The sequence below is a fragment of the Antarcticimicrobium sediminis genome (genome assembly GCF_004348975.1).
GTDB classification, from domain to species: domain Bacteria; phylum Pseudomonadota; class Alphaproteobacteria; order Rhodobacterales; family Rhodobacteraceae; genus Antarcticimicrobium; species Antarcticimicrobium sediminis.
In genome coordinates this window covers 1-55,809 of sequence record NZ_SMFP01000015.1, presented here as the reverse complement: position 1 = coordinate 55,809, position 55,809 = coordinate 1, and the positions used below count along the sequence as shown (strand labels likewise).

Annotated in this window: 55 protein-coding genes, 1 tRNA gene and 1 other RNA gene (1 of these 57 only partly in view); 36 read left to right on the top strand and 21 right to left on the bottom strand. The window is 62.5% G+C overall.

Annotated features, from left to right (window positions below):
• The 3 genes in view from E1B25_RS18240 to E1B25_RS18230 are tightly spaced (at most 17 nt apart) and all read left to right on the top strand, a layout consistent with a single transcriptional unit that may run on beyond the window.
• Positions 1-535: the 3' portion of an ABC transporter ATP-binding protein gene (locus E1B25_RS18240; protein ID WP_132831029.1), read on the top strand. Its footprint begins 455 nt before the window's first position; the window shows 535 of its 990 coding nt (coding positions 456-990); its start codon lies beyond the left edge, outside the window; its stop codon occupies positions 533-535.
• A gap of 17 nt (positions 536-552) precedes the next feature.
• Positions 553-2,121 carry a gamma-glutamyltransferase family protein gene (locus tag E1B25_RS18235; RefSeq protein ID WP_132831028.1) on the top strand — a complete coding sequence of 523 codons (1,569 nt, stop codon included), beginning with the start codon at positions 553-555 and terminating at the stop codon, positions 2,119-2,121.
• Positions 2,122-2,124: 3 nt separating this feature from the next.
• Positions 2,125-3,513: a M20 family metallopeptidase gene (locus tag E1B25_RS18230; RefSeq protein ID WP_132831027.1), complete on the top strand. Its 1,389-nt coding sequence runs from the start codon at positions 2,125-2,127 to the stop codon at positions 3,511-3,513.
• Between the two features lie 51 nt (positions 3,514-3,564).
• Here the strand turns inward: E1B25_RS18230 and E1B25_RS18225 are convergent, their stop codons facing one another.
• The 3 genes from E1B25_RS18225 to mazG form a co-directional block, all read right to left on the bottom strand.
• The gene (locus E1B25_RS18225; RefSeq protein ID WP_132831026.1) at positions 3,565-4,005 is read right to left on the bottom strand and encodes a GNAT family N-acetyltransferase; all 441 of its coding nucleotides are present in this window, start codon (positions 4,003-4,005) and stop codon (positions 3,565-3,567) included.
• Positions 4,002-4,943 (bottom strand): nucleoside hydrolase, encoded by a 942-nt coding sequence (locus tag E1B25_RS18220; RefSeq protein WP_132831025.1) that lies wholly within the window; start codon positions 4,941-4,943, stop codon positions 4,002-4,004. The genes E1B25_RS18225 and E1B25_RS18220 overlap by 4 nt, the downstream gene beginning before the upstream one ends.
• Before the next feature lie 196 nt (positions 4,944-5,139).
• Positions 5,140-5,961, bottom strand: a complete 822-nt coding sequence (mazG, locus tag E1B25_RS18215; RefSeq protein WP_132831024.1) for a nucleoside triphosphate pyrophosphohydrolase — start codon at positions 5,959-5,961, stop codon at positions 5,140-5,142.
• 64 nt (positions 5,962-6,025) lie between these two features.
• On the opposite strand from mazG, the gene E1B25_RS18210 reads away from it, so the two are divergent.
• Genes E1B25_RS18210 through E1B25_RS18200 form a run of 3 tightly spaced genes read left to right on the top strand, consistent with a single transcriptional unit; the run spans position 6,026 to position 8,621 of the window.
• Positions 6,026-7,195: a M20 aminoacylase family protein gene (locus E1B25_RS18210; protein ID WP_132831023.1), complete on the top strand. Its 1,170-nt coding sequence runs from the start codon at positions 6,026-6,028 to the stop codon at positions 7,193-7,195.
• Positions 7,196-7,213: 18 nt separating this feature from the next.
• Positions 7,214-8,176, top strand: coding sequence for an agmatinase (gene speB / locus E1B25_RS18205; protein ID WP_132831022.1), 963 nt, complete (start codon positions 7,214-7,216; stop codon positions 8,174-8,176).
• Between the two features lie 16 nt (positions 8,177-8,192).
• Positions 8,193-8,621 carry a DUF1499 domain-containing protein gene (locus E1B25_RS18200; RefSeq protein WP_132831021.1) on the top strand — a complete coding sequence of 143 codons (429 nt, stop codon included), beginning with the start codon at positions 8,193-8,195 and terminating at the stop codon, positions 8,619-8,621.
• On the opposite strand, the gene E1B25_RS18195 is transcribed toward E1B25_RS18200, so the two are convergent.
• On the bottom strand, positions 8,547-8,855 hold the full coding sequence (locus E1B25_RS18195; RefSeq protein WP_132831020.1) for a hypothetical protein: 309 nt from the start codon (positions 8,853-8,855) through the stop codon (positions 8,547-8,549). The genes E1B25_RS18200 and E1B25_RS18195 overlap by 75 nt on opposite strands.
• 86 nt (positions 8,856-8,941) lie before the next feature.
• Between E1B25_RS18195 and prfA the strand changes: the two genes are divergently transcribed.
• The 3 genes from prfA (at position 8,942) to E1B25_RS18180 (ending at position 11,772) form a co-directional block, all read left to right on the top strand.
• Complete coding sequence (prfA, locus tag E1B25_RS18190) at positions 8,942-9,994, top strand: peptide chain release factor 1 (protein WP_132831046.1); 1,053 nt, start codon at positions 8,942-8,944, stop codon at positions 9,992-9,994.
• Positions 9,991-10,833 carry a peptide chain release factor N(5)-glutamine methyltransferase gene (gene prmC, locus E1B25_RS18185; protein ID WP_132831019.1) on the top strand — a complete coding sequence of 281 codons (843 nt, stop codon included), beginning with the start codon at positions 9,991-9,993 and terminating at the stop codon, positions 10,831-10,833. The genes prfA and prmC overlap by 4 nt, the downstream gene beginning before the upstream one ends.
• Before the next feature lie 243 nt (positions 10,834-11,076).
• Entirely contained in the window at positions 11,077-11,772 is a 696-nt protein-coding gene (locus E1B25_RS18180) for a DUF4167 domain-containing protein (protein ID WP_132831018.1), read from the top strand.
• Positions 11,773-11,953: 181 nt separating this feature from the next.
• On the opposite strand, the gene bmt is transcribed toward E1B25_RS18180, so the two are convergent.
• Positions 11,954-12,970 carry a betaine--homocysteine S-methyltransferase gene (bmt, locus tag E1B25_RS18175; RefSeq protein WP_132831017.1) on the bottom strand — a complete coding sequence of 339 codons (1,017 nt, stop codon included), beginning with the start codon at positions 12,968-12,970 and terminating at the stop codon, positions 11,954-11,956.
• A gap of 164 nt (positions 12,971-13,134) precedes the next feature.
• A complete protein-coding gene (locus tag E1B25_RS18170; protein WP_132831016.1) occupies positions 13,135-13,455 on the bottom strand; it encodes a DUF1476 domain-containing protein in 321 nt (106 codons plus the stop codon).
• A gap of 178 nt (positions 13,456-13,633) precedes the next feature.
• Here E1B25_RS18170 and purC point away from each other — a divergent pair, with 178 nt between their 5' ends.
• The 5 genes from purC to E1B25_RS18145 all read left to right on the top strand — a co-directional run bounded on the left by purC (position 13,634) and on the right by E1B25_RS18145 (position 18,646).
• On the top strand, positions 13,634-14,392 hold the full coding sequence (gene purC / locus E1B25_RS18165) for a phosphoribosylaminoimidazolesuccinocarboxamide synthase (protein WP_132831015.1): 759 nt from the start codon (positions 13,634-13,636) through the stop codon (positions 14,390-14,392).
• A 99-nt stretch (positions 14,393-14,491) separates the two neighbouring features.
• Positions 14,492-14,722, top strand: coding sequence for a phosphoribosylformylglycinamidine synthase subunit PurS (gene purS, locus E1B25_RS18160; RefSeq protein ID WP_132831014.1), 231 nt, complete (start codon positions 14,492-14,494; stop codon positions 14,720-14,722).
• An 86-nt stretch (positions 14,723-14,808) separates the two neighbouring features.
• Positions 14,809-15,477 carry a phosphoribosylformylglycinamidine synthase subunit PurQ gene (gene purQ, locus E1B25_RS18155; RefSeq protein WP_132831013.1) on the top strand — a complete coding sequence of 223 codons (669 nt, stop codon included), beginning with the start codon at positions 14,809-14,811 and terminating at the stop codon, positions 15,475-15,477.
• Between the two features lie 37 nt (positions 15,478-15,514).
• Positions 15,515-17,278, top strand: coding sequence for a sensor histidine kinase (locus E1B25_RS18150; protein WP_132831012.1), 1,764 nt, complete (start codon positions 15,515-15,517; stop codon positions 17,276-17,278).
• Positions 17,279-17,311: 33 nt separating this feature from the next.
• Positions 17,312-18,646 (top strand): sigma-54-dependent transcriptional regulator, encoded by a 1,335-nt coding sequence (locus E1B25_RS18145; RefSeq protein WP_132831011.1) that lies wholly within the window; start codon positions 17,312-17,314, stop codon positions 18,644-18,646.
• A gap of 80 nt (positions 18,647-18,726) precedes the next feature.
• On the opposite strand, the gene E1B25_RS18140 is transcribed toward E1B25_RS18145, so the two are convergent.
• On the bottom strand, positions 18,727-20,319 hold the full coding sequence (locus tag E1B25_RS18140) for a calcium-binding protein (RefSeq protein ID WP_132831010.1): 1,593 nt from the start codon (positions 20,317-20,319) through the stop codon (positions 18,727-18,729).
• 199 nt (positions 20,320-20,518) lie between these two features.
• On the opposite strand from E1B25_RS18140, the gene E1B25_RS18135 reads away from it, so the two are divergent.
• The 6 genes from E1B25_RS18135 (at position 20,519) to E1B25_RS22810 (ending at position 28,271) form a co-directional block, all read left to right on the top strand.
• A complete protein-coding gene (locus E1B25_RS18135) occupies positions 20,519-21,058 on the top strand; it encodes a helix-turn-helix transcriptional regulator (RefSeq protein WP_132831009.1) in 540 nt (179 codons plus the stop codon).
• Between the two features lie 461 nt (positions 21,059-21,519).
• Positions 21,520-24,228: an Rne/Rng family ribonuclease gene (locus E1B25_RS18130; protein WP_132831008.1), complete on the top strand. Its 2,709-nt coding sequence runs from the start codon at positions 21,520-21,522 to the stop codon at positions 24,226-24,228.
• 182 nt (positions 24,229-24,410) lie between these two features.
• Positions 24,411-25,163, top strand: a complete 753-nt coding sequence (locus tag E1B25_RS18125; RefSeq protein ID WP_132831045.1) for a cytochrome c biogenesis CcdA family protein — start codon at positions 24,411-24,413, stop codon at positions 25,161-25,163.
• Between the two features lie 115 nt (positions 25,164-25,278).
• Positions 25,279-26,595 carry a hypothetical protein gene (locus E1B25_RS18120; protein WP_132831007.1) on the top strand — a complete coding sequence of 439 codons (1,317 nt, stop codon included), beginning with the start codon at positions 25,279-25,281 and terminating at the stop codon, positions 26,593-26,595.
• On the top strand, positions 26,592-27,962 hold the full coding sequence (locus E1B25_RS18115) for a cytochrome P450 (protein WP_132831006.1): 1,371 nt from the start codon (positions 26,592-26,594) through the stop codon (positions 27,960-27,962). Before E1B25_RS18120 ends, E1B25_RS18115 begins: the two co-directional genes overlap by 4 nt.
• A 45-nt stretch (positions 27,963-28,007) precedes the next feature.
• Positions 28,008-28,271 carry a hypothetical protein gene (locus E1B25_RS22810; RefSeq protein WP_206338582.1) on the top strand — a complete coding sequence of 88 codons (264 nt, stop codon included), beginning with the start codon at positions 28,008-28,010 and terminating at the stop codon, positions 28,269-28,271.
• On the opposite strand, the gene E1B25_RS18105 is transcribed toward E1B25_RS22810, so the two are convergent.
• Genes E1B25_RS18105 through fumC form a run of 3 tightly spaced genes read right to left on the bottom strand, consistent with a single transcriptional unit; the run spans position 28,268 to position 30,050 of the window.
• A complete protein-coding gene (locus E1B25_RS18105; protein ID WP_132831004.1) occupies positions 28,268-28,483 on the bottom strand; it encodes a ribbon-helix-helix domain-containing protein in 216 nt (71 codons plus the stop codon). The two genes, E1B25_RS22810 and E1B25_RS18105, sit on opposite strands and share 4 nt — an antisense overlap.
• Entirely contained in the window at positions 28,480-28,656 is a 177-nt protein-coding gene (locus E1B25_RS18100) for a DUF4169 family protein (RefSeq protein WP_132831003.1), read from the bottom strand. The genes E1B25_RS18105 and E1B25_RS18100 overlap by 4 nt, the downstream gene beginning before the upstream one ends.
• Complete coding sequence (gene fumC, locus E1B25_RS18095) at positions 28,656-30,050, bottom strand: class II fumarate hydratase (protein WP_132831002.1); 1,395 nt, start codon at positions 30,048-30,050, stop codon at positions 28,656-28,658. The genes E1B25_RS18100 and fumC overlap by 1 nt, the downstream gene beginning before the upstream one ends.
• Before the next feature lie 257 nt (positions 30,051-30,307).
• On the opposite strand from fumC, the gene E1B25_RS18090 reads away from it, so the two are divergent.
• The gene (locus tag E1B25_RS18090) at positions 30,308-30,889 is read left to right on the top strand and encodes a hypothetical protein (RefSeq protein ID WP_245510762.1); all 582 of its coding nucleotides are present in this window, start codon (positions 30,308-30,310) and stop codon (positions 30,887-30,889) included.
• 125 nt (positions 30,890-31,014) lie between these two features.
• Here the strand turns inward: E1B25_RS18090 and E1B25_RS18085 are convergent, their stop codons facing one another.
• The 4 genes from E1B25_RS18085 to E1B25_RS18070 all read right to left on the bottom strand — a co-directional run bounded on the left by E1B25_RS18085 (position 31,015) and on the right by E1B25_RS18070 (position 33,471).
• Complete coding sequence (locus tag E1B25_RS18085) at positions 31,015-31,482, bottom strand: SspB family protein (protein ID WP_132831001.1); 468 nt, start codon at positions 31,480-31,482, stop codon at positions 31,015-31,017.
• Between the two features lie 271 nt (positions 31,483-31,753).
• Positions 31,754-32,203, bottom strand: coding sequence for an ester cyclase (locus E1B25_RS18080; RefSeq protein ID WP_132831000.1), 450 nt, complete (start codon positions 32,201-32,203; stop codon positions 31,754-31,756).
• Positions 32,204-32,300: 97 nt separating this feature from the next.
• Positions 32,301-32,650: a transfer-messenger RNA gene (gene ssrA / locus E1B25_RS18075) on the bottom strand.
• A gap of 71 nt (positions 32,651-32,721) precedes the next feature.
• Positions 32,722-33,471 carry a FadR/GntR family transcriptional regulator gene (locus E1B25_RS18070; RefSeq protein ID WP_245510761.1) on the bottom strand — a complete coding sequence of 250 codons (750 nt, stop codon included), beginning with the start codon at positions 33,469-33,471 and terminating at the stop codon, positions 32,722-32,724.
• A 253-nt stretch (positions 33,472-33,724) separates the two neighbouring features.
• Between E1B25_RS18070 and acuI the strand changes: the two genes are divergently transcribed.
• The 11 genes from acuI (at position 33,725) to E1B25_RS18020 (ending at position 46,033) form a co-directional block, all read left to right on the top strand.
• On the top strand, positions 33,725-34,720 hold the full coding sequence (gene acuI, locus E1B25_RS18065; protein ID WP_132830999.1) for an acryloyl-CoA reductase: 996 nt from the start codon (positions 33,725-33,727) through the stop codon (positions 34,718-34,720).
• A 222-nt stretch (positions 34,721-34,942) separates the two neighbouring features.
• Positions 34,943-35,359, top strand: a complete 417-nt coding sequence (locus tag E1B25_RS18060) for a universal stress protein (RefSeq protein ID WP_132830998.1) — start codon at positions 34,943-34,945, stop codon at positions 35,357-35,359.
• A 39-nt stretch (positions 35,360-35,398) separates the two neighbouring features.
• Positions 35,399-37,039, top strand: a complete 1,641-nt coding sequence (locus E1B25_RS18055) for a BCCT family transporter (RefSeq protein WP_132830997.1) — start codon at positions 35,399-35,401, stop codon at positions 37,037-37,039.
• Between the two features lie 165 nt (positions 37,040-37,204).
• Positions 37,205-38,428, top strand: a complete 1,224-nt coding sequence (locus E1B25_RS18050) for an aminotransferase class V-fold PLP-dependent enzyme (RefSeq protein ID WP_132830996.1) — start codon at positions 37,205-37,207, stop codon at positions 38,426-38,428.
• A 58-nt stretch (positions 38,429-38,486) separates the two neighbouring features.
• Positions 38,487-39,938 (top strand): cryptochrome/photolyase family protein, encoded by a 1,452-nt coding sequence (locus E1B25_RS18045; RefSeq protein WP_132830995.1) that lies wholly within the window; start codon positions 38,487-38,489, stop codon positions 39,936-39,938.
• Positions 39,939-40,110: 172 nt separating this feature from the next.
• Entirely contained in the window at positions 40,111-40,251 is a 141-nt protein-coding gene (locus E1B25_RS22215) for a hypothetical protein (RefSeq protein ID WP_165937669.1), read from the top strand.
• 110 nt (positions 40,252-40,361) lie between these two features.
• Positions 40,362-40,802: a TrgA family protein gene (locus tag E1B25_RS18040; RefSeq protein ID WP_132830994.1), complete on the top strand. Its 441-nt coding sequence runs from the start codon at positions 40,362-40,364 to the stop codon at positions 40,800-40,802.
• Positions 40,803-40,830: 28 nt separating this feature from the next.
• Complete coding sequence (locus tag E1B25_RS18035; RefSeq protein WP_132830993.1) at positions 40,831-41,946, top strand: NUDIX domain-containing protein; 1,116 nt, start codon at positions 40,831-40,833, stop codon at positions 41,944-41,946.
• A gap of 160 nt (positions 41,947-42,106) precedes the next feature.
• A complete protein-coding gene (locus E1B25_RS18030; protein WP_132830992.1) occupies positions 42,107-43,144 on the top strand; it encodes a cysteine synthase A in 1,038 nt (345 codons plus the stop codon).
• Positions 43,144-45,666 (top strand): DUF3772 domain-containing protein, encoded by a 2,523-nt coding sequence (locus tag E1B25_RS18025; protein ID WP_132830991.1) that lies wholly within the window; start codon positions 43,144-43,146, stop codon positions 45,664-45,666. Before E1B25_RS18030 ends, E1B25_RS18025 begins: the two co-directional genes overlap by 1 nt.
• Positions 45,667-45,943: 277 nt before the next feature.
• Positions 45,944-46,033: transfer RNA gene (locus E1B25_RS18020), tRNA-Ser, on the top strand.
• Positions 46,034-46,391: 358 nt separating this feature from the next.
• On the opposite strand, the gene E1B25_RS18015 is transcribed toward E1B25_RS18020, so the two are convergent.
• The 3 genes from E1B25_RS18015 to E1B25_RS18005 form a co-directional block, all read right to left on the bottom strand.
• Positions 46,392-46,604 (bottom strand): hypothetical protein, encoded by a 213-nt coding sequence (locus tag E1B25_RS18015; protein ID WP_132830990.1) that lies wholly within the window; start codon positions 46,602-46,604, stop codon positions 46,392-46,394.
• A 95-nt stretch (positions 46,605-46,699) separates the two neighbouring features.
• Positions 46,700-47,203 (bottom strand): helix-turn-helix domain-containing protein, encoded by a 504-nt coding sequence (locus tag E1B25_RS22755; RefSeq protein ID WP_132830989.1) that lies wholly within the window; start codon positions 47,201-47,203, stop codon positions 46,700-46,702.
• 366 nt (positions 47,204-47,569) lie between these two features.
• A complete protein-coding gene (locus tag E1B25_RS18005; RefSeq protein ID WP_165937667.1) occupies positions 47,570-48,910 on the bottom strand; it encodes a dicarboxylate/amino acid:cation symporter in 1,341 nt (446 codons plus the stop codon).
• 186 nt (positions 48,911-49,096) lie between these two features.
• Between E1B25_RS18005 and E1B25_RS22210 the strand changes: the two genes are divergently transcribed.
• Complete coding sequence (locus E1B25_RS22210; protein WP_165937666.1) at positions 49,097-49,267, top strand: hypothetical protein; 171 nt, start codon at positions 49,097-49,099, stop codon at positions 49,265-49,267.
• 253 nt (positions 49,268-49,520) lie between these two features.
• Here the strand turns inward: E1B25_RS22210 and E1B25_RS18000 are convergent, their stop codons facing one another.
• Both E1B25_RS18000 and E1B25_RS17995 read right to left on the bottom strand, forming a co-directional pair.
• On the bottom strand, positions 49,521-50,342 hold the full coding sequence (locus E1B25_RS18000) for a C40 family peptidase (protein WP_132830987.1): 822 nt from the start codon (positions 50,340-50,342) through the stop codon (positions 49,521-49,523).
• 181 nt (positions 50,343-50,523) lie between these two features.
• Positions 50,524-51,066: a hypothetical protein gene (locus tag E1B25_RS17995; protein ID WP_132830986.1), complete on the bottom strand. Its 543-nt coding sequence runs from the start codon at positions 51,064-51,066 to the stop codon at positions 50,524-50,526.
• A gap of 397 nt (positions 51,067-51,463) precedes the next feature.
• Between E1B25_RS17995 and E1B25_RS17990 the strand changes: the two genes are divergently transcribed.
• On the top strand, positions 51,464-52,138 hold the full coding sequence (locus tag E1B25_RS17990; RefSeq protein ID WP_132830985.1) for a hypothetical protein: 675 nt from the start codon (positions 51,464-51,466) through the stop codon (positions 52,136-52,138).
• A gap of 110 nt (positions 52,139-52,248) precedes the next feature.
• Here E1B25_RS17990 and E1B25_RS17985 read toward each other — a convergent pair whose 3' ends face one another.
• Both E1B25_RS17985 and E1B25_RS17980 read right to left on the bottom strand, forming a co-directional pair.
• The gene (locus E1B25_RS17985) at positions 52,249-52,500 is read right to left on the bottom strand and encodes a zf-HC2 domain-containing protein (protein ID WP_132830984.1); all 252 of its coding nucleotides are present in this window, start codon (positions 52,498-52,500) and stop codon (positions 52,249-52,251) included.
• Between the two features lie 108 nt (positions 52,501-52,608).
• Positions 52,609-53,208 carry an RNA polymerase sigma factor gene (locus E1B25_RS17980; protein WP_132830983.1) on the bottom strand — a complete coding sequence of 200 codons (600 nt, stop codon included), beginning with the start codon at positions 53,206-53,208 and terminating at the stop codon, positions 52,609-52,611.
• A 396-nt stretch (positions 53,209-53,604) separates the two neighbouring features.
• Here E1B25_RS17980 and E1B25_RS17975 point away from each other — a divergent pair, with 396 nt between their 5' ends.
• Both E1B25_RS17975 and E1B25_RS17970 read left to right on the top strand, forming a co-directional pair.
• Complete coding sequence (locus E1B25_RS17975; RefSeq protein ID WP_132830982.1) at positions 53,605-53,913, top strand: hypothetical protein; 309 nt, start codon at positions 53,605-53,607, stop codon at positions 53,911-53,913.
• Positions 53,914-54,298: 385 nt separating this feature from the next.
• Positions 54,299-55,174, top strand: coding sequence for an endonuclease NucS domain-containing protein (locus E1B25_RS17970; RefSeq protein WP_132830981.1), 876 nt, complete (start codon positions 54,299-54,301; stop codon positions 55,172-55,174).
• The last annotated feature ends 635 nt before the right edge of the window (positions 55,175-55,809 follow it).

The window sequence follows — 55,809 nt, the reverse complement described above, 5'->3', positions numbered from 1 at the left end:
GTCGGGGGGGCAGCGGCAACGCGTCGCCATCGCCCGCGCCCTGATCATGCACCCCGAGATCGTCATCTGCGACGAACCCACCTCGGCGCTGGACGTCTCGGTGCAAAGCCAGATCCTGAACCTGTTGAACGAACTGCGCGCCGAATTCGGCCTGACCTATCTGTTCATCAGCCACGATCTGGCGGTGGTGGAGCACCTCGCGACCCGCGTGGCGGTGATGTACCTAGGGCGCATCGTGGAAGAGGCGGACGTGGGCGATTTGTTTGACGCGCCCCGCCATCCCTATACGCGGGCGTTGTTGAATTCGGTGCTGACCCCGGACCCGTCCCTTGGCGTGCCGGATACGCAGCTTGGCTCGGCCTATCCCAACCCGATCTCACCGCCCTCCGGCTGTCACTTTCACCCGCGCTGTCCGTTTGCCGAGACCCTGTGCAAGACCAAGGCGCCACGCCCGGTGCCGCGGGCGGGTGGGCATGTGGAATGTCATCTGCACGATCCCGACAGCACGATGTATCGCCCTGATTTTACTGTCTGAAGCTAAAGGAACTGCCCATGTCTTCGTCTTTGTCCCGCACGATGCAGACCCACAAGGTCGTGATCGAAACCAAGGGCGGCGTGGTCGCGGCGCAGCATCGGCTGGCGGCCGAGGCTGGCGCCGAAGTTCTGCGGGCGGGCGGCGATGCGGTGGACGCCGCTGTCGCCACATCTTTTGCCATCGGTGTGCTGGAACCCTGGATGAGCGGCCCGGCCGGGGGCGGGGCGATGATGCTGTGGCGCGCGGACAAGGGCGAAGCCATCGCGGTGAACTATGGGATGAAGTCTCCCGCTGGGCTGAAGATCGAGGATTTTCCGCTGTCGGGCGTCGGTGTCGCGGGCGACCTGTTCCCTTGGGAGCAGGTGGTCGGGAACGTCAACGTGCAAGGGGCCAAGGCGATTGCCGTGCCCGGTGTCGTCGACGGTCTGGGCCAGGTGCATGAGCGGTTTGGGCGGATGCCTTGGGCCGATCTGCTGGCCCCCGCGATCGCGCACGCCCGCGAAGGGATGTTGGTCGATTGGTATGCCGCGCTGATCATCGCCTCGTCCACCCGCGCGCTGTCAGAGGATGCCGATGCGGCGGCGCTGTTTCTGGAAGACGGCCAATGGCCGACGATTTCGGGCTGGACGGCGCTGGCCGAAAAGCGGCTGGATCAAAGCCGCATGGCCGACAGTCTCGACACCCTTGCGCGCGAAGGGGCACGCGCCCTGTACGAGGGTGATCTTGGCGCTGCGATTGCCCGCGATGTGCAGGACAAGGGCGGCTATCTCAGCCGGGATGATCTGAGCGCCTATCGCGCCCAGATGCAGGCCCCGCTCAGCCTGTCCTACCGCGATGCCCGCTTTCATGTGGTCGGTGGTCTGACGGCCGGGCCGACCTTTGCCCATGCCATGGGGGAAATGGAACAGCGCGACATGCGCCAGAAGCCAGAGGCCTTTGCCGCCTATGCGGACGGGCTTGAAGCGGCCTATGCCGCGCGGCTGGAGGGGATGGGCGACAGCGGCGAAAGCCCGGCGGCCCCCGGTTGCACCACGCATTTCTCGGTCGTGGATCGGGAAGGCAACATGGTGGCGCAGACTCAGACCCTGCTGTCGATCTTTGGCAGCCGCGTCGTGTCGCCCTCCACGGGATTCCTGATGAACAACGGCATCATGTGGTTTGACCCGGTGCAGGGGCGCGCCAATTCGCTGGCCGCCGACAAACGCTGCCTGATGAACGTCTGCCCGGTGATCGGGGAGAGTGGCGAGCGGCGCTTTGCCTTTGGTGCCTCGGGCGGGCGCAAGATCGTTTCGGCGATGACGCAGATGGCCTCGTTTGTCACCGATTTCGGCATGGATGTCGAAGCGGCCTTTCATCATCCGCGCATTGACGTCTCGGGTGGGCCAAAACTGGTGGCGGACGAAACCCATAGCCCCGAGGTGTTGGACCGGTTGCGCCGCGATCATGAGGTCGTCACCACGCGGCGGACCGTCTTTCCCTATGCCTTTGCCTGTCCCGCCGGCGTGATGCGGGATCGTGACATCAATACCGGTTGTACCGAAATCATGTCGCCCTGGGGTGACGCGGTTGTTGAGAAAGAGGACTGACCCATGACCCGCACCGCTGCCATCGACGCCGTGACCGCCTATTTCGAAGGCGGGAAATTTCAAAGTGAGCTTGCCGATCTGGTCACCTATCCGACGGAAAGCCAGAACCCCGAGGCCGCGCCGGAGCTGCTGCGCTATCTGGTCGAGGCGATGCAGCCGCGCTTGCAAAAACTGGGATTCGAGACGGAAATCCTCCAGAATCCCGACCCGCGCGGCGGCCCGCTGTTGATCGGTGAACGGCGCGAGGGCGATGACCTGCCCACGGTCCTGACCTATGGTCACGGCGATGCGATCCGCGCGCAAGAGGGCATGTGGCGCGAGGGGCTGTCGCCCTATGAATTGGTCGAAGAGGGCGATCGCCTGTATGGGCGCGGCACCGCCGACAACAAGGGGCAGCACCTGATCAACATCGCAGCCCTTGAGGCGGTTTTGGCGGTGCGCGGCAAACTTGGGTTCAACACGCGCATCGTGCTGGAAATGAGCGAAGAGGTCGGATCAAGCGGTCTGGCAGAGGTGTTTGAAAGCCATAAGGCGCGCTTGACCGCCGATGTCCTGATCGCCTCGGACGGGCCAAGGCTGCAACCGGACGTGCCGACCGTTTTCATGGGCTCGCGCGGTGGCGTGACCTTTGATCTGGAACTAACGTTGCGCGAAGGGGCGCATCATTCCGGCAACTGGGGTGGCTTGCTGGCGGACCCGGCGATCATCATGGCGCATGCGCTGGCGACGATCACCGACAAGCGCGGGCAGATCCAGATCGCCGAATGGCGCCCCGACAGCCTGACCGATACGGTGCGCGCCGCCCTTGATGGGCTGCCGGTTTCAGGGGGCGAAGGCCCCGAGGTGGATCTCGATTGGGGCGAGGAAAGCCTGACGCCGGCGGAACGGGTGTTTGGCTGGAACAGCTTTGCCGTGTTGGCGATGACCAGCGGCGTGCCCGAGGCTCCGGTCAACGCGATTTCGGCTTCGGCGAGGGCCACCTGCCAGCTGCGCTATGTGGTGGGCACGGAGCCGGAGGATATTCTTCCGGCCCTGCGTCGCCATCTGGACCGCCACGGGTTCCAAGCGATCACGATCCGCCCGCATGAGCGCGGCTTCTTTCGCGCCACGCGGCTTGACCCCAAGCACCCTTGGGTGGGCTTCGTGACCGGCTCGATCGAGCAGACGGTGGGCCGTGCCCCGCATGTGTTGCCCAATCTGGCCGGATCGCTGCCCAATGACAGCTTTGCCGACATCCTCGGCGTTCCGACCGTCTGGATTCCGCATTCCTATCGCGGCTGCTCACAGCACGCGCCGAACGAACATGTTCTGAAATCGCTGAGCCGCGATGCGCTTCGCGTTATGGCCGGGGTGTTCTGGGACATTGGTGAAGGCGGTACCCCCTCAGCTTGAGGGGGGCAAACAGCCTGAGCCGGCTCTAGGGGTGCCCCCCGTGAGCCCGGCTCAGAGCGTTTTGATCATGACCCGCACGGCGCTGTCCTGAAACTGCGCCCGTTCAAACAGGGCTGCTGTGGGGGAGTTGTCGCCGAGCCGCAGAGACAGCGTTTGCACCCCCGCCTCGCCCAAGGCGCGGGGCAGGGTGGCCAGCACCTCGGTTGCGATGCCGCGGCGGCGCACGGCGGGGCGGATATAGATCTCGTCCAGCCGCGCTTCCATTCCGGCGGCGGCGAGCGACCAGCCGAAACTTAGCGTGACATAGCCCAGCGGCGCGCGCGCCGGGCCGACCAGATAGACAGCCCCATGCGGCAACCCGTCCAGCAGCGGCTCCAGCCCGGCGCGGCGGGTGTCATCATCGCGCGCGATGCCCAGTTCCGTGTGACAGGCGGCGGCGAGGGGGAGCAGACGCTCCAGATCTTCGAGTTTGGCGAGATGCAGCGCAGTCATAGCCGGGCCAGCCTTTCGGTCAGCAGGGTGAAGAAGCCGTCGGCGTCAATGTCGCCCATGAAGGTGGCATTGGGGGCGCGCCCGGTCACCCGCCACCAGTCGGCCACGGTCATGCCAAGGGTGAGATCCGAGCGGGTCTCGATCTCGACGTTGATATGACGACCGCGGAAAAGGTCGGGCCGGATCAGATAGGCGGTGACGCAGGGGTCATGCAGCGGTGCGCCGGCGCTGCCGTATTTTTCCTTGTCGAAGCGTTCAAAGAAATCGGTCATTTCGGCGACGGCGATGCCCACGGGGGTGCCGAGCGCGCGAAAGGCATCGTTGCGCGGTTTGGTGACCAGCGCCTTATGGGTCACATCCAGCGGCATCACGGTCAGCGGAGCGCCGGAGCGGAACACGATATTGGCGGCCTCGGGATCGACATAGATGTTGAATTCGGCGGAAGGGGTGATGTTGCCGCCCTCGAAACAGGCGCCGCCCATCAGCACCACCTCGCGCACCCGCGCGATGACGTCGGGGGCGTCGCGAAAGGCGGTGGCGATATTGGTGAGCGGTCCGAGCGGGCACAGGGTGACGCTGCCGGGGGGATGCGCGCGCAGGGTGTCGATGATGAAATCCACCGCGTGACCGGGGGTAAGATCACCCTCCGGGTCGGGCAGGTCAGGGCCGTCGAGCCCGGTCTTGCCGTGCACATGTTCGGCGGTGACCAGCGGGCGCGCCAGCGGCGTGTCGCAGCCCGCATGGACCGGGATCTCGGGTCGCCCGGCCAGTTCGCAGATGATACGGGCGTTTTTCGAGGTCAGCGGCAGCGGCACGTTGCCAGCCACGGCGGTGAGACCCAGCACCTCGATTTCATCGGGGCTGGCCAGCGCCAGCAGGATGGCGACGGCATCATCCTGACCGGGGTCGGTGTCGATGATGATCTTGCGTGCACTCATGGCGGTCCCCTGTTCGTGACGTAACAGTTGCAGGGCGGGGCGGCGATGTCCAGCGGCGGGCAGGGGGCGAACCGGGGCCTCCGGCGGGGATATTTTAGGTGAAAGGAAGGCGGGGCGGCTGATTCCCCCCCTCCCGGACCGGGGGCCGGGGGAGGGTCAAGGCGAGGTGGCGCGCTATGGTTGGTTGGGGCGGCGCTTACCCCTTGTCTTTTTCCCGTGCCTTCACCGCGTCCCAAAGCGCATCCATTTCCGCAAGGTCGCTGTCCTCGGGGCGTTTTCCGGCCTCGGCCAAGGCGGTCTCGACGGCGGTGAAGCGGCGGGTGAATTTGGCGCTGGCCTTGCGCAGGGCGGTTTCCGGCTCAACGCCCAGATGGCGGCCCAGATTGGCCATGACGAACAGCAGATCGCCGTATTCTTCCTCGATCTCGTCGGGGCCGAGGCTGTCGCGGGCCTCGACCAACTCGTTCGCCTCTTCGGCGATCTTGGCGACCACATCGCCGGTGTCGGGCCAGTCAAAGCCGACCCGTGCGGCCCGCTGTTGCAATTTATAGGCACGCAGCAGCGCGGGCAGGTTCGCCGCCACCCCTTCGAGCGCGCCGCGTTGCGCCTTTTTCGCGCGTTCGCTGGCCTTGATCGCCTCCCAGTCGCGGGTCTGCTGTTCGGCGCTCTTGTTGCGGTCCTCATCTCCGAACACATGCGGATGGCGCGCAACCATCTTGTCGGACATGGTGCGCACCACGTCCTGAAAGGTGAAATGCCCCGCCTCTTGCGCCATCTGGGCGTGAAAGACCGACTGGAACAGCAGATCGCCCAGCTCGCCCTTCAATTCGTCCCATGCGCCGCGTTCGATGGCGTCGGCGACCTCATAGGCCTCTTCGATGGTATAGGGGGCGATACTGGCGAAATCCTGTTCGATATCCCAAGGGCATCCGGTGTCGGGATGGCGCAGCCGGCGCATGATTTCGAGCAAACGTTCGAGTCCCGCGTCGGGGTCGTGGATCAGGTCGTGTTCGGGCATTGCAGAGCCTCTTCATCCGGTGTCAGATGCATCCATTCCGGATCAGGCCGAAGGAGTCCAGCCCATGCCCGTAGTCAATCGCATTGCCGATTATGCCGAAGAGATGACCGGTTGGCGGCGGCATCTGCACCAGATCCCGGAGCTGTCGTTCGACTGTCCGCAGACGGCGGCCTTCATCGCGGCGCGGTTGCGCGACTTTGGCGTCGACGAGATTCACGAGGGGCTCGCGCAGACCGGGATCGTGGCGATCATCAAAGGCCGGGGTGCGGGCCCAACCATCGGGCTGCGCGCCGATTTCGATGCGCTGCCGATTCCAGAGGCGACCGGGGTCGCCTATGCCTCGCGCCATCCGGGCAAGATGCATGCCTGCGGCCATGATGGCCACACCACGATGCTGTTGGGGGCGGCCAAGTATCTGGCCGAGACCCGCAATTTCGCCGGGCGCGTCGCGCTGATCTTTCAGCCCGCCGAGGAGGATGGTGGCGGCGCCGAGGTGATGGTTCAGGAGGGGGTTCTGGACCGGTTCGACGTGGGCGAGGTTTACGCGCTGCACAATGCGCCGGGGTTCGAGAGCGGTGGTTTCTATACCACGCCGGGGCCGTTGATGGCGGCGGTGGATCAGTTCCATGTGCATATCAAGGGGGTCGGCGGCCATGGGGCGACGCCGCATGAGACCCGCGATCCGGTGGTCGCGGCGGTTGCCATCGCGCAGGCGTTCCAGACCATCGTCAGCCGCAACCACTTCGCGCTGGACGATCTGGTGATCTCGGTCACCCAGATCCACACCGGCACCACCGACAACGTGATCCCCGAGACCGCCTATCTCAACGGCACGGTGCGCACCTTCGACCCAAAGGTGCAGCAGATGGTGATCGAGCGGATGCGCGCCATCGTGGCTGGTCAGGCGCTGGCGTTCGACGTGGCGGCCGAGTTGGACTATGAAAAGGGCTATCCGCCGACCGTGAATGACGCGGAAAAGACCCGCTTTGCCGTGGCCGTGGCCGAAGACGTGGCCGGGGCCGCCAAGGTGCAGGGCGATGCCCAGCGCGAGATGGGAGCGGAGGATTTCGCCTTCATGCTGCAGAAACGGCCGGGGGCCTATCTGTTCATCGGGCAGGGCGACAGCGCCGGGCTGCACCAGCCCGATTACGATTTCAACGACGAGATTGCCCCGGTGGGCGCCTCGTTCTTTGCCCGGCTGGTGGAACGTGCCCAGCCGTTGGCGGCGACATAATTCAGGGGAGAGCGACACATGGGCATGAGCGATGTGGAGAATGAGATCGACGCGGGCTTTACCCGTGAGGATCTCAAAGGGATAAACCTGGAGGCGGCCTATGGAGGCGCGCCCTCGTTCCTGAAACGGCGCTATACCAAGGATCTGAGCGGCGCGCAGATCGCGGTGACCGGGGTGCCTTTTGACATGGCGGTGTCGAACCGGCCCGGCACACGGCTGGGGCCGCGCGCGATCCGCGAGGCGTCGAGCTATCAACCCTATGACGAGCCCTATGGCTGGCCGTTCAGTGCGCTGAGCGAATTGGCGATCGTGGATTACGGCGATGTGGCCTATGATTACGCCAATATACCGGCATTTCCGGCGGCGCTGACGGCGCATATCCGCAAGATTTTGGCGGCGGGCGTGGCGCCGGTGACGCTTGGGGGCGATCACTATATCACCTATCCGGTGCTTCGGGCCTTTGCCGAGAAATACGGGCCGATGTCGCTGTTGCAGTTCGATGCCCATACCGACACTTGGGCCGATGACGATCCGGACCGGATCGATCATGGCACCATGTTCTACAAGGCGGTGAAAGAGGGGCTGGTGGACCCGGCGCGCTCGGTTCAGGTGGGGATCCGGACCCATAACGCGGATACGCTGGGGGTGAACATCATCGACGCGCGCGAGGTGCATGAGACCGGGCCGCAGGCGGTGGCGCAGAAAATCCGTGGTATTCTGGGCGATCATCCGACCTATCTGACCTTTGATATCGACGGGCTGGACCCGGCCTTCGCACCGGGGACCGGCACGCCGGTCTGGGGCGGGATGAGTTCGGCGCAGGCGGCGATCATGCTGCGCGATATCGCCGGGATCAATATCAAGGGCGGCGATGTGGTCGAGGTGTCGCCGCCGTTTGACACCTCCGGCATCACGGCGGTGGCGGGGGCGCATGTGGCGACCGCGATCATCTGCCTGCTGGGCTGGACCATGTTGATGTGAGCGAAAGATGGGGCGAATGAACGTGGGACTTTTGGGTCTTGTGGTGGTGGTGGTGCTTGTGGTTGCGGGGCTGGCCTTTATCCGGCTGGCGCCCAGCGATCCGGAGCGGTGGCACCGACCACTAAAGGTAAGCGCGGACAAGACCTTCAAATCCGGGGTGACGCGACGACTGCCGGCGGGACCGGAGGCGCTGGCGCGGTTTGACGCGATCGTTCGGGCGACGCCGCGCACGCGGGTTCTGGCCGGGTCGGTGGGCGAGGGACTGATCACCTATGTCACCCGCAGCCGGGGGATGGGGTTTCCCGATTACACCACGGTGCAACAGGCGGGCGATGTGCTGGAGATCTATGCCCGGTCGCGGTTCGGACGCTCAGATCTTGGGGTAAACAAGGCCCGTGTCGAAGGCTGGCTTGCTGATTTCGCGCAGATCAAGGCGGGAGGATAGGCACCCCTGCTGGACCTCGCGCCACATCGGCACATTGAGCGACATCTGGCATTGCGCCATGAACATGCGCCCGTCCACATGCAGGCAGATGGTTTCGCCCAGTTCGACGCGCCCGCCGGTGCTGTCGGTGCAATAGCAATCTCGCACGAGGCCGCCGGGTCCGATCACGTCGGCCTTGGCGCCGGTGAGGGCGGGCAGGGCGAAGAGGGCAAACAGCAGGGCGAGGCGGGTCATGACGCGGGCTCCGATCAGTCTCTGTGCCTTTAGGGTAGCATGGCATCGCTCTTGACCAAAGCCCCGGGATGAAGGACACCGCGCGGATGGTTCCAGAAGAACGCCTAGAGCAGATCACCCAGCGGTTCGAGTATCTTGAAGCCGCAATGGCCGGAGCGGCCGGCGCAGAGATTGCGGCGCTGGCCAAGGAATATTCCGACTTGAAGCCAGTGGTCGAAAAGATCGCCGGCTGGCGCGCGCTGCGCGACGAGCTGGAAGAGGCCGAAGCGATGCTGTCGGATCCCGACATGCGCGAGTTGGCGGAGGAGGAGATCCCGGCGCTAAAGACGCGGCTGCCCGAGGCCGAGCACGCGCTCCGGCTGGCACTGCTGCCGCGCGACGAGGCTGACACACGTTCGGCGATTTTGGAGATCCGGCCCGGCACCGGGGGCGATGAGGCGGCGCTGTTCGCGGCAGATCTGCTGCGGATGTATCAGCGGTTTTCCGAGGCGCGCGGCTGGCGCTGGGATGAGATTGAGCTGCAGCAGACCGAGCTGGGCGGCATCAAGGAAGCGGTTGTCCGGATCGGTGGCGATAATGTATTTGCCCGGCTGAAATACGAATCCGGCGTCCACCGGGTGCAGCGGGTGCCGAGCACGGAAAGCGGCGGGCGGGTCCATACCTCGGCCGCGACAGTTGCCGTGCTGCCCGAGGCGCAGGACGTGGACATCAAGATTGACGCGAACGATATTCGGATCGACACCATGCGCAGTTCCGGCGCGGGCGGGCAGCATGTGAACACCACCGATTCCGCCGTGCGGATCACCCATATGCCGTCAGGAATCGTGGTGACGAGTTCGGAGAAATCGCAACACCGCAACCGCGAGATCGCGATGCAGGTGCTGCGCACCCGGCTCTATGACATGGAGCGGCAGAAGGTGCATGATGAACGCTCGCAGGCGCGCAAGAGCCAGGTGGGATCGGGGGATCGCAGCGAACGGATCCGCACCTATAACTTTCCGCAGGGGCGGATGACCGATCATCGCATCAACCTGACGCTTTATAAGTTGGATCAGGTAATGCAGGGCGATCTGGACGAGGTGATCGAGGCGCTGACGGCCGACGATCAGGCCCGCATGTTGGCCGAGATGGGCCAATGAGTGGCGCTCAGACCGCGGCTCAGGCGATGGCGGCAGCGGCGGCGCGGCTGCGGGCCGCAGGGGTGGACAATCCGGCCCGCGATGCCCGTGTTCTGCTGGCCCATGCGGCCCGGATCGAGGCGGCGCGGGTAACGCTGATCGCGCCCGAGGATCTGGAGCCGGAGATTGCCGAACGCTATGAGCAGCTGATTGCCTTGCGTGCGATCCGGGTGCCGGTGTCGCATCTGGTGGGAGAACGCGAATTCTATGGTCGCCGGTTCAAGGTCTCGGGCGATGTGCTGGACCCGCGCCCAGAAACCGAGACGCTGATCGAGGCGGCGCTGGCGGAACCGTTTTCGCATGTGCTGGATCTGGGCATCGGCTCGGGCTGTATTCTGGTCACGCTGCTGGCGGAACGGTGCGAGGCTACCGGTGTCGGGGTCGATCTGAGCGAGGCGGCCTGTTTGCAGGCCAGCGCCAATGCGGTGCTGCACCGGGTGCAGGCGCGAGCGGAGATCGTGCAATCGGATTGGTTTTCCAACGTCGCGGGGCGGTTTGACCTGATCGTGGCGAATCCGCCCTATATTGCCGCTGACGAAATGGCGGGGCTGTCGGACGAGGTCCGCTGCCATGAACCGGAACTGGCCCTGACCGATGGCGGCGACGGGCTGGGGGCCTATCGCGCGATCGCCGCGCAGGTGGTGGCGCATCTGCAGCCCGACGGGCGGCTGATGGTCGAGATCGGTCCGAGCCAGGCGATGGCGGTCTGCGCGATCTTTTCAGCGGCCGGGCTCAGCGATATCGGGGTGGTTCCGGACATGGACGGACGCGATCGGGTGGTCCGCGCGTGGTTGCGGTAACGGCGGCAAATCGGCAACTGCGGCGGCGGAAATCCCGGCCGTGAGACACAAAATGTAGTTTTTTCAACCAAACCCCCTTGTCTGGACCGGCAGGACATGTTTACTCAAACCCGTTGCCCCGGCGAGGCTCTCGCAGCTTCCGCGCAACGCCAAGCCCAAAAGTCGCAGATTCGCACAATGACTTCAGCGCATGAGGCGCACCCGGATCATACGACAATGAAGACAAGGCTGACGTAAGATAAAATGAGATCGTCCAAACCCCGTTCGCGGTCGAAGTCGAACCGCAACCGCTCGTCTGGTGGAAACGTCATTAACCGCGTGTTTGACAGCTCCGGCCCGGAAGGGAAGGTGCGCGGCACCCCGCAGCAGATCATCGACAAATACAACCAGCTTGCCCGCGATGCTCAACTGAGCAATGACCGTGTGGCGGCAGAAAACTTTCAGCAGCACGCCGAGCATTATCAGCGTATGCTGAGCGAGGCCATGCAAGAGCAGGAGTCGCGTCGCGAGGAGCAGGAGCGGCAAAACCGTGAACGCCAAGCCGAACGCGACCGTGATCGGGAGCGTGATCGCGAACGCTCTCAGAGGCAGGAGCGCGAGTCTGGCCCGCGCAATGCGGATCCGGCCGAGGCGCCGCAGCCTGATGTGGCGCGGCCCGATGCACCGCAGCCTGATGTTCTTGATCTGGGTTCCCGCGAAAGCGACTCTGATAGCGGTCTGGTAGAGACCCCGGAAAGCAAGCCCAAGAAGGCCCCTGCGCCGCGCAAACCGCGCACGCGCCGGCCATCGACCAAGGCCAAGGACAGCGCCGCAGAGGGCGGCCCGGCCAAGGACGCCAGCGCCGCCCAAGGCGAGGCCAAATCCGACGCGCCAGCCCGTGATACCAAGGGTGGGGATGCCAAGGGCGATTCCGGAGAGCCTAGCGCCGCCGCCGAGTGATCGGATCGCGCGGAAAAAACGATGGGCCGGGCGCGTATAGCGCACCGGCCCTTTTGCTGTTCTATGGGCCTCTGTGCTATGGGCCGAAGCAGAACGGCATCGCCCCGAACCGACTGGGCCGGTCCGGGGCGGGAATTTGGTTTGGGATAGGCTTTCGGGGTGCGGGTCGGACCTGAAACGGTCAGCTCCGGCGACGGCGGCGGCGCGGCCGGGGATCGCCGCCGGCATCCTCACCGGTGCCATCGCTGGCCGAGGTGAAGCCGCCGAGCGCCTCGGCGATCTGTTCCAGCGTCGGACGCTCGCCGCGCGGGCGGGTATCGAGCGCCTCGCGCATGTGCACCAGGTGCTCCGGCATGGTGCCGCAGCAGCCGCCGATAATCCGTGCGCCAGCATCGCGCGCCATCACCGCGTAATCGGCCATCAGCTCGGGCGTGCCGTCGTAATGGATATGGCCATGTACGTATTTCGGAATACCCGCGTTGCCCTTGGAGATGATCGGGCGTTCGGTGCCTTGGGCGACGAATCCCAAGATCGTGCGCAGGATGTCCGAGGCGCCGGTGCCGCAATTCGCGCCAAAGGCGATCGGCGCGTTGGGCAGGCTTTCGACCAGTTGCACCATATCGGCCGAGGTGACGCCCATCATGGTGCGCCCGGCTGTGTCAAAGCTCATGGTGCCGGCCCAAGGCATATCTGCCAGCGCAAAGGCTTCGGCGGCGGCGCGGTATTCTTCGGGGGCCGAGATGGTCTCCAACCACAGCACGTCAACGCCACCTTCTTTCAGACCTTCGGCCTGTTCGTGAAAAATCTCGACCGCGAGCGCATGGCTGAGGCTGCCCACCGGCTCCATGATTTCGCCGGTTGGCCCGACCGAGCCCGCCACGACGATTTTGCGTGCGGCCTTGTCGGCCAGCTCGCGCCCCAGTTCGGCCCCGATCCGGTTCAGCTCGCGCACCCGTTTTTCGGCGCTGTGCAGTTTCAGGCGCGAGGCGTTGCCGCCAAAGGTATTGGTCAGGAACAGGTCGCTGCCCGCATCCACCGCCCCCTTGTAAAGCGCGGTGATCTTGGCCGGTTCGTCGACGTTCCACAGCTCGGGCGCGTCGCCCGCTTGCAGACCCATGGCGAACAGGTTGGTCCCGGTGGCGCCGTCGGCGAGGAGAAAGTCCTTTTCCGCCAGCATTTTGGAAAGGGCGTTGGTCATGTCCGTCGCTCCGTTGCGATCATTGGGCGGCATCTGCTCGACACCGATACAGCAACGCCCCATCTGTCATAGACGGGGCGTTTTTGCAATTCCGAATGGTTCAAGACCATTATGAGGCAGGCATTTATGGGGGCGGGCCAGCTACGGGCCACGCCCCGGGTGCCTTAGTTGTCGGATTCGCTCATGATCTGGGCCTTGGCTTGCGGCAACAGTTCGGCCATTTTGGCGCGCACCGCGTCGGCGCTGGATTTGTCGCCCAGATCGCCCGAAACCTTGCGCACCACATCTTCGTGGCCAGCTTCTTCGAAATCGGATTTTACCACCGCTTTGGCATATTCGGCAGCATCGTCGCCGGTTTTGCCCATCAGCGCAGCGGCCCACAGGCCGAGCAGCTTGTTGGCGCGCGCCTGCGCCTTGAACTGCATTTCCTCGTCATGGGCGTATTTGTTCTCGAAGGCGTTTTCACGGTCGTTGAAAGTGGTCATGGGTGAGGCTCCCCCTGAAAAATGATGGTTTGTTCTGGTATGCCGGTCGATCGGGGCGACCGCAAGAGGGTTCGGCCCGACAGCAAGAGGGCACGTCGGCTTGCGACGCTCGGGCCCTTGCACTATGAGGGCACCACGCGCGGGGACTCATCCCCGGCGCATAGCCGAAAGGTTTCGCATGGCGCGCCGTACAAAGATATACGAAGGCAAGGCAAAAATCATGTACGAAGGTCCCGAGCCGGGTACGATCGTACAGTATTTCAAAGATGACGCCACTGCCTTCAATGCCGAAAAGAAGGCCGTGATCGAGGGCAAGGGGGTTCTGAACAACCGCCTGAGTGAATACTTCATGACCGGTCTGAATTTGGTCGGGGTGCCCACCCACTTCATTCGCCGTCTGAATATGCGTGAACAGCTGGTGCGATCCTGCGAGATCATTCCGCTGGAAGTGATCGTTCGCAACTTCGCCGCCGGGTCGCTGTCAAAGCGGCTGGGGATCGAAGAGGGCACGCAACTGCCGCGCCCGATTGTTGAATATTGCTACAAGGATGATGCGCTTGGCGACCCGTTGGTCAGCGAAGAGCATATTGCCGCCTTTGGCTGGGCCAGCCCGCAAGACATGGACGACGTTCTCAGCCTGGCGCTGCGGGTCAATGATTTCCTGACCGGCGTCATGTATGGGGTCGGCATCCGCGTGGTGGATTTCAAGATTGAGATCGGTCGCGTCTATGACGGCGATTTCCAGCGGCTGATCGTCGCCGACGAAATCAGCCCGGACAGCTGCCGGCTGTGGGATATCGAGACCGGGCAGAAGCTGGACAAGGACGTGTTCCGCCGCGATCTGGGCAGCCTGACCGACGCTTATTCCGAGGTCGCCCGCCGTTTGGGCGTGATGCCGAAGAACACGCAGGTCACCAAGCCGACGCTGATCAACTGATTCCCTGACCCTGCGCCTTGGAACGGGCGCGGGGTATGAGTATTTGGACAAAGAAGAAGCCCGCTTGGGCATGGCTGCAAAGATCGAGGTGCAGGACAGATGAAGGCACGGGTGCATGTGATGCTGAAGAACGGGGTTCTTGATCCGCAGGGCGAGGCCGTGCGCCACGCGCTGGGGGCGATGGGCTTTGATGGTGTCGAGGGCGTACGGCAGGGCAAGGTGATCGACCTGACACTGGCCGAGGGCACGACCGAGGCGCAGGTGGTCGAGATGTGCGACAAGCTGCTCGCCAATACCGTGATCGAAAGCTACGAGATCGAACTGGGCTGAGAGGATCGCCCCGGGTCATCCGGCCCCGCCCGGCGGGACCGTTTTCACCGTTTTCACCGATTTCACGAACTGAAGGAACCCGTTCCATGCGCGCAGCCGTTGTCGTTTTCCCCGGGTCCAATTGCGACCGTGACCTTGCCGTCGCCTTTGAGCGCGAAGGCTTTGCCGTGGACATGGTCTGGCACAAGGAAACCGCGCTGCCCGAGGGGGTCGATATCGTCGGCATTCCGGGCGGTTTTTCCTATGGCGATTACCTGCGCTGCGGCGCCATCGCAGCGCAATCGCCGATTTGTCAGGCGGTGGTGGCCCATACCCGGCGCGGTGGCTATGCTGTGGGCGTCTGCAACGGGTTTCAGGTGCTGACCGAAACTGGGATCCTGCCCGGTGCCTTGCTGCGCAATGCGGGTCTGAAGTATATCTGCAAGACCATCGGGCTGCGGGTCGAGACCGCCGACAGCGCCTTTACCGGCGGCTACGAGGTGGGGCAGGAGATCGCCATTCCGATTGCCCACCACGACGGCAATTATTTCGCCGATGAAGCCACGATCGCGGCGCTGCGCGCCGAGGACCGGATCGCTTTTACCTATACCGACAACCCCAACGGCTCGGTCGCGGACATCGCTGGCATCCTGTCGGAAAACCGTCGGGTGCTGGGCATGATGCCGCACCCGGAGCGGGCAGCGGATCACGGCCATGGCGGCACCGACGGGGCGGCGTTCTTCCGCGCATTGGCCGGGGTGATGGCTCTGGCATGACTTGAGCCTGCGCCGACTGCGGCGTAGCCTTGCCCGCATGAAAGCGTCAAAGACCCCACGTATTCGCTGGGCCCGGTCCTCTGCCATTCGCTGGTGGGTTCGACTGGCGTTTCTGCTATTGCTGACGGCTGCGGTGGCGACCGTCTTTATCACCAACCGGCTTTTGACCAATCGGTTCACCGAAAGCACCCGCTATCGCGCGGAACTGCGGCTGGCGCTTTACAGTGGCAACCTGTTGAGCGAGTTGCGCCGCAACGCCATCGTGCCACAGCTTCTGGCGCGTGACCCGGCGCTGATCGCGGCGCTTCAGTCCAACGACTTCAGCCTGTCAACGCAGCGGTTGCTTTCGTTCGTCGAGGAGATCGGTGCCGCGTCGCTGATGTTGCTGGATCAGGACGGGCGCACGGTGGCGGCGACGGATCGCAACCGGCTTGGCGAATTGCGCCGCTCGGAAGCCTATTTCGTAGACACCATTCGGGCCAACTCGACCGTGTTTTCGGTCACCCAACGCGAGGCGGGCGGCTACAGTTTTGTCTATTCGCGCCGGGTCACCGACACGTCGGGGACGCTGGGCGTGATCGTGGTCGAGGTCGATTTGCGGAAATTCGAACTCGCCTGGGCGGGGATTTCCGACGCGGTTCTGGTCACCGACAGCACCGGGACGATCGTGCTGTCGACCGAGCCGCGCTGGCGCGGGCTGAGCGAGGAAGAGGCGCTGGAGAAACAGGATCCGCAGGGCGCGATTCAGCGGGCGATCCGGATGACCGCCGACTGGACGGCACTGCCGGCGGATGCCTATCTGGGCGGCGAGGCGGTGATGCGGATGCAAACCCGCATTCCGTTCCGCGGCTGGCGCATGACGTCGTTCACGACCTATGCCTCGATTCGGGAAAAGGTGAACGCGGCGCTGGCGCTGGAGATCATGGGATTCGCCATCCTGCTGGCGCTGGCGTTCTATTTCCTGAGCCGCAAAACGGCGCTGCGGATGGCGTTGTTCCAGCGCGAATCTGCCGAGTTGAGGGCGTTGAACGCGCGGCTTCAGCGGGAAATCGCCGAACGGGAGCGGGTGCAAGAAAACCTCGCCGTGGCGGAACAGACTTTGGCCCAAAGCTCCAAACTGGCCGCTTTGGGAGAGATGTCGGCGGCGGTGAGCCATGAGTTGAACCAGCCGCTGGCGGCGATGAAGACCTATCTGGCGGGCGCGCGGCTGTTGATTCGGCGCAACCGGCCGGAAGAGGCACTGGCCAGTTTCGGGCGCATTGATGACCTGTTGGAGCGGATGGGAGCGATCACCCGGCAGCTGAAATCCTATGCCCGCAAGGGCAGCGAGGTGTTCTCGCCGGTGAATCTGGGCGACGCGCTGGCCTCGTCGCTGGCGATGATGGAGCCGCAGTTGCGCCAGCGCCACGTGAAGATCACCAAGTTTCTGCCCAAGGAGCCGGTGCGGGTTATGGGCGACCGGATGCGGGTCGAGCAGGTGATGATCAACCTCTTGCGCAATGCGCTGGACGCCACCAAATCGGTGCGTGACCCCGAGATCGAGATCATTCTGGCGGCCGGTGAAACCGCATCATTGACGGTGCGGGACAATGGCGACGGGATCGAGGATTTCGATTCCCTGTTCGAGCCGTTTTATACCACCAAGCAGCCGGGGGATGGCGTTGGTCTGGGGTTGGCGATCTCTTCGGGGATCGTCACCGAACTGGGCGGTCGGTTGACCGCGCGCAACGGGCAGAAGGGTGGCGCCGTATTCGAGATGCAATTGCCGATCCTGGAGGAAGGGATCGCGGCGGCGGAATAAGCGCCGGAACAAGAAGAACGAAAGGAACAGGCAATGGCACAGGCCATGAAGATCGCCATCGTTGATGACGAACAGGATATGCGCCAGTCGATCAGCCAATGGCTGGCGCTGTCGGGCTATGACACCGAAACCTTTGCCCGTGCCGAGGATGCGCTCAAGGTGTTGGGGCCGGAGTATCCGGGTATCGTGATTTCTGACATCAAGATGCCGGGGATGGACGGGATGCAGTTCCTGAAAAAGCTGATGGGCAGCGACAGCACGCTGCCGGTGATCATGATCACCGGCCATGGCGATGTGCCGATGGCGGTCGAGGCGATGCGGGTGGGGGCGTTCGACTTTCTCGAAAAGCCGTTCAACCCGGATCGCATGTCGGAACTGGCCAAGCGCGCCTCCCATGCGCGCCGACTGACGCTGGACAATCGGGCGCTGCGCAAGGAATTGAGCGACGGCACCCAGTTGATGAAAAAGCTGATCGGGTCCTCGCCGGTGATGGAGCGGCTGAAGGAGGATATCCTCGATCTCAGCCAAGCCGACGGGCATGTGCTGATCGAGGGAGAGACCGGCACCGGCAAGACGCTGGTGGCCCATGCCTTGCATGCCGCAGGCAGCCGTGCGGGCAAGAAATTTGTGTTGGTGAGCTGTGCCGCGCTGGAGGAAGAGGCGCTGTCCAAGCGGCTGTTCGGTCCGGTCATGCCGGAAGATTCTCAGATCCCGGCGATGGAGGAAGCGCGCGGCGGCACATTGGTGCTAGAGGATGTCGAAACTCTGAGCGAGGCGTTGCAGGCCAAGCTGTTGAACGCGATCAACGAACAGGGCACCCCGTCGGAGACCCGGATCATAGCGATCTCCAACATCCAGGAGGCCGGCAAGATCTGCGAGGATGTGCTGCGCAACGACCTGTTCTATCGGCTCGCGGCGCTGCGGATGACGGTGCCACCGTTGCGCCAGCGCGGCGAGGATATCCTGACGTTGTTCACCCGCCTGACCGAACAGTTCGCCGAGGAATATGGCTGTGATGCGCCCAAGGTCAGTGCGCAAGAGGCGGCGCAACTGTTGCAGGCACCCTGGCCGGGCAATGTGCGCCAGCTGATCAACATCGCCGAACGCGCGGTGCTGCAGGCACGGCGTGGCTCGGGCACCATCGCATCGCTGCTGATGTCGGATCACGAAGAGATGCAGCCGGTGATGACCACCGAGGGCAAGCCGCTGAAGGAATATGTCGAGGCGTTCGAGCGGATGCTGATCGACAACACCATGCGGCGGCACAAGGGATCAATCGCCAGTGTGATGGACGAACTGTGCCTGCCGCGCCGGACGCTGAACGAGAAGATGGCGAAATACGGGCTGCAGCGGTCGGATTACCTTTAGGCTGACGCGCGGAAACGTCGAACGGCTCCTGCGTAGACAACAGGGCCGCTCTCGCTTCGAGACAACGGGGCAGAGGCGGCCTAGCCGAAAATGAACGTCTCGGCGTCGAGCTCACTGGCGGAAACACCGCGCAGTTCGATAAGGATATCTGACACCTCCCAGGTGCCAGATGTCCAGGCCACGGTCGCGTTGCCGATGGCGTTCTCGGAGAGGACCAGATCAGCCAGGGTCAGCCCCTTGATCTCGGTAAAGTCCATGCTGTCCTCGAGCGGGTCGAAATCCATCACGATATCATTGCAGGCACCGCCGCCGTTGCCGTAGAGATATTGCGGATCGGCCTCTTTATAGATCAGGGTGTCGGCGCCGGCCCCCAACCAGATGAAATTGGTGCCCGAATTGCCAAAAACCTGATCGTCGGCATCGGTGCCAAACAGGATCTCGTTCCATTCGCCGCCTTCGCCGAACCTATAGGCGCGGTCATCGCCGATATTGGTGTGGGCCCCATCGAGGATCTTGAACCGCAGCGGGGTCCAGTAGGCGCCGTTGAAATGCAGCTCTTCGATGAAATGCTCGGGCGCGCCGAACTGGTCCTGTACGGTGATCGACCCTCGGCCCTCATCGGCAACGATCACCATGTCGGTGCCGATTTTGTCGAAGGACAGGCGCGCAAAGGCTTCTGCGCTGCTGCCGCTTGAGGGGCCGAAAAAGCCGACCAGTTCGATCCGATCATAATCGGACCAGGTCGCCGTCTCGCCCTTGTCGAACACGGTATCGTGGCCATCGGTTTCCGACGGCCCCAGGGTGTCGACATCATAGCCATAGCGATAGGTGTCTCCACCGGTGCCGCCCTTTATCAGGTCATCACCGCTGCCGCCGCTTAGCATGTCGCGACCGCTACCACCGAACAGCCGGTCATTGCCGTCTTGCCCATAAAGGGTGTCATCGCCTCCGCCACCGCGCAGGGTATCGTCGCCCGCTTCGCCATAGACGCGATCACTATCTTGCCCGGCCTTGACAAGGTCACTGCCGGCGCCGGCATAGATGTGGTCGACTCCGGCCTGTCCCAGCAGCACATCGTCTCCGGTGCCGCCGAACAGGGTATCGTCCCCGCGGCCCCCCGCGAGCCTGTCGTTGCCGTCGTTGCCGGTGATGTAATCCGCGCCGCCACGGCCGGACAGGGTATCGTCAAGTGCGGTGCCCGCCATCAGGTCGGCGAATCGTCCGCCGAAGATCCCGGTGGGCAACCGATAGGTCACCCCGCCAGCGGTGATCTGTTCGATCGCCTCACCGGCATAGTGATCCAGAATGGTAATTTCGTATGAAGGTTGCGCCGGATCGCGAAAGCGGTGCGGCTTTGAGGGGGTGACGATAAAAAGGTCGTCGCCGTCGTGCAGCGCGGTGGCAAACCCCAGATAGCCCAGAGAGGCCGAGTGGATCAGTTCGCCCGCCCCGACGATGCTGTCGCGGGCACCATCGGTGCCGTTGTCGTCGATGATATAGCGATGCACCGGGTCTTGCCCGACCGGTTCGCTCAGATCATAGATGTCGCCGCCATTCAGTCCCGAAATGAAATCGGGGCTGTCCAGCCGACCCACGCCATAGGGCAAGAGAAGATCCTTGCCTGCGGTGCCAATGAGGAGGTCTGTGGAAATGGTGCCAGTGAATGTGGCCATGTTTGCATCCTGTGCGCGCACGCCGGGGAAGTCCGCCGCTTCGGTGTCGCTGTTGCCCTAGTGGTCGCATTTTGGTGCTCGATGGGCTATAAGCACGTGCTTACAAAGCGAGGAAGCACTGTTTTTTACGCCCCGATGTCCTGACCGAGGAACGCCAATGCCCCGGCCCGTATGGTGGCCCGTTCGATTCAGATCAAGCGTGTCCGCTGGTGCGTGGCGCAAGGCGCGTTGGCCCCGCGCGGTCCGCGCGCGACTTGGGGTGCTGTCCGTCTTCATCGCCTTGCAGGCGGTGGCGGTGGCCTTTTTCATCGGTGATGTTGTGGTCGATATCATGGTCGATAGCATGAGCGGGAGCCTTGTGCAGCATACTGTCATTGAGGCGATCGCCACCCTTGCTTTGCTGATGGGGGTGTCTTTGGGGGCCTATGAGATATGGCAGACCCTGGCGCGCACACGGCGAGCGGAACGCGCGTTGCAACTGGCCTCTGGCGCGTTCTCCGATCTGGTTCGTCAGCGGTTCGATTTCTGGGGGCTGACGGACGCCGAGCGCGAGGTCGCGTTGTTGACTCTCAAAGGCTTTGATGCGCCCGAGATTGGCCGGCTGCGGCAGGTGGCGAACGGGACGGTGCGGGCGCAGTTGGCACGCATATATGCCAAATCCGAAAGCAACGGGCGGGGGCAGTTCGTATCGTTGTTTCTGGATGATTTGCTGGAGACACCGTTGCAGGAGGCGCGCTGAGCCACGTTCTGGATGGCAGATGCTCTGAATGGTGCATATGAGAGCGTTCTTTTGCAATTCCGTGGCTGGGGTGCAACAAGCCCATTGTATTTTCCTCTCTGCTGCCCTTATGGTGTAGAACCGGACCATTGCGCTTTTGCGTCAGGCCCCGGTGAGAGATTCGCTGTTTCAGCCTTGAGCGGCCCAGAGCCGAAAGTCTGGACAGACCGATAGTGCCCACGTTGGGCGATGAGTTGACCACGCCTGAGATCAGGTGAGGCAAATACACGGGCAGGAAACGAGACCGTCTCGACCTGTCGGAGAAGAACCGCGATGACGCGCGCGCGAGCATTGAACACTCAGGTTTCGGGTCCGGAAGACGGACTTTGCCGCACGGCGTCAAAAATCGCCCTGACAAGACATAACCCCAAACGCGCGCGTCCGCCTGGGCGGGCGCGTTTACGGTTGTGCAACAAGGACTTATGGCAAAGAAGATGCTTATTGACGCTACCCACGCGGAAGAGACCCGCGTCGTGGTGGTGGACGGAAACAAGGTCGAGGAATTCGATTTTGAATCCGAGAACAAACGCCAGCTTGCTGGCAATATCTATCTGGCAAAGGTAACACGGGTCGAACCCTCGCTTCAGGCGGCCTTTGTCGATTATGGTGGGAACCGTCATGGGTTCCTGGCTTTTTCGGAAATTCACCCGGATTATTATCAGATCCCGGTGGCCGATCGCGAAGCGCTGATGGCCGAAGAGCAGGCCTATGCCGACGCGATGCACGCCAAGGATGAGGAAGACGAGAAGAAACCCTCGTCGCGTAAATCCTCGTCGCGTTCGAAATCAAGATCCCGGACCAAGGCCGAAGATCTGAAATCCGGCGATGCGGTCGAGACCAAAGAGGTCGACACCGAAATCAGCGGCATGGAAACCATCGACCTGTCCGAACCGGACGAGGCTGATACGGCTGATGTGCCCGAGGGCAGTTCGCCGATGGAGCGTGTGGCCGAAACCCCGGTCGAGGAACCGCAGGACAGCGCCTCCGAAGGGGACGACGCCGACGAGTCTGACGACGGCGAGAGCAATCGCGTCGACGATCGCAACGATGCGGCGGCCAAGGATTCCTCGATTGAATCCGTGGCGGATGACGACGATCACGAAGATATTCGCCCGCCGCGCAAACCGCGGCCGCGGCGCTATAAGATCCAGGAAGTGGTCAAGGTTCGCCAGATCATGCTGGTGCAGGTCGTTAAAGAAGAACGTGGCAACAAAGGCGCCGCGCTCACCACGTATCTGAGCCTTGCTGGCCGCTATTGCGTGTTGATGCCCAACACCGCGCGTGGCGGTGGCATTTCGCGCAAGATTACCAACGTGACCGACCGCAAGAAGCTGAAAGAGATTGCTGCCGAGATCGATGTGCCCAAGGGCGCCGGTCTGATTGTCCGTACGGCTGGGGCCAAGCGGACCAAGGCCGAGATCAAGCGCGATTATGAATATCTGCAACGGCTCTGGGAGCAGATCCGCGAACTGACGTTGAAATCCATCGCGCCGGCCAAGATCTATGAAGAAGGCGACCTGATCAAACGCTCGATCCGCGACCTGTATAACCGCGAGATCGACGAGGTTCTGGTGGAGGGCGAAGGCGGTTATCGCATCGCCAAGGACTTCATGAAGATGATCATGCCGTCCCACGCCAAGAACGTGCAGCACTATGTCGACACGATGCCGCTGTTTGCGCGCTTTCAGGTCGAAAGCTATCTTGCTGGCATGTTCAACCCGGTGGTGCAGCTGCGCTCCGGTGGCTATATCGTGATCGGCGTGACCGAGGCGCTGGTGGCGATCGACGTGAACTCTGGCCGGGCCACCAAAGAAGGCTCGATCGAGGAGACCGCGACCAAGACCAACCTTGAGGCCGCCGAAGAGGTGGCGCGCCAGTTGCGGCTGCGCGACCTTGCCGGGCTGATCGTCATCGACTTTATCGACATGGACGAGCGCAAGAACAACGCTGCCGTCGAAAAACGGATGAAGGACCGGCTGAAAACCGACCGCGCCCGCATTCAGGTTGGCCGCATCTCGGGCTTTGGCCTGATGGAGATGAGCCGCCAGCGTCTGCGCCCCGGCATGATCGAGGCAACGACACAGCCTTGCCCGGCCTGTCACGGCACCGGTTTGATCCGCTCGGACGACAATATGGCGCTGAACATCCTGCGCCAGATCGAGGAAGAAGGCGTGCGGCGTCGGTCGCGCGAGGTGTTGGTCCGCTGCCCGATCAGCATCGTCAACTACCTGATGAACCAGAAACGCGAGCATATCCTCCAGATCGAAACCCGCTATGGGCTTTCGGTCCGGGTCGAGGGCGATGCGCATCTGATCAGCCCCGACTTCACGCTTGAGAAGTTCAAGACCGCAACCCGTGCTGTGCCCGAAGCTGTCGCGCCGGTTGTATCGGTCGATGCCTCGCTGATGGCGCCGGAAGAGGTGGACGAGGACGAGATCGAGGACGAGGTCGAGGACGAAATCGCGGCAGAGGTTCCCGATGTCGTGGCGGAGGCCGAGACCGAGACCGACGAGGAGACCCCCAAGCCCAAGCGCAAGCGGCGTCGTCGGCGGCGCAAGCCCAAGTCGGGCAGCACCAATGGCAATGGCGAGACCGGGTCCGAGGACGACGATGCGTCTGTCGAGACGCCGGTTGAGGCCGCGGCCGCAACCGAGGCAGATGCCAAACCTGCGGATGCAGAGGATGGTGCTGTGGCGGCAGAGCCCAAGCCGAAGCCGAAATCCTCGCGCAGTCGGTCGCGGTCGCGGTCGCGCAAGCCTGTGACTGAAACGGTGCCAGAGGTGGCGACTGAGGCGACAAGCGTTGCTGCCGAGGTCGAGGCGACACCTGAGGCTGCCCCTGAGGTCAAACCGGTCGACGTCGTGGTGGCGGAGCCGGTTGCGGCCCCTGAGCCTGTGTCCGAAGTGCCTGAACCGGTGGCAGAGGTTTCTGCGCCTGTGGCTGTGGTTCAACCGGAACCCGCGCCCGTCGCTGAACCTGAACCCGTAGCGGCACCAGAACCTGAAGTGGTCAGCGCGCCGGAACCGGCGCCGGTGAGCAGCCCGGCCCCGGTGGCGGCCGAGGCCGAGCCGGCCTTGGCTGAGGACAAGCCCAAGTCAAAACGGCGCGGCTGGTGGGCCTTGGGCAGTTAATACGCTGCCTCTGAGCAAAGATATCAGGCCCCGGACCATTGGTCCGGGGCCTTTTTCGTAGCCGCGTCCAATCGGGGCTCTGGCCATATATCCCGCGTGTCGATCTTCTTTTCGAACCCGGGCACAAGGATGTGACCGGATGGCCTCGTGACCTGCGCGTCGCAATGGCCTATGCCGGTGATATGTTCGGAATCGATATCTTTGACGCGGGGCTTCTGCCCGCGATGACCGTGGCGCTGATGGCTGGCATCGTCAGCTTTCTCTCGCCCTGTGTTCTGCCCATCGTGCCGCCCTATCTGGCCTATATGAGCGGGGTTTCCGTAACCGATCTGAGCGTTGGACGCGCGGGGCGGAACAAGGCGCTGTTGCCGGCGCTGTTCTTTGTTCTTGGCCTATCGACAGTGTTTCTGTTTCTGGGCTTTACCGCCTCGGCGATCGGGACGGTGTTTCTGCAATACCAGTCGACCTTCAACGTCGCGGCCGGGATCATGGTGATGATCTTTGGCGCCCATTTCGTCGGCGTCTACCGGATCGGGTTCCTTGACCGCGAGGCGCGCATTGACGTCGGTGATCGCGGCGGCAGCGCGTTGGGGGCCTATGTGCTGGGCCTTGCCTTTGCCTTTGGCTGGACGCCCTGCATCGGGCCGCAGCTTGGGGCGATCCTGTCGCTGGCCGCCTCGGAAGGGTCGATCGCGCGCGGCACGGTTCTGTTGGCGGTTTATGCTATGGGGCTGGGCATCCCGTTCCTGCTGTTCGCGGCGTTTCTGCCCCGACTCGGCGGGCTGATGGGCTGGATGAAGCGGCATATGGAGCGGATCGAGCGGGTCATGGGGCTGCTGCTGTGGACCATCGGGTTGTTGATGCTCACCGGCGGTTTCTCGGCCTTTTCATACTGGCTACTGGAAAATTTCCCGGCGCTGGCCACCCTGGGTTGATTTGGCCACATTTCTTGGGTTGATTTGACCAAATTGGGCCGAACCGGGCAAATTCAACGATTTCTTTACTCTAGCCGAAAAAGTCGGCTAGCATCCGCTTAAGAATGAGGGCGGAATGAGCAGAGAGCAGGCGCAACCGACAGTTCAACTCGCGCAGCAGGTGCGCCGCCGAAGGGTGTTTTATATCCCCGGCTATGATCCCATTCATCCGCGCCGCTACCGCGAGCTTTACCGCACGGAGGCGCGTGAACAGGCTGAAATTTCGGGCTACGAGATCGCGCTAAGCCACAAGACGACCAAGGGCCCCTATGGCTGGCATGTGAACAGCCGGATTGATGGGGTTGAGGTTGATGCGGATTTCTCGGTTCTGGTCTGGTCCGACATCGTGCGAAAAAGCATGTCGACATCGACCGCAGCGACCTATTCGCGCTTGGTGCGGACCGCTTGGGTCTATATCAGCAGCGGCGCGTTGTGGCGGATGATGCGGCTGCGCAAGGGGCCGGTGATTGCGGCGCTGTATCCGGTAGGGATGCTGTTGCTGCAGCTTTTTCTGGCCGTGCTCCTGGCCTGGAGCGTGGCGTGGAGCGTGGGCCTGTTGGCCAGTGCGTTGCCATGGGAGAGAATGTCTTTACTTGAACGTGTCGTTGGCCCGGTGATGGTTCCGGTTCTGGGGCCGCTGGTCGGCTGGGTGCTGGGCTGGGCGCTGGGGACTTGGGTGGGCGTGATGCTGTTGCGCTGGTTCAAGCGGCTGGATCGAAAGTTCTATGCCTATTACCTGATGCATGATTACGCCTATTCTGCGCGCTACCGGGGGGCCAACCCGCCAGAGTTGGAGGCGCGGCTGACAGAGTTTGCCGGGCGGATCGAAGAGGCGTTGCACCAGAATTTCGACGAGGTTCTGGTGATCGGCCATTCTTCGGGGGCGCATCTGGGGGTTTCGGTTCTTTCCGATCTGATCCGCGCGGGCCGGGTGCCGGCAGTTGGTCCGGCGCTGGGGTTTCTCACGTTGGGGCAGGTGGTGCCGATGGTCTCTTTCCTGCCCGGCGCACAGCGGTTGCGTGCCGATCTGCGATATCTTTCGGCGCGCGACGAGCTGACCTGGGTCGACGTCTCCGCGCCCGGAGATGGCTGTGCCTTTGCGTTGTGCGATCCGGTGGCGGTGAGCGGGGTGGCGCCAGAGGATAAGCGTGGACCGCTGGTCGTGTCCGCCGCCTTCACCCAGACCTTGAGCCCGGAGCGGTGGGCGGCGCTGCGCTGGCGGTTCTTCCGGCTCCATTTCCAGTATCTCTGTGCCTTTGACCGACCCGGAGATTACGACTATTTCCAGATCACCGCCGGTCCGCAGACGTTGGGCGATCGCTATGCCGGGCGGGAGCCGTCGAAATCGCGGATCGAAACGCCGCTCTTGAAATACCGATCTGCGGGCGCGTGACCACTCCGTTACCCCCGAAGCCGGCGGCGCGGCCAGACAAGGTATCGCTGCGCCGGTATCTGCGGCTGTTCAGGGCCGATATCCTGTCGGCCCAACCGGCACGGTTGTATCGGGCGTGGATGGCAGAGTTTCGCACGCCTTTCTTTCGCTCGTTCCTGCTCAATCAGCCCGATCTGGTGAAAATGGTGCTCAAGGAGCGGCCCGACGATTTTCCCAAGTCCAACCGCATTGGCGAGGGGCTGCGGCCGTTGCTGGGCAATTCGGTCTTTCTGACCAATGGGGCGGTCTGGAAACGCCAGCGGCGGATCATCGACCCGGCCTTTGAGGGCGGGCGGCTCCGGGATACGTTTCCGGCCATGTGGGCGGCGGGCGAGGCGGCGGTAGGGCGGTTGGCGACGCAGGTGGCGCAGGCAGGTGGCAAGCCGGTCGAGATCGAAGCGGTCACCAGCCATGCCGCCGCCGATGTGATCTTTCGCACGTTGTTTTCGATCCCGATCGAACATGAGGTGGCGAGCGAGGTGTTTTCGCGCTTTCGCGCCTATCAGCGGGCGCAGCCGATCCTGAATCTGGCCGCCTTTCTACCGCTGCCGCGCTGGGTGCCGCGGATCTTTCCCAAGGGAACGCGGGCCAATGCGGCGCAAATCCGCGGTTTGATTCGGCGGTTGACCTCCGAGCGGATGGAGGCGGTTGCGGCCGGCGGTGCCCCGGATGATCTGGCGACCAAGATCATCACCACGGTGGATCCGGACACCGGGCAGGGGTTTGACACCGAAGAGATGGTCGATCAGGTGGCGATCTTTTTCCTCGCCGGGCATGAGACCAGCGCCTCGGCGCTGGCGTGGACGTTGTATCTGATGGCGCTATACCCCGAGTGGCAGGACAAGGTTGCGACAGAGGCGGCGGCGCTGGAACCGGACTTTGGCGCGGTGTCGCGGCTCAGGATCAGCCGCGATGTGTTCCGCGAGGCGCTGCGGCTGTATCCTCCGGTGCCGATGATGGTGCGCGAGGCCACCTGTCCGGAAACCTTCCGAAACCGAAAGGTGCCCAAGGGCGCGCAATTGGTTCTAAGCCCCTGGCATCTGCATCGACACACGCGGCTGTGGGACAATCCGGACGGGTTCGACCCGACCCGCTGGCAGACGGCGAACGGAAAGAAATGCCAGCGCGAGGCTTATATCCCGTTCTCCGCCGGGCCGCGGGTCTGCACCGGGGCGGGGTTCGCCATGGTCGAGGGGCCGCTTTTGCTGTCGATGTTGCTGCGGCACTTCCGGGTTGAGCGCGTCGAGGGGCGCGATCCGATCCCGGTGGCGCATTTGACGGTGCGGGCAAAGGAGGGGATCTGGTTGCGGATCGTCCCGAGAGAGTAAGCCCTCGAAAATTCGAATTTTCGGGGCAAATTTCTTCGAAGAAATTTGTATTTAGCGAATAACCCGAACCGGCTGTTGATTGCAGAAGATCACGATCTGTCCAGCGTTCTCAACCGCGTGAAAGCCGCGCCGGGCGAGTTCCGCCTCGAACTGCGTCCTGCCGACCAATCGTTCGACATCACGGGTCTGGCGGCGGATTACGCCGCCTGCGCAGGCAGCCTTGGAGCTGAACAGTTGGAACAGCCATTTCTCTGGCGTGAGGTGGGGCGAAAGTTGGGTCATGTCCGCAGCATGGCGGGGCTTGCTTAACGCGCCCTTAACCGGCGCAGCACATAAAGCCGGATCGCCGAGGCCAACCCGCAATCGGTGCCGCGTGCTGCATCAATATCTGCCGCCAACGCATTGATTGCGCGACCTTCTTCTGTGGCGATCTCAAGAAAGGCAGCCCAGAATTCATCCTCCAGCGACACGCTGGTGCGGTGTCCGCGCAGGGTCAGGGAATGTTTGCGCGGGCGGTTCATTCCTCGCGCTCATGGCCGTCGATGTCGCGGCGGGCCTTTTCGGCGCGGGCGCGCTCCAGATCGCTCTGGGCTTTGCTGCGACCGAATTTGACAACGTTTTCATCGGCGCGGGCCTTTTTCTCGGCCCGCGCCTTTTGTTTTCGAAACCGGTTCAGATTGACCGGCTTTTCCATCAGTCCTTGGGGCCGATCATCTGTTCTGGCCGCACGACTTTTTCAAAGGTTTCGGCATCGACGAAGCCAAGGGCGATCGCCTCTTCCTTCAGGGTGGTGCCGTTCTTATGCGCGGTTTTGGCGACCTTGGTGGCGTTGTCATAGCCGATGGTGGGGGCCAGCGCCGTGACCAGCATCAGGCTTTCCGTCATCAGCTTTTCGATCCGCGCCTCGTTGGCCTGAATGCCATTCAGCATCCGCAGGGTAAAGCTGTCGGTGGCATCGCCCAGCAGTTGGATCGACTGCAGCAGGTTGTAGGCCATCATCGGGTTATAGACGTTCAACTCGAAATGCCCTTGCGAGCCTGCGAATTTGATCGCCGTATCATTGCCCATCACATGGGCCGCGACCTGCGTCAGGGCTTCGGCTTGGGTAGGGTTGACCTTGCCCGGCATGATCGACGAGCCGGGTTCATTCTCCGGCAGGATCAACTCACCCAGACCCGAGCGCGGACCAGAACCGAGGAAGCGGATATCGTTGGCGATCTTGTAGCAGGACCCGGCCACGGTCGCGAGCGCGCCGGACAGGAACACCATGGCGTCATGAGCGGCCAGCGCCTCGAACTTGTTCGGGGCGGTGACAAAGGGCAGGCCGGTGATTTCGGCCATGTTGGCGGCGACCGTTTCGCCCCAGCCTGTCTTGGTATTCAGCCCGGTGCCCACGGCGGTGCCGCCCTGCGCCAGCTCATAGATGCCGGGCAGGCAGGCGTTGACCCGTGCGATTCCCTGACGGATCTGATGGGCATAGCCGGAGAATTCCTGTCCCAGCGTCAGCGGCGTGGCATCCTGGGTATGGGTACGGCCGATCTTGATGATGTCCTTGAACTCTTCGGCCTTGGTCTCGAGCCCGACGGCGAGCTTTTCCAGACCCGGCAGCAGCACGTCGCGCACCGACATCGCGGTGGCGATATGCATGGCGGTGGGGAAGGTATCGTTGGAGCTTTGCCCCATGTTGCAGTGATCGTTCGGGTGCACCGGATCCTTGGAGCCGATGACGCCGCCCAAGATCTCGGTCGCCCGGTTGGCGATTACCTCGTTGGCGTTCATGTTGGATTGCGTGCCCGAGCCGGTTTGCCACACAACAAGGGGAAAGTTGTCGTCGAACTTGCCCGCGATCACTTCGCTTGCGGCCTCGATGATGGCGTCGGCCAGCCTTGCGTCAAGGCTGCCGCTGGCCTTGTTGGCGATGGCACAGGCTTGTTTGATGACGCCAAGCGCGCGCACAATGGCGACCGGCTGCTTTTCCCAACCGATCGGGAAATTCATCAGTGACCGCTGGGTCTGCGCGCCCCAGTATTTGTCGGCGGGAACTTCGAGGGGACCAAAGCTGTCGGTCTCGGTGCGGGTTTCGGTCATAGGACACTCCGTTTCGTATGCGATTGCATGCCGTCTAGCCGCCCCGGCGCGGGGGCGCAATCGGCCAGTTGTGCGCAGTTTAAGGTCTTCTTTCGCGAAGGTATAGCCGCGGCGCGGTGGCAATTTGGCGCGCGGCCCCGACTGGGCGATTGTCTTGTCCTTCCCACGTTGTAGGATGAGCGCAGAGTAAGATGAGATTGACGCGGCAGCCCGAACCGGACGCCGCCAGCAATGTCAGAGTGAAAGGATCCGCAGATATGGTCGTCAAAACGGTATCTCTCGCAGGGTGGCAGCGCTTCGCTCTGATCGTTGCCCCTGTTGTCGCGATCTTTTTTTCGCTGTTCGTGGCGGTGTCACCGGCGCGCGCCAACGGGTTGGTAGAGCCATTCATCGGGGATTATGTCGGCGCGGCCGAGATCGTCGGCGCGGATGGCGAGCGGATTCAGCGCGACATGAACGTAAGCATTCGCTCCGCCAAGAAGGGGTTTACCGTCGACTGGACATCGACCACGCGCAAGCCTGACGGGCGGTTCAAGGCGAAATCCTACTCCATCACCTTCCTGCAGACCGATCGCGCGGGGATCTATAGCGCCGGCATGCGGCAGAACGTGTTTGGACATTCGGTGCCGCTTGACCCGATCAAGGGCGAACCCTTTGTCTGGGGCCGGATCCGGGGGGATACGTTGACGATCTTCTCGCTGTTCGTGGATGAGAACGGCGACTACGAGATGCAGCAATTCGACCGGACGCTGGCCGATGGCGGGTTGATTTTGAAGTTCAGCGACCTGCGCAATGGCGAAACGCTGCGCTCGGTCGAGACCTTTCTGGAGCGGCGGTAAAGCCTGCGGGGACTGGGGGCCAGACTCAGCCCTGTCTGCCAGCCCTCATCAGCCGCCGCTTGGAGGCTCGCCGATCAGGCGATCACGCGAGCGGGGCGCACAGGGCCCGCGCGTGGAAAACCGGTCTATTTGCGGAAACTGTCGAGCGAGACCACATCGGCGGCGGAGCGATCCTCATCCGGCTGCGGGGTGGGATCTTCGGGTGTTTCGGCGCTGGACTCGTCGTCGTCATCCTCGTCTTCGGCGGCTTCAAAGCGCAGGCCGAATTCGACAGAGGGATCAACAAAGGTCTTGATCGCGTCATAGGGGACATAGATCGGTTCGGGCGAGTCGCCGAAATTCAGCGTGATCGAGAATCCCTCGTCGGTGACGTCGAGATTGTCGTACCAGTGCTGCATCACCACCGTCATTTCCTCGGGATAGCGCTGCGACAACCACTCCGCGATCTGCACGTCGGGATGGGTGGTATCGAAGGTGATGAAGAAATGATGCGCACCGGGCAGGCCGTGGTCCTGCACGTCCTTCAAAACGGTGCGGATCAGCCCCCGCATCGCTTGGTGCATCAGATTTCCATATTCAATGTCACGCGACATCACAGCACTCCAAGACAAGATGCCCCAGCATAGGGGATTCTGTGGGAAACAAAAGAGGGGGAAACACCATGCGCGACGTCACAGAGCCCGCCATGGCGTTCCAACCCCGGTCAGGACGAGACGGGGAAGGCCGACGCCGCGTTTCGCGCCATGCCGTCACCTTGCGGTCAGCGCGACAGCGGGCCGCGTGTCCGGGGCGGGCCCCGCAGGGTCAACCGCGCCTCTGATCGGGTGTCCCTGTTGCCGGGACGCGTGTCGTCGTGGATTCGGTTCACGACCAGTCGAGCTTGTGTCCGGTCAGGCAAATGGTCAGCGCATCCGGCGGAAGCAGGCCAAGTTGTTCAAAGAAAGACATGAAATCCAGCAGGTTATAGGCCTCGACCATCTTGTCGCCCTCGAATCGCAGGAACACCTGGCCCGGCACCTGAATCGGGGCGCCATTGTCGGCGCGTGTGCTGTCGAATTGCATCATCACGGCCAGCCAGTCGCCCTGTTCCACGCAGTGCTGGATCGTCGGCTCGATCGGGCCAACATGAAAACGCACGACGGTCACCAACTCGCGAAAATCAGCCGGGCCCATCTGCATATGCGGAACGACGCCGGCGGTCAGGGTCGAGGTTTTCAGGAAGTCGTCGATCGCGTCCAGATTGCCCTTGCGCCAGACTTCATCACACCATCGTTCGAATAGCTCGGTCTTGGTCAATAGTTCGGTTTTCGTCATTGAAATACTCCCATCACGGGGAGCATGACGCGGGTTTCTCACCAAACTCTAAACACGGGCGGTTTTGTTTGGGGGAAGTAACATTTGGGGGGAGTAAAGTGCAGGCTTCTGTTGCCAGGTGCCTGCGAACCCCGCCTTACGCTGCTAGGCGCAAGGGCTTAATTTTCGGTCAAGTTACTGCTTACGCAGCAACCGCAACCGGAGCACGATTGTCATTTGCAATTGTACTTTCTTCGCCGATAACGGTGGCAGACAGCCGAGACAAAGCTAACCCCTTTAGGCGTTCGTCGATCCTATTTCGGCCCCATGATCCCCAAATGAAGGATTTTTGGTGGAGCCGCCGGGTACCGCCCCCGGGTCCGATCCGATTATTACGAGCGCGTTTATGTCCGTAGTCCCCAAGGGGACAAATTGAATATAGGGCGGGTGCGATCCGATTTGAAGAGGAAATCGCACAGCGCGGTAAATCGGGGGGGGCTAGGTTGGCAGACGGGGCAGGCGGCAGGTTCAGGGCCAGCTCAGCCGTGCTTTTGGGCCCGTTCGGCCATGACGTTGCGCGCAAGGCCCTGTGTATAGGCCTCCAGATCGGTCAATGCGGCCTCGGCGGCGGCGCTGTCGCGAGCTTCGATCGCATCGGCGATGCGCCGGTGCAGGCTGACGATTTCCTCTCGCGAGCGGGCGGTAAAGGTGATCATGTTCATCAGCGGCTGCATTGCCTCGACCGCGCCGGCAAGCTGGTAGGACAGCACCGGGTTGCCAGCCCCATCGACCAGCGCCCGGTGAAACGCCACGTCAGAGGCGCAGAACCCCGTATCGTTCAAGTCCGGCTGGCTCTGGCGAAAGATCTCGGCCCGCATGGCGGCCAGATGCTCGGCGCTGCGACGGGCAGCAGACAGCGGCGTACAGGCGCGTTCCAGCGCATAGCGCGCCTCGCAGGCGGTGTCGAAACGGATCGCATTCATGCTGAGCAGCAGGGTCGAGGTGGTGATCTGTTGGCGATGGGCCTCCTCATAGCTCAGCCGATTGACGAAGGCGCCGCCGGTGGCGCCGCGCTGGGTGCGGATCAGGCTTTGCGCCGCCAACCGCTTCAACGCCTCGCGCACCGTGGGGCGCGAGACGCGGAATCGCTCGGCCAGATCTGATTCCGAAGGCAGCCGGTCATCCACGATCAGATCGCCGGTGATGATCGCGTCGCGGATCGCGGCCGCGATCTGGGACGAGAGGTCGCGGTCGGGATCAATGTCGTATTTCACGGGATCATGCGTCACGGGGCAGGCGTCCTTTTCGCGCGGGGTCGTCCGGTGCTTCAATTGTCATACAAATAAATGTTTGACAATTGAAGCGCTGCGAAGAAATGTACCGGCGAAACTGCGCATGTCCAGTGCAACTGGGCGGTGCCGGGGCATGAGGGGGAGCATGCGCAAGGGAGGGGTTTTGCCCCGCACGTCGGTGGTGCTCCCCCAAGGAGAATCGAGGCCAGAACAGGACATCTGGCGATAGGGTGGATGAGAGGAAGAAACGATGTTTAATGCGCTTGTCGTGAACAAGGATGAAGAAAGCGGCAAGACCAGCGCCGCGGTGGAGCGGATCTCGGTCGGGGATCTGCCCGATGGCGAGGTTCTGGTCGCGGTCGACTATTCCACCGTCAATTACAAGGACGGGCTGTGTATCGGGCCGGGGGCCGGGTTGGTGCGCAAATACCCGCATGTGCCGGGGATCGATTTTGCCGGTACCGTCGAGGCATCGCAGGACGCCCGTTACAAGCCGGGCGACAAGGTGGTTCTGACTGGCTGGCGCGTGGGCGAGGCGCATTGGGGCGGCTACGCGCAAAAGGCGCGGGTGCTGGCCGATTGGTTAGTGCCACTGCCTGCCGGGCTGGACACCCGCGCAGCGATGGCTGTTGGCACCGCCGGGTTGACCGCGATGCTGGCAGTGATGGCGCTGCAGGAGCACGGGCTGACACCGGATCAGGGGCCGGTGCTGGTGACCGGCGCGGCGGGCGGCGTGGGCTCGGTTGCCGTCGCTATCCTCGCGCATCTGGGCTACGAGGTCGCCGCGGTGACGGGGCGGCCCGAGACCGAAGCCTACCTGCGCGGGCTGGGTGCCAGTCAGATCGTACCGCGCGAAGACCTGACCGAGGTGACCCGCAAGCCGCTGGAGAGCGAGCTATGGGCTAGCTGTGTTGATGCGGTGGCGGGCGCGATGCTGGGCCGGGTGCTCAAACAGATGAAATACGGCGGCTCCGTCGCCGCGATCGGGCTGGCGGGGGGCGCCGCGATCGAGGGGGCGTTGATCACCCCCTTTATCCTGCGGGGCGTGAACCTGTTGGGGATCGATTCCGTAATGCAGCCCTATGACAACCGCCTGCGCGCCTGGGAGCGGGTCGCGCGCGATCTGCCGATGGCGAAATTGGAGGCGATGGTGCAGCCTGCCACGCTGTCCGATCTGCCCGCGTTGGGGGCCGATATCCTCAAGGGCAAGGTCAAGGGCCGGGTCGTGGTCGATGTGAACGCCTGACCCACATCCCTGTGGCAATGACAGACGCCGTGGCCGAAGGGTCGCGGCGTCTTTGCATTTTGCCTTTGTCTAGGGGTACGGTGAGGCGATGGGCCTGCGACATTCTGTCAGGTGCGTCGACGAAACCTTTTCCGCGTGGTCGGTTCGAGCCTGTTGCTATTGTTCTGCTCTGCTCCGTTTGGCACGCGCGAAACAACAAGAACGACAAGAAGGGGCAAATTCGTGTTTTCCAAAATCATGACGCCGGTCGATCTGGCCCATCTGGACGGTTTGCGCCGTGCGCTGGACTGCGCCGCAGATCTGGCCTGTCACTATGGGGCCGATCTGGTCTATGTCGGGGTGACAGCGAAAACGCCGGGGGCCTTGGGGCACAATCCGGCGGAATATGCCGCGCGGCTGCAGGCGTTTGCCGCCGAACAGGCCGAGGCGCACGGTATCGTCGCCAGCGCGCATGCCATGGCCAGCCATGATCCTTCCATTGATCTGGACGATACGCTGTTCAAGGCGATTGATGAGACCGGGGCCGATCTGGTGGTGATGGCCAGCCACATTCCGAAGCTGACCGATTATCTCTGGCCGTCGAATGGCGGCAAACTGGCGGCCCATGCCAAGGTTTCGGTCATGGTGGTGCGCGGCTGAGCCGCATGAGAGACGTTTATTGACTACGGGAGGTTCCCCATGACTGACGAGACGACGAACCAAGGCATCCCCGAGCCAGAGGGGCACGCGGGGGTTATCGACACCGATTACGAGATCGGACAGGACAATATCGAAACCCAGATCGGCCCGTTCGGGATGGATATTCACAACCCTGTCTTTCTGATCTCGGGGCTGTCGATCGTCGCCTTCGTATTCTATGCGCTGGCGCTGCCAGAGCAGGCGAGCGCGATCTTTGGCTGGCTCCGGCCTTGGCTGACCAGCACCTTCGACTGGTTCTTTCTGGGCGCGGCGAACATCTTTGTGCTGTTCTGCCTGTTCCTGATTGTCAGCCCTTGGGGCCGGGTGCGGCTGGGCGGAGCCGAGGCGACGCCGGATTACACCTATGTCGGCTGGTTCGCGATGCTGTTCGCCGCCGGCATGGGCATCGGGCTGATGTTCTTTGGCGTGCTTGAGCCGGTCTATCACACGGCGATCTCGGAACCTCTTGGGGTGCCGTCGCCCTTTGCCGAGGATGGCAGCCTCATCGCCGCCAATGTCGCCGCGGCCAAGACCATGGGACTGGCCGCCACGATCTATCACTGGGGGCTGCACCCTTGGGCGATCTATGCGGTGGTGGCACTGGCGCTGGCGCTGTTCAGCTTCAACAAGGGGCTGCCGCTGACCATCCGCTCGGCCTTTTACCCGATCCTGGGCGAACGCGTCTGGGGCTGGTGGGGCCATGTCATCGACACGCTGGCGGTGTTCGCCACGCTGTTCGGGCTGGCCACCTCGCTCGGGTTCGGGGCGCAGCAGGCCAATGCCGGGCTGACCCACGTGTTCGGCATCCCGATGGGGATCTCGACGCAGGTGGTCCTGATCACGGTCATCACCGCGATTGCGCTGATCTCGGTGCTGCGCGGGCTGGATGGCGGGGTCAAGGTTCTGTCCGAAATCAACATGGGGCTGGCGGCGCTGTTGCTGGTCTTTGTGCTGATCGCCGGGCCGACGCTGTTGATCCTGACGGATTTCCTGTCCGGGCTGGGCGCCTATGCCAAGGAGCTGATCCCGCTGTCGAACCCGATCGGGCGCAGCGATACCGGCTATGTTCATGGCTGGACCACGTTTTACTGGGCCTGGTGGATTTCCTGGTCACCCTTTGTCGGCATGTTCATCGCGCGTGTCAGCCGGGGCCGCACCGTGCGCGAATTCATCATCTGTGTGCTGATCATTCCCAGCCTTGTTTGCGTGCTGTGGATGGCGGTGTTCGGTGGGGTTGCGATTGATCAGGTGCTGAGCAGCCCTGAAACCAGCGCGGTCAAGGCGCAGGTGATCGACAGCTATAACCCGCCGCTGTCGCTGTTCGCGATGCTGGAGGGGCTGCCTCTGGCCAAGATCACCTCGGTGATCGCAATCGTTCTGGTGATCGTGTTCTTTGTCACCTCGTCGGATTCCGGCTCGCTGGTGATCGACACCATCACCGCAGGCGGCAAGGTTGATGCGCCGGTGCCGCAGCGGGTGTTTTGGTGTGTGTTCGAGGGCGCCGTGGCAATCGTGTTGTTGATAGGTGGTGGTCTAGGCAGCCTTCAGGCGATGGTGATCTCGACCGGGTTGCCGTTCACCGTCGTGCTGCTGGCGATGTGCTGGGCGATCTGGCGCGGGCTGCAGTCCGAGCATCGCTGAGCACGGGGCACATACAGACCAAGTGTCGCCCGGCGCGACAAAAAATCCGGCCCCGGGGTGGTTGCGCCCCGGGGCCTTATGCATTTGAGTGCGGGTAATCGAATGCAAACAAACGAGTGCAGACAATCGGCGGCAGCACTTGCGCCAAAACGGACGGAGGGCTCGATGGAGCTGGATATTGATTTCGTGCGGGCACAGTTCCCCGCCTTTCGCGAACCTGCGCTGCAAGGTCAGGCGTTTTTCGAAAATGCCGGTGGGTCCTATACCTGCAAGCCGGTGATCGACCGGCTGACCCGCTATTACACCCAGCGCAAGGTGCAGCCCTATGCCCCCTATGAGGCGAGCCAGCTGGCCGGGGCCGAGATGGACGAAGCCCGCGCGCGCATGGCCGCGATCCTCGGGGTGGACAGTGATGAGCTGAGCTTTGGCCCCTCGACCACGCAGAACACCTATGTTCTGGCGCAGGCGTTCCGGCAATGGATGAAGCCGGGCGAGGCGATCGTGGTGACCAATCAGGACCACGAGGCCAACTCTGGCCCTTGGCGGCGGCTGGCCGATGAGGGGATCGAGGTGCGCGAATGGCAGATCGACCCGGTGACCGGACACCTGAACCCCGAGGATCTGGAGGCGCTGCTGGACGAGAACGTGCGCCTAGTCTGTTTCCCGCATTGCTCCAACGTGGTGGGAGAGATCAACCCGGTGACCGAGATCACCGCGATGGCCCATGCCGCCGGTGCCTTTGTCTGTGTCGATGGGGTGTCCTATGCGCCGCATGGGTTTCCCGATGTGGGGGCGTTGGGGCCGGATATCTATCTGTTCTCGGCCTACAAGACCTTTGGCCCGCATCAGGGGATGATGGTGATCCGTCGCCCACTGGGCGAACTGTTGCCGAACCAGGCGCATTATTTCAACGCCGACACGCTGTATAAGCGCTTTACCCCGGCGGGGCCGGATCATGCCCAGATCGCCGCCAGCGCCGGGATGGCGGATTACTATGACGCGCTGTGCGAGCATCATGGCGGCCCGGCCACGGGGGCGACCGCGCGGGCGGGTTTTGTCAACGGCTTGATCCGGCGGCACGAGGCGGCGCTGTTGCAGCCACTGCTGGACGCGGTCAAGGATCGCAACGATCTGCGCCTGATCGGCCCATCGGAGGCCAATGGGCGCGCGCCCACCGTGGCGCTGGCGCTGAACGGCGCGGCGGAACCGGTGGCGGCGGCGCTGGCACAACACGGCGTCATGGCCGGTGGCGGTGATTTCTATGCGGTTCGGGCGCTGGGCGCGCTGGGGGTGGATGTCGGGCAGGGGGTGCTGCGGCTGAGCTTCACCCACTACACCAGCCGCGCCGAGATCGACCAGTTGCTCGGCGCACTCGACAAGGTTTTGTGACGGGCGCTTGCGGCGGCCTATATACCCCCCTGTGACTGGTCGGAACGGGGGATAGGACATGATGCGCAGTGACGACAGACCTGTGATCTTGTGGCTGCGGCGCGATCTGCGTCTGACGGATCACCCGGCGCTGACAGCGGCCTGCGCCGGTGGCCGCCCGGTGATCCCCGTGTTCATTCTGGATGATCAGGTCGCGGCGCTGGGCGCGGCGGCGCAATGGCGGCTGGGGCAGGGGCTGGAGGTCTTTGCCCGCACGCTTGCGGATCGGGGCAGCCGGTTGATCCTGCGGCGGGGGCCCGCGCAGGAGGTTCTACAGGCGCTGATCGCCGAGAGTGGTGCCGGCGCGGTGCATTGGACCCGGGCCTATGATCCGATCTCGCGGGAGCGGGACGGTGCAATCAAGAGCGCGCTCAAGGCGCAGGGGATCGACGCGCGCTCTTTTCCCGGGTCCTTGTTGTTCGAGCCATGGACAGTGCAAACCGGGACCGGCGGGCCTTATCGCGTCTTTACCCCGATGTGGAAAACGGTGCGCGGCCGCGATGTGGCGCCGCCACTCCCCGCGCCCGGACGCATTTGTGCACCTGAAGCATGGCCGGTGAGCGATCGGTTGCAGGACTGGGCGCTGGGCACGGCGATGCGGCGGGGCGCGGCGGTTTTGGCCGCCCATAGCGCGCCTGGCGAGGCGGCGGCGCAGGATCGGTTGGCGCGGTTCATAGACGAGGGGATCGCCCGCTATGAGCAGCGGCGCGATATCCCGGGGGTCGAGGGCACTTCGGGCCTGTCGGAGTATCTGGCGCTGGGCGAGATCGCGCCGCAGCGCTGCTGGCACGCGGCCTTTGCCGCCCGTGAGAGGGGCGGTGCGGGGGCCGAGACCTTTTTCAAGGAATTGGTCTGGCGCGAATTCGCCTATCACCTGATGTATCACAGCCCGCAAATCCTGACCGGGAACTGGCGGTCCGAGTGGGACGACTTTCCCTGGAACACTGACAGGAGCGATCCGCGCGTGATAGCCTGGACGCGCGGGCGGACCGGGATGCCCTTTGTCGATGCTGCGATGCGCGAGATGTATGTGACCGGCCGGATGCACAATCGCGGCCGGATGATCGTGGCCAGCTATCTGACCAAACATCTGATGACCCATTGGCGCATCGGCATGGATTGGTTTGCCGAGCATCTGACCGATTGGGATCCGGCGAGCAATGCCATGGGCTGGCAGTGGAGCGCCGGAAGTGGCCCCGATGCGACGCCCTATTTCCGGGTGTTCAATCCCGAAAGCCAGCTTGCGAAATTCGACCGAGATGGCAGCTATCGCCGCGCCTGGATCGCCGAGGGGCAGGTAAGCCCGCCTGATACAGCGCTCGATTACTTTCGGGCGATCCCGCTGTGCTGGGGCCTTGCACCCGGTGATCCGTATCCTGCCCCCATCGTCAGCGCGCAGGAAGGGCGACGCCTCGCGCTGGAAGCCTATCAGAACCGAAGCGTCGCGGGGGCCCACGACGGCAAGACATGACTTGCCCATAGGCGAAACCCGGCCTAACCTTTTGATTCAACTGGTGCGCAACCTGCAGGGATCCCGACGCGGATCATAGGGTAAAGGTTGACACCGAAATGCGCCGTCCTGTGGAGAAGTAACGTGACGCCGGAGAAGTGACGTTCAAGTGACTGATAAGAAGTGAAGATACATGAACTTCCATCTGAAACGCAAAGAACAGGCCCTTGCGCGCCGCAGCGTGGTCGAAGCAGGTTTCGGAGGTTGTCCCGCCCCTGTCCTTTCTCCTTTTGTGAAATCCGATCTTCGGAAAAGTAAAGACTTAACAGTATGATAAAGACTGTTCATGATGTTGTGCGCGATTTGTTGATCTGCCGGGCGTGCCAAGGCGGTGCTCCCGACACCCTGCCACACCCCGCACACCCTGCTTAGGAGAGCCCGCCGATGCCCACTGCCGCCCGACTCGTCGCCGCTTGCTGCCTTGCGCTACTGGCGTTCACGGTGTCCTATCAGATCATGGCACGCATGCCTGAGAGCACGAATTTCGGCATTTTCGTGCCTTTGAACATCGGATTGGGTGTGGTCTGTGGCTGGGTGGTGATGGGGCGAAACCGCAAGAGCAGCTTTCCCGGGGCGATGAACAACGGGATCGCGGGGGTCGCTGTTCTGGTTTTTTGGGGGCTTGTCGTACAGGGTGGGTACGAGATGTTTCGCCAAGCGATGAACCATCGCTATCATGGTCCTTTGGACGCCCTCTACGGGATCATCGAGTTGTCAGCCGAATATGCGCAGGTTCTGCTTGCGCCCGGGATCATCGTGACGTTGGTGGTCGGTGCAATCCTGTCGGGATTCGTGACCGGATACGCCAGTAAGACGTGGCGATAAATATCTGACATATAAGGTGATTCTAGATTTGGCTGATCTGTTCTTCTATGGCACATTGCGGCATCTGCCGCTGTTGGGGATCGTGCTGGGGTGTCGCCCTGACCGGCTGAACGCCCGCGCGGCGGAGTTGCCGGGCCATGCCGTGCATTGGGCCAAGGGCGAGATTTTTCCGATGATTGTCCCGGCTGATGGGGCCGCCGCGCCGGGGCTGCTGGTGAGCGGGCTCACCGAGCAAGATATCGGGCGGCTGTCGTTTTACGAGGGCGGCTTTGGCTATCGGCGAGAAGTTGTACAGGTTTCGCTCCAAAATGGGGAGTATGGCGCGGGCGAGGTGTTCTTTCCCGATCCCGGCCTGTGGGAGATTGGCGCGCCTTGGGTGTTGGAGGACTGGGCGGCGCGCTGGGGCGCGATTTCCTGCCGGGCAGCGCAGGAGGTGATGGCCTATCACGGACGTCTGAGCGCCGAAGAGATCGCCGCGCGGTTCCCCTCGATCCGGCGGCGGGCGGCGTCTTGGGTGGCCGCGCAAGCGCGTCCGGCGGACCCTGATCGCGATGTCGACCGCGATGTCGTCCTCAGGACCCATGCGTTCACCCATATGAATTTCCACGGGATTGAAGAGGCCGACCTGCAGTTCCGCCGCTATGACGGCGAGATGAGCCCGGTGCTGAACCGCAGCGCGCTGATGGTCGGCGAGGCCGCGGTCGTGCTGCCCTATGATCCGGTGCGCGATGTGGTGTTGCTGGTCGAGCAGTTCCGCGCGCCGGTCTATCTGAGCGGTGATCGCGCGCCTTGGGTCTGGGAACCGGTGGCGGGGCTGGTCGATCCGGGCGAAACGCCCGACAGCACTGCGCTGCGCGAGGCCGAGGAAGAGGCAGGGCTGACGCTCGCCCGGTTGGAAAAGGCGGGCGAGGCCTATTCCAGCACCGGCGCTTCGGGCGAGTATGTGCATCTTTATGTCGGGATTGCCGATCTGACGCGAGTCGCTGAGATCGGAGGGCTGGATTCCGAGGGTGAGGATATCCGCAGCGCGGTTTTGAGTTTCGACGCGCTGATGGAGGGGGTCGACACCCATCGCTATCGTGACATGCCCTTGATTGTCACGGCGCTGTGGCTGGCGCGGCACCGCGACAGGCTGCGAGGGTAGGCCGGGCGTTTCGCGATCCTGCCCGCCGATGCAATGGTGTCGGCGCGGGCGTTTCCGGGGCGGAACAGCGTTCCGCATTTCATGCACCGGCTTTGCCCGCGCTTGAGGTTGCTCCGGGGCGGCGCTACATCGATATTGAACCAGTTTATGGAGAGACAGGATGGGCATCGCACGGGATCTGGCCGAGGCCATTGGAAACACGCCGCTGATCCGGCTGCGCAAGGCGAGCGAAGAGACCGGCTGTGAGATTCTCGGCAAGGCCGAATTCCTGAATCCGGGCCAGTCGGTCAAGGATCGCGCGGCGCTTTATATCATCCGCGACGCGGTGGCGCGGGGCGCGTTGAAGCCGGGCGGCACCATTGTCGAAGGCACTGCGGGCAATACCGGCATCGGGCTGGCGCTGGTCGGGGCATCGATGGGGTTCAAGACGGTGATCGTGATCCCCGAGACCCAAAGTCAGGAAAAGAAGGACATGCTGCGGCTGGCCGGGGCCGAATTGGTGCAGGTGCCCGCCGCGCCCTATCGCAACCCGAATAATTTCGTGCGCTATTCCGAGCGGCTGGCCAAGGAATTGGCCCGGACCGAACCCAATGGCGCGATCTGGGCCAATCAATTCGACAATGTGGCCAACAAGCAGGCCCACGTGGAAACCACCGGCCCCGAGATCTGGGAGCAGACCGGCGGCAAGGTCGACGGGTTCATCTGCGCGGTGGGCTCCGGCGGGACGCTGGCGGGGGTGGCCGAGGCGTTGCAGCCCAAGGGCGTGAAGATCGGGCTTGCCGATCCGTTGGGCGCAGCGCTGTATTCCTATTACACCAGCGGAGATTTGACGGTCAGCGATGGCGGCTCCATCGCCGAGGGGATCGGGCAGGTGCGGATCACTGAGAACCTCAAGGGGTTCAAGCCCGATCATGCTTATCTGGTGCCGGACGCGGAGGCACTGCCGTATATCTTTGACCTGTTGCATGACGAGGGGTTGGTGTTGGGCGGATCTTCGGGGATCAATGTGGCCGGTGCGGTGCGCATGGCCAAAGAGATGGGGCCGGGGCATACCATCGTGACGGTGCTGTGCGATTATGGCTCGCGCTACCAGTCCAAGTTGTTCAACCCCGACTTTCTGAAAGAGAAAAACCTGCCCGTGCCTGATTGGATGACCGCCGCGCCGGCGAGCATCCCGGGCGTGTTCGAAGACCTGTGATGGCGGGCTGGCGGGCAGGGCACCCGCGCCGGGTGTCAGGGCGGATCGCAGGGGCGGTCACGGGGCCCGTCACGGGGCCTGTCACAGCGCTGCTGCTGGCGGTTTTGCTGGCGTTGCCCGGTGCCGGGGCGCTGGCGCAAGGGACTGTGGCGCAGGGGACTGCGGAACAGGAAACGGTGGCCGCCGCCGACTCCCCGCAGGCCCCCGCCGTTGAAAAGACGCTTACTGCGCCGCTCAATCAGGATCCCTATTACACCGCCTGGTTGGAGACGGCGCAGCGGGCCGAGGACGCGATTGACGCCAACCGGGCCTCGAACGCGGCGCTGGAGGAATTGCGCGCGCAGTTGGTGACCTACCGCCAGACCTTTCTGGACTCGCGCGATCACAATTCGTCGCGGATCGGGACGCTGAAATCGCAACTTTCCGCGTTGGGAGAGGCCCCCGCTGACGGGGTGGCGGAACCGGCGGATATCGCTGCCCTGCGTGACCGATTGACCGTGCAGTTGCGCGATCTGCAAGTGCCCGCCGTGGTGGCGCAGGAGGCCTATAGCCGTGCTGACGGGCTGATTTCCGAGCTGGACCGGATCGTCCGCGAGCGGCAGACCCGGCAGTTGTTGTCGCGGGGCGAGACCCCTTTGAACCCGGCCGGCTGGACCACGGCGTTACGGGATCTGACGGTTCTGCTGCGCGACATCAGCAACGAAACAGTGAGCAGTTGGCGCGCGGCACGCGATCTGAACCGGTTGCGCGACAACGCGCCGCTGATCTTGCTGTTCACCATCGCGGGGCTGATCCTGCTGGCGCGCGGTCGGACCTGGGCCGAGCGGGCCGGCGGCTATCTGCGCGGCCTGGGCAGGCGCGGGACCGGCGTGTGGCGCTTTATCGTGTCGCTGGGGCGGATCGGGATGCCGCTGGTCGGACTGTACCTGATCACGCGGGCGGTGAACGCCTCTGAGGCGATCGGGCTGCGCGGCACCTTGTTCCTGAACGAACTGCCGCTCTGGGGGATGATCATCCTTGGGTTCCTGTGGCTGGGCGACCGGCTGTATTCCAAACGGGATCAGGATGCGCAGATCCCGCTCCCCGCGTCGGCGCGGGCGGCGGCACGGCGCAATCTGCTCTATGTGGCGCTGCTGCTGGTGCTGTACCGCACCATTGCCTTGATCGAGACGGTGCAGACCATCAGCGAAGCCTCGCGCGCGGTGCTGGTCTTTCCGGTCATTCTGGCGGCGTCCGTGGTGTTGATGCGGCTGCGTCGGATCATCCTGATCGAGGATCCGGACTCCGAGGCGATGCCCGCTGGCATGCGCCGGATGGCGCCGGCGCTGCGGGGGCTGTCGCTGGTGGTGGCCGGGGCCGCGCCGCTGCTGGCGGCGGCCGGGTATCAGATATTGGCTGAGGCAATTGTCTTTCCCGCGATGTTGACGCTTGCGGTGCTTTGCGTGGTGCTGGTGCTGCAGCGCTTTGTGTCCGACGTCTATGCTTGGATCTCGGGGGTGGGAGAGGCGGTCGAGGTTTCGATCGTGCCGGTGCTGGCGGGCTTTGCCCTGTCGGTGCTGGCATTGCCGGTGCTGGCGCTGATCTGGGGCGCGCGGGTGGCCGACATGACCGAGCTTTGGGCGCGATTCCTGGCTGGGTTCAACGTCGGCGATACCAATATCTCGCCGACAGATTTCCTGACTTTTGCTGCGATCTTTGGCATCGGGTATGCTGCCACGCGGGCGTTTCAGGGCGCGCTGTCGAGCAGCCTTTTGCCGCGCACCGGTCTGGATGCGGGCGGGCAGAACGCGGTGGTTAGCGGCACCGGCTATGTCGGTATCCTGCTTTCGGCGTTGGTGGCGATCACCTCTGCCGGGATTGATCTCAGTTCGCTGGCCATCGTGGCGGGGGCGCTGTCGGTCGGGATCGGCTTTGGTTTGCAGAACATCGTGTCGAATTTCGTTTCGGGCATCATCCTGCTGATCGAGCGGCCGATTTCCGAGGGCGACTGGATCGAGGTCAACGGGCAGATGGGCTATGTGCGCGACATTTCGGTGCGCTCGACCCGGATCGAGACCTTTGATCGGACCGATGTGATCGTCCCCAACGCCGATCTGGTGAGCGGGATGGTCACCAACTATACCCGTGGCAACACTGTGGGCCGGGCGATCGTGCCGGTGGGCGTGGCCTATGGCACCGATACGCGCAGGGTTGAAACGATCCTGCGCGAGATCGCCAATGCGCACCCGATGGTTCTGGCCAATCCGGCTCCGAATGTTGTGTTCCGCGGGTTCGGGGCAGATTCGCTGGATTTCGAGATCCGGGCGATTCTGCGCGACGTGAACTGGATGCTGTCGGTGAAATCCGACATGAACCACGAGATTGCCAAACGGTTTGCCGAGGCGGGGATCGAGATCCCGTTCGCACAGCGCGACATCTGGTTGCGCAACCCCGAGGTGCTGCGCCCGGGCGACAAGGGTCCGGTGGATACGGGCAACGGCGCCCCGGGCGCCCCTCGCCAAGACCACGACGTGGATGGCTGAGACCTGACAGCTGTTTGTCTGTAAGCGCGCCCCTGTCTCCCGCAGGCAGGGGTGCGGGTCCGGTAAGGGCATCGGCGTGGAGTGGCCTGCCGTGGCCGTGGGAGGCTGCGCCTGAAACCTTCTGACATCAAGGTGCGGTTAGGTGGCCAGGCCGGATCCCTGCGATGAGGCGGGATCAGAAAAATAGCCCCCAAATTCACCGGGTCTGCGATTAGTGCAAGAATAGGTGAATTCCGGCTTGCATCGGTGGCTATGATCCTGCACATAACCGCCGCATGGACAGTTGGCCGAGTGGTCGAAGGCGCACGCCTGGAAAGTGTGTAGGCGGGAGACCGTCTCGAGGGTTCGAATCCCTCACTGTCCGCCATTACCCTCTGAAATCATTTTGAAATTTGGCGAAAGCCTGCCTGCACCCGCCAAAATACCTGCCAACTATTTTGCGCTTGGGGGCGCAAGGTGCATGGGGCGAACGGTAGGTTGAGGCATGTACTTCATGCCTAAATTTCTGAATTGCGGATGCGCGCGGATGCCGGGGCAGTCGGTTCCGCCGTTATGAAGGTGTCAGAAATGGCACCCGCCCCCCCCCAAACCAAGGGTTTGTCGATATTCGGTTGAAGCAAGGACGGCGAACCAATGGCCTAGTAGGTTTTGTCCGGTCGTTAGCCGTCCACTCGTCAGCGCGCTCAGCGCCGCCGTTGCGCCTTGGCTATGGGTTCGCGGCCTTCTCAAACATCTCTGCCGCCATCAAATAAGGGTTTGTTGGCTTGTTCCCGAACGGCCTTTTTCATCTTGACGGCCAAGCGGTCCAACTCGGACTTGAGCGCGCTTATGTCATGGTCAATCTGGCTGTCAGTAGAACAGGCCGAGTGCAGCGGTTCGCGCTCGACAACAACTCGGGCACCATGAAGATCGATCTCGAACCCAAAATTCTTTGACATACTATCCCTTTCATTGGTCACCGCACATAGCATCGCGAGGAACCAACGCACGTCAAACGAAAAGGGGTCGGAAAGCAATATGTGGTATTGGAATTTCAGGTTTTCTCAGGTCGTCTCTGTTCTACCCGCCAGCGCGCCCAGCGTCGCCGCTGCGCCTCGGCTATGCGGTCCCGGCCTTCGCGGGTCTTGGGGCCGGTCGAAAGCCCGCCGTGAAATCTGCACCGCGTCTTGCCCGGTAGCGCCTTTGCCCGGCATGGCGTTCCCTTTCGCGTCCGCGCGCCGCACCGCCAGTTTGTTCGCGTTGTGACTGCCGGTAAATCCGTTTGGACTAAGCCCCCATCCCGCGCGCGTGTTATAGACGCAAAAAACCCCGAGAACCGGGGGCCAGGATAGGTTCCGCGCCTCGATTGCCCGGCCAAGCCCAGCGCCCGCAATATCCGGTCGGGGGCGTATCCGCGAAGGTCAACCGTTGCCTTGCGTTCCCAATATCGGATGGTGTGAGGATGCACCCTGGCCAGAGCAGCGAGGGTTGTCCGCGATAGTCCGCGCAGCCTGCGAAGGTCTTGGAGTTCTGCGCCAGCCAAAGTTCCATGCCTCATGGCTACGAATGAACCCACGCCCGTGGTCGTGTTGGATGAATGGCCGCTCTAGCTCGATGCTGCAGATGCGATGCTGCTCCGCCGCAAGTCGGGAAACCGCCCAACGTGTCAAAGTACACGAACGGCCCAATGCAAGCATTCAACGCAACATCAATATGGTGCGCTGCGGCTCGTTATCGTGGCAGTCGCGCTTCATGAAGCACTCGGCCACCTCAATCGTCGGGTCGCCGACACCTTTACCGACAACTTTAACGGTCATGAATCCGGCAGTCGCATGGCCTGATCGCCCAACAGCTTCAGAGCGCGTGGACAGGAGTAATAGCTCTTCGATAGGCCGACGGATCAAGCCTTCTTCGCAACCTGACGTCACGCGGATTGGGCGGGATCACGTCCGACCGAGCGCAACAGCACCGCAGCCACCAGATCACCTGTGACGTTGACCGCCGTCCGGCACATGTCGAGCAACCGGTCAACGCCGAGAATGATCACCATGCCCGCGACGGGAATGCCCATGTTTGTGGCGACGCTGACCAGAATGGCGATGCTGACCCCCGGCGTGCCGGGCGCGCCAATGCTGGAGGCGACAAGCGTGCCGACAACCACAGCGATCTGAACCGAAGTCAGCTCCACAGCAGCGAGCTGCGCAAGAAACAGAATGGCCACCGCCTGATACAAGGCGGTTCCGGCCATGTTCATCGTCGCCCCCAATGGCACGACCAGATTGGCAATGTTCTCGGGCACGCCAAGCTCTCGCGCCGATTGGATTGTCACCGGCATCACCGCCGACGAGCTTGATGTCGAGAAGGCCAGCAACAGGTTGCTACCGGCCGCTTGCACGAAGCGCAGTGGCGTGATCCGGGCAAAGAGGATCGCGATCAGAAGGTAAAGGCACAACAGCACCGCAAGCCCCAGCAGCACGGTTCCGACATACCCCGAAATGCCGATCATGGTCTCAAATCCCATCCGCATCACAAGCTGCGCCATCAGGCCAAAAACCGCGAAAGGCGCGAGAAACATGGCCCATTTCACGATGTTCATCGAGATCGACAGCAACGCGTCCATCAAGGCCAAAAAGGGCTGCGCGCGACCGGGCTGAAGCTGCGTGACCGAGACGCCAACCAGCAGGGCCAGAACAACAATAGCCAACATATCACCCTGCACGATCGAGGCCGTGGGGTTCGTCGGAAGAATCTGGACGATCATATCCGGCACAGATACTTGGGGGGCCGGTGCCGGCAAATCGGGTATGTCACCGGTCTGGGACGGCAAGCTTGGCGCGGAAGGCCCCTGCGAAAACCCGGCGAGCCCCACGCCGGGCCGCAGCCACTGAGCAAGCGCCACACCGATTGTTGCGGCCACTGTCGTGGTCGCAAGGATGAAAGCGGCAAGCCGCAGTCCAACCGAGCGTAATTCGTCGCCAGACCCGGCCCCGGAAAGCCCTTTAACAATTGAAGAAAAGATCAGCGGCACCAGCACCATGGCGATCAAGGCCAAGAATATGCGCCCCGGCAGCGCTAACCAATGCCCGACAACCTCGGCTGTTTCGGGGAGGATAAGTCCGGCGGACTCGCTCAGCAGCAAGCCAAGGCCAAATCCCAGGACCATTCCAAGCATGACCTGCGCCCAAAGCCGGGATGTTATCCAGACCCGGAGTTTGAAACGCTGCTGCGAGATCCGCATCGTGGTGTCTTGTGTATCGGCTGCCATGGTTGGGCCTTCTCGTGATCGCGTGGCGGGGCACGGCCAGCATGTCCTGCTGTGAGCGTTCCGTCGTATATGGCTGGCAAACAAGAAGCTCCAGCATAGTCTCGCTCGGACGGCGGAGGCAGATAAAGCTGGGAGTTGGCAATAGTTCATCTTTGAGGCCAAACTGTAAGCCATCTCACGCGAAGGATGTCAGTCAAGGTCAGCCCTGAGTTGACGCTCAGGCGGTCCTTCCTGATGCTGCGGCGCGGCCCGTCGAACCCGGCGTTCGCTGCGGCTGCGCAAAACACGCGCTATGAACGGCGGCTGGCACATGGCCATCCGCAAGCGCGCCGCAGCCTCACCGAAATTCGATTGTAATGCATCGCGATGCGTCGTCTTCAAAGGATGGTCGCTTTGCGGAACAAACGTTTCATTAGCATGATCCCAAAGTCTCTGGCCGGTGTGCGTTGGGGCAAGCCTGACAGATTGACCGATCCGAAGATCAATCCCCGGCGCGACAACACACGCTCGAGGTCCCGGTGGTATTTTGAGCGAGATGTTGGGCTGGTGGCCACTCCGCCGGCCAGCGGACGCAACTGTGCGTCATCCGTTCTGGGCGGTGATCCGCGCGCTACGCCGCTGATACGCCCATCTGCTCGGGTTCTGGCGCATGGTCGGCGGACCATTCCAGCAGATGTGGATCGAAACCTTCGGCCAGATGCGGCTTTATGATCTGGAAATACGGCGACAGATCAAAATCGCGTGGCGCGAACAGGGAGTGATGGCGGATGTGCAGGATTTCCCGCCGTGCAAACTTGGATCCGCTTCGCGCCTTCACCATTCGTGCATCAGGCAGGATCGGATACCGGACCGACTGAAACGCCCGTGCGATCAGTGACGAACAGATCGCCCGCGTCGGGTCGCCTGATCCGAAGGCCAGCATGCGCCTGCGCCAGCGCACCGGAACCGGCGGCGTCGGAAAAAAATAGCGCAACAGATCGAAGACGTTGCGCAGATCGTATTTCAGGCCAACGCGCACGGCCATGAAATCGGCCACGGCCCGGCATTCCTTGGGCGTCAGGCCGACGGGACGACAGATCCGTGTATTGAAGCGCGCGTATTTTGACAGCGGCGCCGATACGCAGCCTTCCCCCAGATTGACTTCGATCAGCCGGTGAGGTTCGGCGGCCCCCGGTGCTGCGGGCAGGCTGTCTCCTACATACATCGCGGCATGTGACCAGGTGGATTGGGTCAAATACTTGATGGCGTTGGAAATCCGCTCCTGCCCCTCGACCAGAAGAACGTCGCCGGGGCGCAGCGTGCGACACAGGGTATCGAAATCCGAGGGCGTGAAGGGCGTATAGCCGAGGCTCGGGCGGTTCAGGTAACCGGCCAGACGTCGACCGATCCCGTGCAGGAGAGAATCGCAGCGATTTCGTAGTGTGACGGGCATCGGGCACCTCCGTTGGGCAGGTCTTGGCCGTGTGAGGACGACTCCGGGCGCGGTGGAATGTTACACTTGGCGCGGTGCTTGGCCCAGCCTGATGCGCCGAGATCCCAAGAGTTCCGCCCATGAGCAGGGACAAGGGCAGGGGGGATGTGATGGGATCCCGGCGCGGCTGGCTCACTCCGGCCTAATTGGCCAGGTGGTCAGAAGTGAACACCATGTCGTCACCGGCCCCTTGGTGGCAGGCGATGCAGCCCTCGTCCATGCCCTTGGCCACCTGTCCGGCCATTGCCATGCCGTTGGGCGTCTCGTCCAGCGATCCATCAGGCAGGTATTTGACCCAGAACCAGTCCCCGTCCTCGGGATCATAGCCCGCCTCTCGACGGAACATGATGGTATAGGCGGCCAAATGGGTCTCCGGGTCGCGCAGAACCTCATCCTCGGTCACGCCGACAGGACCGAAGTTGCGCTTCACGATCAGGTCGCCCTCATGCCCGTTGATCGTGGCCGTGGTATAGAAGGTTTCCAGCATCATGCCATGGGGGTCGGTTCCCTCGTAAGGGGTGGTGCGGATCATGTCCGGCCCGGCCAATTTGCTCTCCTGCAAGTAGGCCCAGATCTGTGCGGCATAGCCCCTGTCCGCCTTTGAGCCAAAGGGCATATCCTGCGCGAGGCCGGCTGTGCCACCCAGCGACAGCACCAGTGCGGCGGAAATCAGTGAACGTTTCATTTGGTATCCTCCCGTTGTCTGCTTCAGGTGACATGCGAGGGCGCCGGGTGTTTCACCGCAGGTCTACACCATTTCGTGAGGATCGGGTCGCACCCGGAAACCGGATCAACTGCGCTCACATTTCCGGGATACCGGGGGCTTTCTCTTTACTTCCCATGAACTTGTCAGACACTTGTTGTGGAAAGGGAGTCTTCCATGACGCACTCTGCCCTGTGCCCGGGTCCGGTCGCGCTATCGCAATTTCGGCTGGCCGTGGCTGTGTCTTGCCTTGGCAATGTCGCCCGGGGCGCGGGGTCTTTCACCATCGTCGAACATAGGAGCGTCATCGTCATGGAGCGTCAAAGCCAGCCCAGCCGAGGGGCCATCGCCGCTGTCGGCCGTTTCCATTGGGGAAGGCATGGATGAGTTTCCCCAAGCCCCACAGGGGACCGCCACCGTCCGGGTCTTCCGGGTCGTCCTGCGCCTGATCCTTTTACTGATTCTGGCCTATGGCGCCCATCTGCTGATCGCTTGGTTTTCCGCACGCGCAGAGGACATCCATCCCGGCGCGCAGGTCAGCATGTTGGTCGCGCTGATGTTGATCTACGCGCTTCTGATCGCCGTTCCGTTCGTGCCGGGGATCGAGATCGGCCTGATGATACTCGCGGTCGAGGGGGCATGGATCGCCCCTTGGCTCTATCTGGCCACGATCGCCGGGCTGCTGTTCGCCTACGGGGCTGGCGAATGGGTGCCCTATGCGCGCCTGCACCGGATCCTGGCCGATCTGCACATGCGCCGCGCCTGCGCCTTGCTGGAACATGTCCACCCGCTCGACCGGGAGGAACGGGTCATGCTGCTGCGCGACAATGCGCCGAAATGGCTGCGCCCGCTGATTTCCCGCTATCGCTATCTCTTCGTGGCGGTTGTCATCAATCTGCCGGGCAATGCGGTGATCGGCGGCGGCGGCGGCATCCTGTTCCTGACCGGCCTTAGCCGTCTCTTCAAACCAGCCGCAGTGGCCCTGACCGTTGCGCTGGCAGTGATGCCGGTGCCCATGACCGTCTGGGTCTTCGGTATCGACATGCTCCCGTAATCAATGGCGCGCGCGCCCGTGCCCCTTTGCCTGCATCATGGTCGCCAGAACGAGCGTCGCAACAGGTCCGGCTGTGATCTGGTACATCGATGCATCCTGTCGCGGGGGCCTCAGCCGCTGTCTGGCTTTTCTTCGTAAAGCTGGGACAGGATTGCGCTGATGCGGTCCTCGTTGTCCTCGTCCTGCGCATCGGCTGCCGGCAGGCTCTCGGTCAGATCGCGGGTTGTCTGCATTTGGCCGATGAATCGGTGGCACCCTTTGCACATCGCAAGATGCAGGCGCATCTGGAGGGTTTGCCACGTGCCCAGCTCCCCGTCGATCAGGGCGCTGGCGCGGGTTGCAACGTCTTGGCAGCTCAACATCTGGCGGTGTCCTTTTCACGTGCCTCACACGAACAGGACAAACGGAACCGGGTCGCGTTACACCTGTCCGAGAAAGATTTCAGGTCCGGTGACATGCAAGGCCCCACGTCACATCAGCCCGTCGAGGGCAGTCCGAACCGCCAGACGTGCCCGGTGCAGCAGGACCCGCATGTTGCCCTCGCTGATGCCAAGGATGGCGCAGACGTCATCAGCGTCCAGCCCCTGTTGCGCGCGCAGAATGATCACGGACCGCTGGCCTGGTGGCAAGGCTTCGATGGCAGCATTCACATGCGCCATCACGCTCCGCCCCGCCAGAATGCGTTCGGGGGTCAGGGTCTCCCAAAGCTCGGGCATGTTTTTCCAGCGCCCCCGGCCATCAAAGGCGGCCGCCAGATTGTCGTCCTCGCCCGCGCCATCAAACGAGACGATGCGCCCCTCGCGCTTGGCGCGGCTTCGGGCCTTGTTGATCAGGATCGAGAAGATCCAGCTTGCCAGCGAAGACCGCCCTTCAAAGCCAGAAATGCTCTTTAGAACCGCAACCCAGGTTTCCTGGGCCACCTCTTCAGCCGTCGCGCGGTTCCGAACGACGCCGGTCGCGACACGGACCAGGGATGTATTGTGCCGGTGGTAAACCTGTTCGAATGCGGCTCTGTCGCCGGCCGCAAGTCGTTGAACAAGAGCCGCTTCTTTCGCCCCAGCAGTGGGCATCACAATCCCCCATATTGCCTTGCCTCACTTAGCAGAACAAACAGTGTGAAAGTCCAGAGATGAGAGCTTTCAGACAAGGGATCGTGAATACCTGTGTCTTGAGTTTGCCAGATCGGTGGAACAGGTTAAAAAAGTCGGTCGTTGCCTGACAGGTGTATTGGCAGGGCACTGACCCATCCGCAGCGATCGACACGAAAGTCTCATTGCCCGGTTCAAATAAAAACGCAGCACGATATCCCATCAGGTGCGGCTCCGTCGCACAAATCGGCTGATGTCCGAGGTTCGTCTTTCCTCGGACTGCCTCATCCCGCGGCTTCAGAGGCGGGTACGCAAGCCGATCGAGCCACCGGTGGCGATGATGCAGCCAAGGCGGCCACAGTTCTTGTCACCGAAGCAATGGACGAGGAGACTGGCGAAATCATTGCCGTGGCGAACGAAGGCGCTGTGGTCGCCACCGGCGCCATGGTCAACGATGGGGGCGCATCGACAGGCTGTGTTTCCGACCAGCCGAGTGTCGGTGACAGTGCCCTTGATGGGGATCTCGGGGTGGATCACATCGATATGCCGCCGAAGGACGTGGCCTTGAGTGCCCATGTCGCAGCGAGCGAGGCCGACGAACGGGATCGATATCGGCAGGCGGTGGCAACGACCTTCGCGGACTATGCGTTGCTGGACGACCAGAATGAACCGGGCGCATGGACCTAAGTGAACGTGTTTTCGCACCATCTCCCCTCCGCGCAGGCGGGGGGGAGTAAGTTCAGGGAGGAGTTGTTTTTCCTCCGAAACTGCGGGCTGTGGTGAGGTGACGGTAGGGTTGAACCAAAAAAATATGCAGTGACCAAGCTCCGTACTCGGAGGTAACGTAGCTGATGCAGGCGGGCGGCACCAAGCATCTTCCGTATGAAATCCTGAGCCAACAGACCACAATATCTGCAGCTCCAAGGAAACAATACACGTCATGAACTGACAGGATACGGAAAAAGTGATGTTTTCGGAAACCTAAGAAATGCTTGCTTACAGTCGTAGATTGACTCGACCAAAATCAGATGTATGAAATTTTAGCATTTGAAAAAAAGAGCAGGGCAATGGCATGGCGCATCGAAACTTCGAAAATAGTATCATAATCGAGGACGTTGAAGGCGGATTGCTCGTGCGTCAGGAAGATGAGGCATACATCGCTCGAAACTGGCGCCTTACTCAACCTGTCGAAAATTTGATTGAGGCCGCGCTCGCAAGTGGCCTTGGTTGCATGATCCGCGACGATCATCCACGTCGTAACTCCCGCTGGCCCAACACGAGGGGCGTCGTCTATCTCGCTTTTTCACCGACATCCGGTGGACAATGGTCCATGGCGATCGACTCTTTTCGCGCGAAAAGTGGGGAATTTGGACCTGCGGTATTCAACGGAAAGTATCACGAGCAGTTTGTTGCAGCCGACATTCCTTTCACTTTTGAAGGGCGAAACAAAACCGCGGGTCATCTCGTTGTTGCCCGAGATAATGTAATTCCTACACTTGAGGCGCTGTCCGGCTTCGATCACTCTGTTCTCACCCTCAATCGCAAAGCGCATGAGGGTGAAGGTTTCACGACAGAATATGTGATTCAGCGCCAGATACTCACAAACTGGGATCAGACGCCTTGGAGTGCGCGTTACGACGTTGTGCAGGATGAGTACCCGGTAGACGGAGGTCTAACTTCGCGGCGCATCGACATTCTCGCTCGCGACCGACTGAATGGTGACTGGCTCATCATAGAGTTGAAGCGGGCCGAAGCGAATGCTGCCGCCGTCCATCAGGTGGTCGACTACTTGCTCGCACTTGGCAGGCAGGACAAATTTGCACATGGTCAGCTCTACGGCGTTCTGGTGGCAGAACGGATTCCGCCTATCGTTCGGACGTTGGCCAAAGACGAAGCTATAGCCACCTACGAGGTCAGTTGGCCATTGAACGTAGTCCTCGCCGATTGAAGCCAGAAGCTTTGCCCAGACTACGCTCGCAGCATTCTAAAGTTGGCTTCAGAAACAGATGTGCCAGTCGTTCGCACCGCAGTGCCAGAAAATTTGGCTTGGAGCCGCCTTGCGGTGGTGCGGCACCGACATCGCTATCTTGGAGCACCGGGTTGGGGCCGGGTGCTGAGGGAGATGACAGTAGGCAGCCCGAAGTGGCCCCATGTCTCGAGACCAAATATCCTAAGAAGAACACGCAGGTCGGGCGGATTGTGTTGAAAAACTCCCATTCAGCACGTTGGCTCCAAATTTGGTAGAACAAAATTCTGATTGCACCCAGCGAAGCTGTCCAAAATTGGGTAAATCAGAATTTCAGGGAACGATCTTCTACTTTTCTGAAATTTGCAGATGCAGCAAAAAGTTTTTCAACAGAATCGGCGGATACCGGACGTTCGCTGCGCGGACGCATCGAGCGGGTAGCTTTACCGCCGTGGACATCAGATGCTGCATAGATTTTCGATCACTCGTAGCAATCAGTGTCAATCGGCATGCAATCCTGACCCCCTATCGGCGCCCAAAAATGACCCCTTTATTTTGCGCAGGGGTAGCTGGCCCGATGCGGTGTAGCCATCACACAGCGCAGCCGCGTCGGGCCA

Bases quoted from the DNA above. Each gene is read 5' to 3' on its own strand.
- purC (WP_132831015.1), top strand. From the start codon at position 13,634: ATGGCGCGCCGTACAAAGATATACGAAGGCAAGGCAAAAATCATGTAC.
- E1B25_RS18100 (WP_132831003.1), bottom strand. From the start codon at position 28,656: ATGGAAAAGCCGGTCAATCTGAACCGGTTTCGAAAACAAAAGGCGCGG.
- E1B25_RS18080 (WP_132831000.1), bottom strand. From the start codon at position 32,203: ATGACGAAAACCGAACTATTGACCAAGACCGAGCTATTCGAACGATGG.
- E1B25_RS22210 (WP_165937666.1), top strand. From the start codon at position 49,097: ATGTCAGTCAAGGTCAGCCCTGAGTTGACGCTCAGGCGGTCCTTCCTG.
- E1B25_RS18220 (WP_132831025.1), bottom strand. From the start codon at position 4,943: ATGAGTGCACGCAAGATCATCATCGACACCGACCCCGGTCAGGATGAT.
- purQ (WP_132831013.1), top strand. From the start codon at position 14,809: ATGCGCGCAGCCGTTGTCGTTTTCCCCGGGTCCAATTGCGACCGTGAC.
- E1B25_RS18130 (WP_132831008.1), top strand. From the start codon at position 21,520: ATGGCAAAGAAGATGCTTATTGACGCTACCCACGCGGAAGAGACCCGC.
- E1B25_RS22215 (WP_165937669.1), top strand. From the start codon at position 40,111: ATGAACTTCCATCTGAAACGCAAAGAACAGGCCCTTGCGCGCCGCAGC.
- purS (WP_132831014.1), top strand. From the start codon at position 14,492: ATGAAGGCACGGGTGCATGTGATGCTGAAGAACGGGGTTCTTGATCCG.
- fumC (WP_132831002.1), bottom strand. From the start codon at position 30,050: ATGACCGAAACCCGCACCGAGACCGACAGCTTTGGTCCCCTCGAAGTT.
- E1B25_RS17980 (WP_132830983.1), bottom strand. From the start codon at position 53,208: ATGCCCACTGCTGGGGCGAAAGAAGCGGCTCTTGTTCAACGACTTGCG.
- E1B25_RS18005 (WP_165937667.1), bottom strand. From the start codon at position 48,910: ATGGCAGCCGATACACAAGACACCACGATGCGGATCTCGCAGCAGCGT.
- E1B25_RS18210 (WP_132831023.1), top strand. From the start codon at position 6,026: ATGCCCGTAGTCAATCGCATTGCCGATTATGCCGAAGAGATGACCGGT.
- E1B25_RS18055 (WP_132830997.1), top strand. From the start codon at position 35,399: ATGACTGACGAGACGACGAACCAAGGCATCCCCGAGCCAGAGGGGCAC.
- E1B25_RS18230 (WP_132831027.1), top strand. From the start codon at position 2,125: ATGACCCGCACCGCTGCCATCGACGCCGTGACCGCCTATTTCGAAGGC.
- E1B25_RS18000 (WP_132830987.1), bottom strand. From the start codon at position 50,342: ATGCCCGTCACACTACGAAATCGCTGCGATTCTCTCCTGCACGGGATC.
- E1B25_RS17990 (WP_132830985.1), top strand. From the start codon at position 51,464: ATGGATGAGTTTCCCCAAGCCCCACAGGGGACCGCCACCGTCCGGGTC.
- E1B25_RS18180 (WP_132831018.1), top strand. From the start codon at position 11,077: ATGAGATCGTCCAAACCCCGTTCGCGGTCGAAGTCGAACCGCAACCGC.
- E1B25_RS18145 (WP_132831011.1), top strand. From the start codon at position 17,312: ATGGCACAGGCCATGAAGATCGCCATCGTTGATGACGAACAGGATATG.
- E1B25_RS17995 (WP_132830986.1), bottom strand. From the start codon at position 51,066: ATGAAACGTTCACTGATTTCCGCCGCACTGGTGCTGTCGCTGGGTGGC.
- E1B25_RS18040 (WP_132830994.1), top strand. From the start codon at position 40,362: ATGCCCACTGCCGCCCGACTCGTCGCCGCTTGCTGCCTTGCGCTACTG.
- E1B25_RS18235 (WP_132831028.1), top strand. From the start codon at position 553: ATGTCTTCGTCTTTGTCCCGCACGATGCAGACCCACAAGGTCGTGATC.
- E1B25_RS18085 (WP_132831001.1), bottom strand. From the start codon at position 31,482: ATGTCGCGTGACATTGAATATGGAAATCTGATGCACCAAGCGATGCGG.
- E1B25_RS18050 (WP_132830996.1), top strand. From the start codon at position 37,205: ATGGAGCTGGATATTGATTTCGTGCGGGCACAGTTCCCCGCCTTTCGC.
- E1B25_RS18015 (WP_132830990.1), bottom strand. From the start codon at position 46,604: ATGTCAAAGAATTTTGGGTTCGAGATCGATCTTCATGGTGCCCGAGTT.
- E1B25_RS18090 (WP_245510762.1), top strand. From the start codon at position 30,308: ATGGTCGTCAAAACGGTATCTCTCGCAGGGTGGCAGCGCTTCGCTCTG.
- bmt (WP_132831017.1), bottom strand. From the start codon at position 12,970: ATGACCAACGCCCTTTCCAAAATGCTGGCGGAAAAGGACTTTCTCCTC.
- E1B25_RS18025 (WP_132830991.1), top strand. From the start codon at position 43,144: ATGGCGGGCTGGCGGGCAGGGCACCCGCGCCGGGTGTCAGGGCGGATC.
- E1B25_RS17970 (WP_132830981.1), top strand. From the start codon at position 54,299: ATGGCGCATCGAAACTTCGAAAATAGTATCATAATCGAGGACGTTGAA.
- E1B25_RS17985 (WP_132830984.1), bottom strand. From the start codon at position 52,500: ATGTTGAGCTGCCAAGACGTTGCAACCCGCGCCAGCGCCCTGATCGAC.
- E1B25_RS18030 (WP_132830992.1), top strand. From the start codon at position 42,107: ATGGGCATCGCACGGGATCTGGCCGAGGCCATTGGAAACACGCCGCTG.
- speB (WP_132831022.1), top strand. From the start codon at position 7,214: ATGGGCATGAGCGATGTGGAGAATGAGATCGACGCGGGCTTTACCCGT.
- E1B25_RS18150 (WP_132831012.1), top strand. From the start codon at position 15,515: ATGAAAGCGTCAAAGACCCCACGTATTCGCTGGGCCCGGTCCTCTGCC.
- prfA (WP_132831046.1), top strand. From the start codon at position 8,942: ATGGTTCCAGAAGAACGCCTAGAGCAGATCACCCAGCGGTTCGAGTAT.
- E1B25_RS18105 (WP_132831004.1), bottom strand. From the start codon at position 28,483: ATGAACCGCCCGCGCAAACATTCCCTGACCCTGCGCGGACACCGCACC.
- E1B25_RS18200 (WP_132831021.1), top strand. From the start codon at position 8,193: ATGAACGTGGGACTTTTGGGTCTTGTGGTGGTGGTGGTGCTTGTGGTT.
- E1B25_RS18125 (WP_132831045.1), top strand. From the start codon at position 24,411: ATGTTCGGAATCGATATCTTTGACGCGGGGCTTCTGCCCGCGATGACC.
- E1B25_RS18045 (WP_132830995.1), top strand. From the start codon at position 38,487: ATGATGCGCAGTGACGACAGACCTGTGATCTTGTGGCTGCGGCGCGAT.
- E1B25_RS18170 (WP_132831016.1), bottom strand. From the start codon at position 13,455: ATGACCACTTTCAACGACCGTGAAAACGCCTTCGAGAACAAATACGCC.
- E1B25_RS18120 (WP_132831007.1), top strand. From the start codon at position 25,279: ATGAGCAGAGAGCAGGCGCAACCGACAGTTCAACTCGCGCAGCAGGTG.
- E1B25_RS17975 (WP_132830982.1), top strand. From the start codon at position 53,605: ATGGACGAGGAGACTGGCGAAATCATTGCCGTGGCGAACGAAGGCGCT.
- prmC (WP_132831019.1), top strand. From the start codon at position 9,991: ATGAGTGGCGCTCAGACCGCGGCTCAGGCGATGGCGGCAGCGGCGGCG.
- E1B25_RS18195 (WP_132831020.1), bottom strand. From the start codon at position 8,855: ATGACCCGCCTCGCCCTGCTGTTTGCCCTCTTCGCCCTGCCCGCCCTC.
- E1B25_RS18225 (WP_132831026.1), bottom strand. From the start codon at position 4,005: ATGACTGCGCTGCATCTCGCCAAACTCGAAGATCTGGAGCGTCTGCTC.
- E1B25_RS22755 (WP_132830989.1), bottom strand. From the start codon at position 47,203: ATGAGGCATGGAACTTTGGCTGGCGCAGAACTCCAAGACCTTCGCAGG.
- mazG (WP_132831024.1), bottom strand. From the start codon at position 5,961: ATGCCCGAACACGACCTGATCCACGACCCCGACGCGGGACTCGAACGT.
- acuI (WP_132830999.1), top strand. From the start codon at position 33,725: ATGTTTAATGCGCTTGTCGTGAACAAGGATGAAGAAAGCGGCAAGACC.
- E1B25_RS18140 (WP_132831010.1), bottom strand. From the start codon at position 20,319: ATGGCCACATTCACTGGCACCATTTCCACAGACCTCCTCATTGGCACC.